Origin of the sequence: Bacillus sp. P14.5, from assembly GCF_003316765.1 — a bacterium.
In the GTDB taxonomy this organism is placed as follows: Bacteria; Bacillota; Bacilli; order Bacillales; family Bacillaceae_B; genus Rossellomorea.
In genome coordinates this window covers 1-57,365 of the sequence record NZ_NIJF01000013.1, presented here as the reverse complement: position 1 = coordinate 57,365, position 57,365 = coordinate 1, and the positions used below count along the sequence as shown (strand labels likewise).

Here is a 57,365-nt window from a genome sequence, read left to right as displayed (position 1 = left end):
CAGCAAGATCGCTGATTTAAACAACTCCCCGGGCCGCGAAGGACATGCAATCATGGCTGGCGCATTTGTCGGAGAATTCGCTGAGGGTACTCCTTGGGTCCACTTGGATATCGCAGGTACCGCCACATCGAAGTCCGACTATAACCTCGGACCTGCCGGAGCAACAGGCTCCATGGCACGTACACTTGCCTTGCTTGTGGAACGCTTTGAGCCTGCAGGAAAATAATTAGTTCTGAAAGCTTGTCTCTTTTGAGGCAGGCTTTTTTTGTGTCTTTGAATCGAAGATGAATGATGAGCAATCGACTAAAAATCCCTCAAGAGCTATTCAAACCTATTTAACATGAAAAGAAAAGAGCTGATCCCTCCGATTAGAGTATAAACCCTTAGTACCCGGGGGAAAATCCGGCTTTTGGGATTTTTCTGGGATTTTTCCGAAAGCAACAATATATGCGAAAATAGTTTTTTTAAAAAGTCAGAAGCATTTGAAGAAAATTGCGAATATGAGATTTTAGTGATTTACCAAACTAAAGCATTGACAGTTTTGAATGTCTCTGATAGATTAGTAAAAGTGTTTTAGTTCTCTACCAATTTAGCGCGTTAAAGCGTTTGGGCTGAATTTTACTAGTGATATAAAGATTTATTAAAAGAGAAACAGATGAAAGGAGATCTGCAGCATGAATGCAGTCATCGTTGCTGTCCTGGTTATGCTGATCCTAAGTTTGCTCCGTGTGAATGTTGTATTCGCACTAGTTGCCGGAGCACTTGCAGGAGGGCTCACAGGCGGTCTGGGAATAAATGAAACAGTCAGTGTATTTACAGATGGATTAGGGGGAGGAGCGAATATTGCGATAAGTTACGCCCTGTTAGGGGGCTTTGCTGTCGCAATCTCCTACACAGGCATTCCGAACCTGCTTGTCGAGTATGTCATACGCTTAGTAGGCAGAGAAAAGGATTCAAGAAAAAAAGCTTTGTCAAAAGCACTTATTGTTTTTTCAATTCTATTAATGGCATGTTTTTCACAGAATGTGATTCCGATCCACATTGCTTTCATACCGATCCTGATACCACCGTTACTGAAGGTGATGACAGAACTTGAAATAGACCGTAGATTGATTGCGTCGGCTCTGACATTCGGGCTTACCGCTCCATATATTCTGCTGCCGTACGGGTTTGGGTTCATGTTCCATGAAATCATCGCCCAGAACATGGAGGCTAGCGGTCTTGCCATTTCAATGGATGACATACCAAAAGCCATGCTATTGCCAACAGCAGGCCTTGTTGTCGGATTGTTGACAGCCGTATTCTTCAGTTATAGAAAACCACGAGAATATAAGAAAGTGGCCGAGGCAAAAGATGAGAACACAACAACTTACTCTAATAAGGCAATAGTTTTTGCACTCATTTCGATTGTAGCTGCTTTGTATGTGCAGCTGGCATTGGACTCCATGATATTTGGTGCACTGGCTGGTATTGCCATTTTGTATGTTTCAGGGTCTGTAAAGTGGAAGGATGCTGATGGTGTCCTCACTGAAGGGATGAAGATGATGGCATTCATTGGTTTTGTAATGATTGCCGCAAATGGATTTGCTGCCGTCGTTCAAGCTACTGGCCATGTTGATACACTTGTAGAAGCAACGACGGATATCATCGGAGGTAATCAAGCTCTTGCCGCATTGCTGATGTTGATTGTCGGCTTGCTTGTTACTATGGGTATCGGTTCTTCATTCGCGACAATCCCAATTATTGCCGCAATCTTTGTACCGCTTGCTCTGGAGCTCGGTTTCAGTCCGCTTGCGACGGTTGCGTTGGTCGGGACCGCAGGGGCGCTTGGAGACGCGGGGTCACCTGCATCTGATTCGACACTGGGACCGACCGCAGGATTGAATGCAGACGGACAGCACAACCACATCTGGGATACATGTGTACCGACATTCCTGCACTTTAATATCCCTATGATCGTGTTTGGCTGGCTTGCTGCAGTTATACTTTAGTAAACTATCTTTTTTTGCAGGAGCTTTCTTTTCAGAAATGTAAGTAGTTATAGAGTAGATAAAAGATCCGTCTGTTGACGGGTCTTTTGTTATTTTTTAAGAGGGAGCGTATTGGGATCGGCTATTAAGCAACTTATACAAAAATCTACATGCCGGCAAGCAGGGGGAAACTCAATCACAATGGTCCGTAAAAGTGAACTGCGGACCAATGTCCAGTGCTAATCTTAGTCTCACTGGCCCGAAAAGCTGGCGTGCGGGCCAACAAGCAGGGTTAATTATAATCTCACTGGCCCGAAAAGCTGGCGTGCGGGCCAACAAGCAGAGTTGATCATAATCTCACTGGTCCGTAAAGGAGGCATGCGGGCCAACAAGCCGAGCTAATCTTGTTTTCACTGGCCCGTAAAGCTGGCATGCGGGCCAACAAGCCGAGCTAATCTTGTTCTCACTGGCCCGTACAGAAGGAATGCGGGCCAACAAGCAGGATTAATCATAATCTCACTGGCCTGTAAAGAAGGCTTGCGGTCAATAGCCAAAGCCGAGTATACTCTCGCTGGCCGTTAAAGGAAGGCTGGCGGACCAACAACGGAAAAACCGATTTATATTAGATGTGCCCATGCAGGTGGATTCATGTTTGCATACATAGATAATGAAGCCTTAAATAGATGAGGAGGTTTTCAGCTATGATGAATCCACGATTTCACCACAGAAACCAGCATTTTGGACAGAGCCGGTTTGGCTGGGGGTTCGGTCTTCCTTTTTTGGGAGGGGTGTTAGGCGGTGTACTTGGAGGTGCGCTGGTTAGACCGCGTTATTATCGACCGCCGTTCTATGGTTATGGCTATGGCTACGGATATCCCGGCTATGGTTATCCGGGATATGGGGCTCCGGGTTATGGTTCTCCTGGGGGATACCCTTATTATTGAAAATAAAAGGAGCAGCTCGCATTTGAGCTGCTCCTTTTCCTTCTACTTCCACCTGAGGATAACCGTCAAGTGAGAGCAGTCAACATTTCCTGTTTTATTTCTGAAACTAAGGGTAAACCCATCTGGATTAAATTTGATTTCTGGAATATTTCGTACGCCTGTTCCTTTGATAAGCCGGTTCAGTTCGCCCATGTTTGATTTCTGGGCGGCTTGCATCAAGTTCGCTGCCAGCTCCTTCGATTGAGAGACTTCATTCATAATTATTTTGGCATCATCCAGGAGAGGCGTCATCTTACCGGCAGAATCCATGAATTGCTTAGGTTCCACAGGCGGATACTGGAGTGGATGACGATGCATTGCATAATATGGGTTGACAGGCGGCCAATTTGGCGTTTGCGGACGTTGTATAGGAGTATAGAAAGGATGATATCTATTCATTCGTTGCCTCCTTCTAAACAGTGTACAGGCAGGGCATGGGTTTGACAGACATTTCCTGCTTCCTTAAAAATCTATATGCTCATTGTCTTGTCTGTATTCTTTTCACTGTGACATAGGGATGACAGTCTTTTTCAGACGATTAGTTTCAAAGGGATCCTCTTGGTGTGAACATTAAAAGTAAAAATTCTGCTCATAAAAAAGGGTTTTTATAAAGAAGTCGAGAAAGGTAGCTTAAACAAAGAATTAGCAGGAGTGATTATTTTGAATAACGAAAATACACTGATCAGTGCATTGGGAATGGAATTTATCGAACTGGGGAAAGGAAAAGTGGTGGCAACCATGCCGGTGGATGAAAGAACCAGGCAGCCTTTTGGATACCTGCATGGAGGTGCTTCAGTTGCATTGGCCGAGACGGTTGCCAGTGTGGGGGCAGTGGAACTGATCGATTTGGAAAAAGAAATCTGTTTCGGCTTGGAGATCAATGCCAACCATATCAGAGCCAAGAAAGATGGAATCGTGACAGCAACGGCTGAGATCATCCATCAAGGAAAAAGCACGATGGTTTGGGATATCCGCATTACAGATGAAGACGAAAAGCTGATCTGTGTGTCACGATGTACAATGGCAGTTGTCCCAAAAAATAAACACTTTAGTGCGGTGAAGGGGACAGTCCCTTTCACCGCTTCAATGTATTAAAGAGTATGTTTACCTTTTTAAGAACGGGGAATTTTAATAAAAAACGTTATGAGGAGTTGATTGTATGCCATGGTCAAAAAGTGATTATCCGGCTTCGTGGAAAAACCTTTCGGCGGATGTCAGAAATAAAGCCATTGAAATTGGCAATGCCCTGCTTCGGGAAGGATACGATGACGGAAGAGCGATTGCCATCGCAACAGATCGTGCTGAAAAGTATGTCGATGGCGACTCAGAGGATAAGACAAAGTTTCACGTTCAATCCAATGGAGACGGCTGGGAATTGAAGAAGGAAGGCAGCGGCAAGGCAATTTATACGGAAGACACGAAAGAAGATTTGCTTGAAAAAGCCAAGCCATATGTGAATGACCATGATGGCATTCTTGTTGTGCACAAGTCGGATGGTGATGTATCTGACACTTTATATGACAACTGATTTAAAAGGACGGCTGAACAAGGGTAACGGTTCTGCCGTCCTTTTAAAATGGTTTTTTATTGACCAATGTGCCTCATGTAAAGAACGATATAAAAATTTAATTCATTTGACCAAAAAACAAGCAGCAATGAAAAGAGGAGAAACCCCTTTCCATGCTGCTTGTTTTTTGTTATATATTTACATATTTCTTTCTTCGTATTTCTGCTTTCCTTTAAGGTCATCCCGTATACTTTTATCCCAAAGCGGGACACCGCTGTTGTAGGCAGCTCTTGAAATCAAATGTCCGGCAACAGGCGCCGTAATGAAGATAAAGATGATACCCAGAATCAATCTTGAATTGAAATGCCCTTCTTCCAGATAGAAAAATAGGAAGGTGGCGAGCAGGATACACATCACTCCAAGCGTGGCGCTTTTGGATGCCGCATGATTCCGGGTGTAAACATCCGGCAGGCGGATCAGGCCGAAAGCGGTGACCAGCGTAAGGAATGACCCGACAATCAGGAAAAATCCTATAAAGAATCTAATTATTTCGGTCATGCTCGATGATCTCCCCTTTCTCTAAGAATTTGGAGAACGCAACGGTCCCGATAAAAGCCAGAATACCAATCAGCAAAATGACTTCAAGGAAAGAGTGAGAACGCAAGACCATGGAAACCAAGGCGATAATGGCGATCAAGTTAATTCCCAAGGCATCCAGGGCGACCACTCTATCAGGCGTCGAAGGACCGACGATAACACGATATACAAGTCCGACCATGGAAATGGATACGGCGAGCAATGAAATCTGGATGATTGTGTCAAGCATCAGCGGCTCACCTCCATAATTGCCTTCTCGAACGTATTCTTGATATCGTCAATCGCTTCGTCCACATCAGGAATATCAAGTGTATGGATATATAGAATCTTATTGTCAAAAGAGATATCCACCACAAGTGTTCCCGGTGTCAGAGTGATTAAATTGGCAAGCAGTGTGATTTCCCAATTTTTTGTAAGGTCAGTCGGTAATGCGAAGATTCCCGGTTTAATATCCAGCTTTGGTTTAAGAAGCGTTTTTAAGACTGAGATATTGGAAAGAATCAACTCTTTTAAAAATAATAGAACCAGTTTGATGATCGCCACTACTCGCTCCATATAGAATCGAGAATTGAAGAACCGCCTGAAGGCAAATGTTACAACCAATCCGAGCAGATACCCGATGATAAAGGATGTTGATGTAAAGGAAACTTGCAAAAACATCCACAAAAATGCAAGAAAGAAATTTAATAAAATTTGAAAGGCCATTCTACATTACTCCTTTAGTACCGCTTGTATATAGATTCCCGGATCTGAAAGTGCCTCTGATGCTTGTGAAATCAGCGGACGGACAGCTTCAGCACCTACTCCATAGGCAACAGCAAGGATGACTAGAAAGACGGTGGAGCCCCAGAGATAGAAAGCATTGTGCTTGTTGCTCCCATTGTATTCCTTAGGAACTCCCCACACTCCATTCAGGAAGATCTTGATCACTGAATAGAGAACGAAAAGGCTGGAAAGAAGGATCAGGCCGCCGCCAAGATATGCTTCTGCTGCAAAGCTTCCTCTCACCAGCAGCAGTTTTCCGATGAAGCCGCTGAAAGGCGGGATACCAGCCAGTGTCAGTGTAGCGATAAGGAATGTCCATCCAAGCCACGGGTAATCTTTTATAAGGCCGCCCATCTTCCGCAGGTTGCTTGTTCCGGTTATGGCGATCATGACACCAACCAGCAGGAAAAGAGCCGCTTTAATGATCATGTCGTGAATCAAGTAGTAGACCGACCCTTCAAGTGATTCAGGGGACATGACGGAAACGCCAAAGAGAATGACACCAACCGCAATGATGATATTGTAGATAAGGATTTTTTTAACATCCCAATAGGCAATGGCCCCTATGCATCCGACTACGATGGTAAGGATTGCAAGCCAAGCAAGGATGGTGTGAGTATAGCCTGTATCATGATAGAAGAACAGGGTGTAGGTCCTGATGATGGAATAGACTCCCACCTTGGTCAGCAGTGCCCCAAACAGTGCCAGGACCGGTGTCGGCGGTGCATAGTATGAACCTGGAAGCCAGAAGTATAATGGGAAAATGGCTCCCTTCAGCCCGTATACGACCAGGAACATCACAGCAATGACAGTGAGAATTCCAGGTTGGTCAAACTCTGCAATTTTTACAGAGATATCAGCCATATTCAAGGAACCGATCACCGAGTACAGATAGGCGACCATCACGACAAACAGTGCTGATGAAATGATATTCACCAGGATGTACTTGATGGATTCCCTAAGCTGAACCTTAGTTCCTCCCAAAACGAGAAGAACGTAAGAAGACATCAGCATGACTTCAAAGAATACGAATAAGTTGAAAATATCTCCTGTTGTGAAAGCTCCGTTCACCCCGACCAGCAGGAACTGAACCACAGGATAGAAGTAAAATCGTTCTCTGTCTTTCCCAATGGAACGGAAAGAGTATAGCAGGACAAAGAACGTAATGATGCTTGTTGTTGTCACCAGCAGGGCTGACAGCATATCAGAGACCATTGTTATGCCGAATGGAGCCTTCCAGCTTCCAAGGTCGACCGTCTGGATTCCTTCTGTATGCACAACATTCACCAAAACGATGGAGGCTGCAACCGTTCCTGCCGTTGCAATGGCCCCAATCCATTTTTGCATGGTGATGTTCTTTCCAAAAAACATGAGTATAATCGCTGCAAATAACGGAATTAAAATTGGTAAAATTGGTAAATTAATCATTTCCTTCGTTTCCTCTCATTTGATCCACGTTATCAGTTCCCAGTTCCTGATAGGCACGATAGGCAAGTACAAGGAAAAAGGAAGTAACACCAAAACTGATAACGATTGCCGTCAATATCAACGCCTGCGGCAAAGGATCGGCATAATCTGCTGCGTGTTCTCCCAACAGAGGCGGTGCTCCTGCCTTCAGGCCGCTTATGGAAAGGAGCAGCAGATGGGCTCCGTGACTGAGCAGCGAGGTACCGATGATGATGCGCAGCAAACTCTTTGAGAGCATTAAATAAACAGCACTCGTAAATAAAATGCCAACTACTATGGCCATTAAAATTTCCATTATTCGCTCACTCCAATCGTTTGAATAATGGTCATCGTAATCCCGATAACAACAAGATAAACACCAGTATCAAATATCACAGCTGTATGCAGTGACGTTTCCCCAAGCAAAGGGAGATTGAAGTAGTCATAGGCATGAGTAAGGAAGGGGACATCAAACAATAATGCCCCTGCTCCTGTACCTACTGCGAGAAGCAGGCCAATGGCTGTCAGCAGCTTATAATCAACCGGAAGAATGGTTGTCACTGTTTTAATATCATAGGCAAGCAGCAGCAGTACCAAGGCACCTGAAGTCATCAATCCGCCTATGAAACCTCCACCGGGGGTATAGTGTCCCGCAAAGAAAAGCTGGATTGAAAACAGGATAATGATAAAACTCACAATCATGGTAACTGTTTGGAGGATTACATCATTGGTTTTCATTCTTCTTTCCTCCTTGTCATCCTCAGTTTGATCATCGCGAAGATGCCCAATGCGGCAATAGCGAGAACGCAGATTTCAAATAATGTATCAAATCCACGGAAGTCAACGAGTATTACGTTAACCATATTCTTTCCTGCCGCTTTTTCATAAACATTCTCTATATAGTATTCCGAAATCGAACCGGACAGCTTTGTGCTGTATGAAGCAATGGTAATCAGTGTTACAGTCACTCCGACCCCTATTGCTATCAGTGCATTCCCGAATTTAAAGCTCATTCTTTCTTCATGCCTGCTTAAAGGAGGCAGATGGTAGAAGCACAATAAGTACAGCGCAACAGAAACAGTTTCAATGACGAGCTGTGTCAACGCCAGATCCGGTGCGCGGAAAAGGACGAAGAACAATGCAACTGAATACCCGACAGCTCCCAATGCAATGATCGAGGTAAGACGGGATTTGGCAAATAGGATTGTGACGGCGCTGACCACCATCACGAGTGCAATCAGAACTTCATACACCCCAATGGATGCAAGATCTGAAGTATCCACGACAAAAGCATCTTTGATCACCAGTGTGACAACCAAAACCGCGATTAGGAAGGTGAATATATAAACCAGGTAACTTCGTATGAAGCCGGTCATATAAGAGCTGGTCAATTTCAAGGCCCCTCTTTCACCTTTAAGCAGTCCATTGTCATAAAATGAGTTCAATGTCAGTCTTTCCGGCATTCTATTATAAATGCTGATCCACTTTGGAAGCTGTGTATACAGAAGGACACCGAACAGGAAGACACCCAGGGTCATAAATAATTCAATAGTGAAGCCATGCCAGAAGTAGATATCTGTTTCTTCTACAGTTAGATTGGTGATCGCTGAAAAAGCCGGCTCAATCATCGTCCTTGTCAGGATATTAGGGAAAAATCCGAATACTATTACAAGCGATGCCAGGATTACAGGCGGAATCAGCATTCCAAGCGGTGCCTCATGAGGCGTCTTGTCAAGCTTTTCCGGCTGGTGCTTTCCTGTGAACGGCTTAAACACAACAATCATACTGTAAATGAACGTAAATACACTTCCAACCCAAGCCAGAACCGGGAACAAAATACCCCATGTTTGGAGATTGAAAATATCCATCTCAAGAACCTGTATCATGCCTGTAAAGAACATCTCTTTACTCAGGAAGCCGTTGAATGGAGGAATACCCGCCATTGAAAAGGCACCGATCACCGCTATAGTGAATGTGATTGGCATGAAGTTCATAAGCCCGCCAAGTTTGCGGATATCCCTTGTCCCTGTTTCGTGATCGATAATACCGACCACCATGAAAAGGCTCCCTTTGAAAGTGGCATGGTTAATAAGATGAAAAACCGCTGCCATAGTCGCAACACCATAGATATTTTCATCAAGGTGACCGTAATGCAGTGCGGCAGCTCCGATTCCGAGCAGAGACATAATTAATCCGAGCTGACTGATGGTCGAATAAGCTAGGATTGCCTTCAAGTCTGTATGTTTTACAGCATTGAAAGAACCCCAGAACAAAGTGAAAATCCCAAAGCTGGCAACCAGCCACAGCCAAACGCCCGACTCAGCGAAAACAGGGCTCATACGGGCGACAAGATAAATCCCCGCCTTGACCATTGTTGCGGAGTGGAGGTAGGCACTGACTGGTGTAGGCGCCTCCATGGCATCCGGCAGCCAGATATGGAACGGAAATTGTGCTGATTTTGTAAAAGCGCCGAGAAGGACTAAGATCAAGGCACCAAGGAATAGAGGTTCAGTAATGAGCACATCTGCCATACCAGCCAATTCCCTGATACTGAATGTACCGGACATTAAATAAAGAAGCAGAAATCCTCCGAGCATGGATAGCCCGCCAAAAACAGTGATAAGCATCGATTTTTGCGCACCATAACGTGAACGTTCACGGTGATACCAATAACCGATCAACAGAAAAGATGAAATGGAAGTGAACTCCCAGAACATATAAAGGACGATCAGGTTATCAGACAGGACAACCCCAAGCATCGCTCCCATAAATAGAAGCAGATAAACGTAGAAATTGTGCAGCTGCTCTTTTTCCTTTGACAAATAATAAATGGAATAAAGAACAACCAGGGAACCAATCCCTGTGATCAGCAGTGCGAAAAGCAGACTTAACCCATCTACATAGGCAGTGAAATTGATTCCGAAAGACGGCATCCATTCAACCGTTTCCTTGATCGCATTTCCATCTGCCGTTATTCTGATAAATTGAAAAAAGTATAGAAAAAGCACTGCGGGAAGGATGAGGACAAACCAACCGGTATGTATAGAACGCAGCTTTTTATACAGAAAAGGTACAAGAATAGCTGCCAGAAAAGGCGATATAATTGCCCAGTGTAATAATGTCACCGAATAACCCCCTTATTTATTTTATTTATCTTCAACACTTATCATCTTCCTCGTCATTAAAATCATTTCTGCTCATGTAAGTCCGGCGTCCCTAAAGAAACCTCTTGAGAAATTATAACGTAAAAAAATGAGGTGTGCATTTATGAAAGGCTGCTTAGCTTAAAAGCTTAATTTTGATATTAAATATGAAGGAACCCGGCATAACAAGAGCCAAATTTTTTTCAGCAAAATAAACTTTCTGTTTTCGTAAACGGTTTCAACAGAAGTACCGATGACTTAAATTCCCCATTTCTGCGAATAGTATGAGCCAAAAAAGCGCATGCTATCCCTAGGTGGTGATGTAGTATGCGAATGAAAAAAACCGTCTCAACAATGATTTTTTCTACTTTGTTCTTAGGTGCCTGGTATGTACAGGAGCAGGAGGAAAAGAAAAATCAATGGACAAACAAGTCCCTGCTGCAGCCAGTGGGCATTAACGATGAAGTGGTAGACGCAGAACCAGTTGCGGATATACAGGAAGAAGCGGTTCGGGAACCCTTTAAACCCCGCGAGTACATCAGGCTGGCAAAGTAACATAAACAGATCATGAATAAGGCGCCTCTTATGCTGCCCTTTTCCTATAACAGGTGCCGTCCTCCCCTTTTCAATTTTGCCGTAAAAGATTATGATGGACATGCGGTAAATTAATTCAAGGGGAGAACTGCGTGCGAAATACATATTTAACAGGTTATCTGCCTTTATTCTCTATACTTCTGTTCAGTTTGACGTTTTCCGTCTATGGTGTGGACGTGTTTGTGGATCTTTTTAAGAAAATCGGTGTTTATCCGGGAATGCGGGAGTTTCTTTCAGATCTCGAATTGAAATTCATTCTCCTTATTCTCCTGATGATCGTTTGTTTCATGGTGTTTGCAGCATTGAAACTGATTGCCGAAACAATAAATGAGGTTTCCCTTCTGTTCTTTTCAAAAGACAATGAAGGCGAAATCCTGCACAGGGTCCGCTCAGGGTCCATGGTGTATTTCATTGGAGCACTCGTGTCGGTCGTAAGCCTTAAATCGTTTTTGGGGCTGCTGTCAATTTTTGTACTGACATCCATAGCCTACTTCGTTTATTTCATTTATAAGATCAGTCCTTCGCTGACCAAAGCCGGCCTGTTCGGCGTCATCTTTTTTCAGGTGATTACTTGGTCTTCTTTATTTTTAATAGTCTTTTTAGTACTTTTGAAGTTATATAATGGGCTGATGGCGAGCCTGCCAATCATTTCGGAGGTTAAGCTGAACGGACTTTAAAGCTTCATTTGCGGCGAGGTTTAAAATGAATATTGTGATCTTATTGGCCCGTGAACTTTGTTTGCGGGCCGTTATCTTGTGAGGAATGACCTCTTGTTGGCCCGTGAATTTGTTTGCGGGCCGTTATCTTGTGAGAAACAGCCTCGTGTTGGCCCGTAAATCATGTTAGCGGGCCGTTAACTTGTGAGAAATGGGATTTCGTTGGCCCGCAAGCTCCATATGCGGGCCGTTATCTTGTGAGAAACGGTCTCGTAATGGCCCGTAAACTACGTTAGCGGGCCATTAACTGGAGAGAAGAGGTATCTCAATGGCCCGAAAGCTCTGTATGCGGGCCATTATCTTGCGAGGAATGGCCTCGTAATGGCCCGTAAACTCAGTTAGCGGGCCATTAACTGGAGAGAAGACGTATCTCAATAGCCCGTAAGCTCTGTTTGTGAAGCCATCATTTTTAATAGGCTAAAGAAGTTCCAGGGTTTATGTGAATTTAACTTTAACAAAAAAAGGTACCAAACGATTCCTTTTCGTCCCTTTTCCTTTTATGGGAATATTTGAAACCTTTAGAGGATTCATTCGTATACCTATGTAAGAGGTGATGAAAATGACAGCAACAATATTTTTTATGTTTCTTCCATTGGTTATTATTTTCATAGCTATCGGCTTATCTCAGTCTTCCAAGCGGCGTCAGACCGGAGGGGATGCTTCTTCTCCATTTATAATGGGCAGTTACAGTGATTCTAACAACTGTGACAGCTCAGGCGGTGGTTTCGGAGGAGGAGATGGCGGCGGATGCGGCGGGGGTGAATAGCCCTTTTACATTTAATCCTGGAGGTGAGATGGATGGAGCGAAGAAAAAAGCTGCGGATTCTTTTTAACATTATATTGATTTCAGTATGCTTGATTGCTGGATGGTACACCTATCCATCTGCATTCTCCAACTTTACCCTATTCGCAGCGGGTATCGGGATCTTTATCACTCTGGGGCTGTTTGGACGGTCTTCAAGAATAAGAATTATAAAGAATAGGAATCAGATATTTATACACAAAAGGTACCTGCAGGCCTAATGGCAAGCAGGTACCTTTTTTACTTGTTTGGATACCCCATGTCAGAAAGCCAAAACCAGGAGAAGAAGGATCCTTGTCTCAAAGGAGGTCGCGGCAGACGCTCACGCCGGCTTACACATGTAGAGAATTTGATAGAGCAGTGCCATTTGAGTTTTCTTTCGGGAGTAATCTGAAAAGAGTCAAATACATAAATCTGCCGCACAAAAAAAGACCAGAAAATCCTGGTCTTAGTTATTGCATAATGTCTCTCCAGATCAGATGGCTCGGCCTGTCGCCTTCGATCTCCTCCATGTTCTGTGGAATGTCATATCCAATCCAGACGCCTGTTGTATACCGGTCGGTCAGGCCCATTACCCAGTAATCGTGATAGTTATTGGTGGTTCCTGTTTTAACACCGGCATAAGGGGCATTCACTTTTGCCCATTTTCCTGTTCCATTCTGCATGGAGTTGGACAACATTGCCCTTACCTTCTCGGTTGTTCCTTGTGACCAGATGGTTTCTTTCGGGTCATTCCATTCGTAGAGCACTTCCCCGTTATAGTCCGTAACTTTGGTAATGGAACGGGCAGGTTGGTAATTTCCATCAATGAAGGAAGTATAAGCATCCGTCATTTCAAGGGGGGACATTCCATGGGTGAACCCGCCGATGGAAGCGGCATAGGTATAATCCTGTTCCTGAAGTTTTTCAAAGTTAAATTTTGAAAGTGCAGCGAAGGCTTTATCAATCCCGACTTTTTCGAATAATCGAAGCGCGGGGGTGTTATAGGATTGTGAAAAAGCCGTGTTCATCGTCACCGTACCATACTGTCTGCCGCCGTAGTTGATAGGGCAGTAATTGCCGATGCAATAATTATCAGCATTTACCCGCTCGGCAATCGATGCCTGGGTCTCCTCGATATAGGGACCGTACACAAGAAGCGGTTTAATGGAAGAGCCGGGCTGGCGGAAGGCTTGATACGCGTGGTGGAAATTATACTTTTTGTAGTCCTTTCCGCCGACCATTGCGATAATCTTACGCGACTCGTTATCAATCGTAATGCTGGCTCCTTCAATGCCGTTGTAATTCAGTCTTTTTTGGAAGGCGGTTTTGCTTTTTTCCTGAATATTACGGTCTAGTGAGGTGTGGATGATGATGCCTGAATTGATGACTTCACTCATCCGCCTGTCAAAATCATCGTAAATCTTTTGCTTCTGTTCCGGGCTGCCGGCTGCTTCAAGCTTTTTAAGGTAGCCTTCCTGCTGGGCAACGAGCTCACGCAATTCAGATTGTGCATATACCGCATAATCCCCGTATTGATCGATTTTTTTCCGTATATTCAAGTTAATCTGAACGGCTTTCAGTTTGGAAGCTTCCTCTTCTGTCAGCTTTCCTGTTTGCTGCATGATATCCAGCAATCGTTCCTGCCTGATTTTTGTCTGATCGAAATGCTCGACAGGATCATATTTATTCGGGTTATTGGGGATGGCTGTGATGAAAGCAAGCTCTGCTTTGTTGAGTTCCCCAAGCTCTTTTTGAAAATAATACTGTGACGCCGTCTCAATACCATACACCCCGTTACTGAAGTAAATGATATTGAGGTACAATTCCATGATTTCGTCTTTGGTCAGGCTCTTTTCAATTTCATGTGCATAGAACAACTCGGTCAGTTTACGGTTATAGGTTTTTTCCTGACCGAGATAAAGGTTTCGTGCCAGCTGCTGCGTGATTGTACTTCCACCCTGCTGGATGTGGGTGAAGACCAGATTTTTGACAAGCGCCCGGATGATGGCTCCTGCATCAAAACCGACATGGTCATAAAAGTGCTGGTCTTCGGAGGAGACAAGGATCTCTTTAACAAAGTCGGGGATATCCTCCTCGTCCGCATAAAGCCGGAAAGGCCTGTTCATCTCTGAAAAAAGCTTGCCGTCTTTGTCGGTCAGCAAGCTGGTTTTCGTGATATCAAACTGATCTTCACTGACTGCCTGCTCAAGAGCCCCCTGAAAGCCTTGAACTTTATTAATCTCTTTTGCCGTGGAAAAAAGGATGAACAGGAAAAAGGGAAACAATGAAAATACTAATATATAACCGGCAAGGGTTCTCATGCTTTCAACTCATCTCATACTATATTAAGGTTTTTTTATAAGGCTCTTTTCGTAAACTCTGTTGCTTTTTAATGAATTTTTTTAAGCTAATACCATAACGCACCGAAATCACCCTGGTAAGCAAGAAAGAAAAGAGCTTCTCTCTTCGTAAAGGTAGAAAAATCTTAGTATCCAGGGGAAAAATCCGGCTCTTGGATTTTTCCGAAAGCAACAAGCCTTTTATAAAAGGAAAGAACTAATACTGTTCGTTTACCTGGCTTTCGGAATGACGCATACTCCACCATAATAATCCAAAAGCCGCTAAGAATAAAGCACCCGTAATATAGAAAATAGAGGAAATCCCTGCAAATCCTGATAAAATACCGCCTAATACAGGGCCGGCCACATTCCCCAGGAATCTAAAACTTTGGTTGTATCCGAGAACCTCGCCCTGCATGGAAAGCGGTGCTTCCTGCCTGATGTAGGCTGTCACACTGGGAATCATTCCGCCTATCGCAATTCCAAATAAGAAGCGGAAGAGAACCAGCTGCCATAGTTGCTCGGCCAGCGCCTGAGGAATAATGAAGATGCATGCCAGGATCAGTAAGATGGAAAGGACCTTTTCGTATCCGATTTCATCCCCAAGCTTTCCCCATTTTCTGGTGGCCAGCAGATTTCCTACACCGGTAGCGGAAAAAGCCAGACCTGCAAGAAAAGCAATATTGGTAGTTGCGGTCATTTCATCAACATAAAGGGCCAGAAGCGGCTGAACGCTGAAATTAGCTACCTGGATGATGAAGGAGATAATCATGACGGTAAACAAAAGTTTGTGAGTCAAAATATGCTGAAAAACCTGTTTGCTGGAGTATCGGGTTTCCTTGGTCTTTGCTGGATGCTTTCTGACTTCCTTAATCCCGAACAAGACACCGGTCGCCGCAAGTGCAATAGCAATGGAGGTAATGATGAATGTATAAGAAAAGCCAAAAGAATCGGCCATCACTCCTCCTAAAACAGGACCGAACAGCCCTCCTGACACAGTCCCCATCTGCAAGGTGCCAAGTGTCTTGCCGGCAATCTCCTTTGGCGTCTGAGAGGAAATGAGAGCAAGGGAGGTAGGGATGAAACCAGTCACCGCTCCCATTGCCATCCGCAGCAGGAATAAGCCCATCACAGAGTCGACAAAGCCCATCATGAAAATGGAGAGGGAAATGCCGTAGCCTGTTATAAGCAAAATCGGTTTGAATCCATACTTGTCCCCGACTCTTCCCCATACAGGAGAAATAAAGAACGCGACGAGAAAGGTTATGCCGAATACGTAGCCTGACCACCGCTGCACAAAAGCATTATCATAGTTCCCAAAGGTTTCAAGGTAAAGTGAGAGGAATGGCAGGACCATGGTGGCACTGGCAGCAACAAGGAAGTTGGCAAACCACATGATCGTTAAATTTCTTTTTTCTATAGAGATAAATAACACCTTCTTTGGTTAGTAGTAGTATTATTATTATATATTTCGGTTTACTAAATATTAATAGTATAAACTATCTCTGTGTCTATGCAACCATTGAATCTTCCCAGTGCGTTAGTGTTTAGAAAATGATTATGTCATTCCCGCGAGCCGCGGCTGGTTTCAGCGACAAGCCCCTCGGGGTTAAATAACCTCAAGAGAATAAAAGGAAGACCGCCTTTTCTTTCCTGAGAACAGTTGGCTGCCGGGGCTGGTCGAGGCGCTTGCGCTTTTGGTTCATCCAGCTTCAGCGCCCAGCCCCTCGGGGTCAAATAACCTCCAGAGAATAAAAGGGAAGAGCACCATTTTTTCTCTTGAGAACATTTGCCTGTCGGGGCTGACCGAGGCGCTTGCGCTTTTGTTCTTCGACATAAAGCGGGGCGTGACTGTCACTCTTAGTACCCGGAAAGCCGGTAATTCAATCAAAATTCCTTTTAAGCAAAGGCTCTTTTCGTAAACTTTGTTGCTATTGGATACTAATTCCGAAAAAGTAACCATATTAAGAACGGGAAGATCTGGGAATACCGAAAAGAAAAGAGCTACTCTCCCCGATAAGAATAAAACTCTAAGTATACGGGGATGTCCGAAAGCAACAATATATGCGAAAACAGCCTAAGTAAAAGTTTTTAAATTGTCATAATTTTTGGTGTAATCATGATATAATAAATAGAATAAAGGCGCACAGGTTTTTTTCACATTTTGTTTTTGTTTGGAGATAACCGAATGTTGGGAGGGAAATCAGTTGAAAGGCAGTCAGTTGATCATCATTGATTTTGAATTTTCAATGCCGGAAAGGCACCAGAATCCACGTGGCTTTTTTCCTGAAATCATTGAGACTGGTTTGGTGGCAGTGCAGAATGGAAAAGTCACTGATAAGTTTTCTTCCTATGTGAAGCCCTCAGCTTTCCCGGTATTAACGAAACGGTGCAAGCAGTTTCTATCGATTTCTCAAAAGGATGTGGATAACGGGATACCGTTTCATTCCCTGATTCAGTACCTTAGCGAACTGAACCGGAGAGGGAAGAACAAGATTATCACCTGGGGCAACATGGATATGAAGGTGCTCCGGAATAACTGCAGCAAGGCGGGAATCAGTTTTCCTTTTACAGGCGAATTTGTTGACTTGTCTATGGAATACAAGCGGTTCTTCGGGGACCAGAACCAAACCGGTCTTTGGAAAGCGGTACAGGAATATGGGCGCGAGGGTGTAGGAAAGCATCATAAAGCGCTGGATGATGCCTTGACCACTTACCATATCTATAAGTTAGTAGAGAAGGATAAAAAGTATCTGGATAAAGCGGAACCCACCACAATCGGTGACCGTATAGACTTGTCCAAGCTTTTTAACCAGATGGCATGACAAAACCCAAATCAAAAGCTGATTTGGGTTTTAACTTTTCCTAAAGTTGAATGGAATACATTAATTCATATTCCCTCTTTATGCTGGAGAGGGTTTCCAGACTTTTAGCTGAAAAGGGGGAATCCTCAGCTTCCAGTCGTTCTTTCAATTCATTGAAAGTACTGGACAGGGATTCGTTGTAATCAGGAATATCCCCTTCATAAGGTTTGACCATTTTTTCCGGTATATTGGCACGTTCCCTGAAAGCCAGAGCTTTTCGTTCGTGAAAAAGAGGGACGTCCACTTCTTTCGGGTTATGCAGGTCTCCTTGTCGTGGATGCTTTAAAACTGCCATTACCTTAACCACATATACACCCGGCCTCGAATCCGTTACTTCTCCTATGTATTTCCCTGTTTTATAGAGAGCTGTTACAATATCTCCGTTCTTGAAATCAGACATGGGCATTCCTCCAAATTTTTTGTACTGCTTCTCACTAGTTTCTTTTTCAGGAGAGTGGAGTGGAGATCCAAGCCCTTTCAATAGAAACAGTATATACAAAAACAGCCTTAATTTCATATAGCAATTACTTTCATTCTAATTCATAATAGAGGGTGTTGCCATATAAAGGGACTATCATCTATTATACATACAAAACAATTTTTCAAAGATGGAGGAATATTGATGAAAAAATATTTAGCAATCGTCGCTGCAGCGTTCCTATTACTGTTGTCAGGGTGCGGGACTTCGAATGAACAGGAAGAGAACCAAAATACCGGCGGCAGCCAGCCTGAAGAAACTGAACAGGAAACGGCAGAAGCGGTGGATGACAGTGATGTCGATTATCCACAATTGACGGACGAAATCCAGGAAAATGAAAAAGCTGTAAAAATGGTGACCAACATGGGAGATATCACTATAAAATTATTCCCGGAGCAAGCTCCTAAAGCGGTAGAGAACTTTATGACACACAGCCAGGAAGGGTACTACGATGGAGTCATCTTCCACCGAGTCATCACTGACTTCATGATTCAGGGAGGAGACCCCCAAGGTACCGGAACAGGCGGGGAAAGCATCTGGGGAGAACCGTTTGAAGACGAGTTTTCTAAAGAATTGTTGAACATCCGCGGTGCCCTTTCAATGGCCAATGCAGGTCCTGGCACAAACGGAAGCCAGTTCTTCATCGTACAGAATTCAAGTGTCGATCCTTCTCTGGAACAGCAGATGGTTGAAGCTGGTTTTGGTAAAAAAGCGATTGAAACGTATATGGAGCGCGGCGGAACACCTCACCTTGATAACAAACACACTGTCTTTGGGCAAGTAATCGAAGGCATGGAAGTAGTCGACGAAATCGCCGCTGTAGAAAAAGGCGCCAACGACAAGCCGGCCGAAGATGTCGTCATCCAGAAAATCGAAATTGTGAAGGAATAAGAAAGCAGGAAGCAGCTGAGCCATTGGGAGCAGCTGCTTTTGTTTGATTTTTGGACATGGTTTTAAACCATTGGAATTGATATAATGGCTACAGTTTGGAAGTTTGAAAGGAGATTACTATGTTTCAAGCATTTATCTTGAATCTGTTTCTATATTTTCCCGAAGACAAAACAGAATATATTCCAGCAGCTTTCTGGATCATTTTATTTGGCACTGCCGCGGTACTGACCTTCCGCTGGATCATTAAAATATCGAAAAAAGAAGAAGAGAAAACAAAACTGGCCGAAGAAGAAGCGAGGAAGGCTGCAGAGGAAGACGGCAGGGGTTGAGTGTTTGTCGTCAAATGATGTGCACTCACACTGCGGTGTTGAGTACATGAGTAGTTCGTTTAGAGTGAAGATATGTATCCACATGGTGTTGCTGAGTACATGAGTTAGTGATTTGGGCGTGAGATGTGTATCCACATGGTGCCGGTGAGTACATGAGTTAGTGGTTTGGGCGTGAGATGTGTATCCACATTGGGCCGGTGAGTACATGAGTTAGTGGTTTCGGAGTGAGATATGTCTCCACATGGTGCCGGTGAGTACATGAGTTAGTGGTTTCGGAGAGAGATATGTATCCACATGGTGTAGCTGAGTACATGAGTTAGTGGTTTGGGCGTGAGATGTGTATCCACATGGCGCCGCTGAGTACATGAGTTAGTGGTTTGGGCGTGAGATGTCCACATCAGGCCGCTGAGTACATGAGTTAGTGGTTTTGGAGTGAGATATGTATCCACATGGCGCCGGTGAGTACATGAGTTAGTGGTTTTGGAGAGAGATATGTATCCACATGGTGTTGCTGAGTACATGAGTTGGTGGTTTGGGCGTGAGATGTGTATCCACATCAGGCCGGTGAGTACATGAGTTAGTGGTTTCGGAGTAAGATATGTATCCACATCAGGCCGGTGAGTACATGAGTTAGTGGTTTGAGAGTGAGATCTATATCCACATGGTGCCGGTGAGTACATGAGTTAGTGGTTTGAGAGTGAGATGTGTATCCACATGGTGCCGGTGAGTACATGAGTTACTGGTTTCGGAGAGAGATATGTATCCACATGGCGCCGGTGAGTACATGAGTTACTGGTTTCGGCATGAAATGTGTCCTCAAGTGGAAACTTTATAAATATGTGTGAGTGTTTGTCCTGCTGGATGTGTAGGAAGTACTTAGCTTCTTTAGACTCTTAGCAAAAAGTCTAACATCAAGGTTAGTATTCCTCGGACAGCGCGCGAGTCCGCAAGCAGTCCCTGTATCGGCAAAATTGCTGCATAAAGAATATTTTTATCGTGCTATGGCAACAATGGTATAGATGATTTTGTTGCTGGAGGGGATAACATGCAAGCAAGGATCGTGACTGGGGTGCTGGCTTCTGCTTTGCTGCTTCAAGGCTGCGCGTTGGAGAATCCGAAGAAAACCGAGGTGGATATAAAGAATCCTGTCGGTGATTCTTTAGGGAAAATTACCATTCAGGAGCTGGCTTCCGGTGTTGAACTCGACATGGATTTGGTTGGTCTGCCGCCTGGAGTCCACGCCATCCATATTCATGAAAAAGGTGAGTGCGAACCGCCTGATTTCGAGTCAGCAGGAAACCATCTTAATCCAGAGGACAAAGAGCATGGTCTGCTTCATCCCAAGGGGGCTCATGCAGGAGACCTTCCCAATTTGATAGTGGAAGATGATGGCTCATTTAAGGGGAAAATCATGGCTCCATTAGTGACGCTTTCTAAAGGGCCGGCATCTCTTTATACAAAAGAAGGAACTTCCATTATCATTAATGAGGGACAAGATGATGGAATGTCACAGCCTGCCGGGGACTCAGGGATGAGGATTGCCTGCGGCGAAATAACGAGTGAGAAAGAAAAAGAGTAAAAACTGATAACCGAATGGTTGTCGGTTTTTTATTTTAACAAGAATAAGAAGCGAGGGAGTGGGTTTACCTGAATTGTAATGTGTATTTAAAGGCAGGTGCTATGCCAATCTAAACCACCAGTGAAATAAGGAAAGAAATTCCGTTTATTTAAGAAAGTAACACTTAAAATAGTTAAAATAAGCGGAATAATTTCCCTTATTTGCTTAAAAAATGCGAAAATGAGTCTTTTTTCTCTGCTTAAGCGGAAAAATTCCGCTTATCTACCCCAAATCGAGAGCTATTTCACAGCTTAAGCGGAAAAGTTCCGCCTATTTTAGATGTAACTGGTAACTCTATGAAGGAAAATGATCAAAGATGAAGTGGAGTGTCAGGAAACTAACTTTTTCCTATCATGAACAGAGCCTATTCATACCATGCGAAAAATTCTTTGGACCTCCGGCATAGCAAGTGGATTTCAAGTCCATCTAATAAAAACAGGCAAGGGTTCCTGCCCCTTGCTTGTTCCATCAGGATAAAGCCTTCTTCAATCTCTCTAATCCGTCCCTCAGTGTTTCTCTTGTACAGGCAATATTCATTCTGAAAAATCCCTCTCCGTCTTCTCCAAATTTACTGCCTGGTTCAAGGGCCAGCTTCCCTTTATTCAGGAGGAGATCCTGGAGTTCTGTTTCGGTTTTTCCAACCTTCCGGAAATCAAACCACAATAGATAAGTGGCTTCCGGATCCATTACGGAAAGCTCCGGTAGTTCTTTTTCCACAAAAGTTGTAACTTCTCTAATGTTTTCGGACAGATACGACAGCAGGCTGTCCAGCCAGGCGTCCCCATGCCGGTAAGCCGCTTCCATTCCGACGACCCCGAAAGTGTTCAGTGTGAAAATCCCTTGTTTCTGGTGTTCTTCAGCAACCTTTTCCCTGAGATCTTTATTCGGAATAATCATCGCTGAAGCTTGAAGTCCCGCGATATTAAAGGTTTTACTCGGGGCCGCAAGAGTAAGGGTGATTTCTTCAATTTCTTTTTCAAGTGAAGCGATAGGGATGTGCTTATTTGGCTTATGAACAAGATCTGCGTGGATCTCGTCTGAAATAATGAGGACATTGTACGTTTTACACAGTTCGGCCATTTTTAACAATTCATCCTTTGTCCAGACACGTCCGCCCGGGTTATGGGGGCTGCATAGCAAGAAAAGTTTGACTCCTTGTTTTAAGGCCTCTTCAAAGGCATGAAAGTCGACCGTGTACTGCCCATGTTTGATTATTAAAGGTGCTTTCCTCACTACTCGGCCATTACTTTCGGCAAGACTGAAAAAGGGGGTATATACTGGGGAGTGCATCAGGATACCGTCTCCTTCTTCGGTGAAAGCATTGATTATGGTGGCAATGGCGGGTACAATTCCGGAACTGTATAACAGAGAACTTTCCTTGACCGCCCAATTGTGCCGCTCTTTCATCCAGCTGCACACCGCTTTTCCAAGGGAATCACCGGTAAAAGTGTAGCCGAATACTCCGTGTTCGATTCGCTCATGGAGTGAATCCAGCACTTGCGGAGGAGGCGGGAAGTCCATATCAGCTACCCACATCGGAAGTACATCATCACGGCCGAAAACCGTCTTGGTTAAATCCCATTTAACTGATGAAGTGCCTTTGCGATCCGGCGAAAAATCAAAATTATGCATCCGTGTCACATCCTTCTTAAGTTTAGGCTGGTTATACCAACAGGCCGAATTACTGCAAGCAGTTGACATCATTTAGGCTCTGTCGTCTATGGAAAGCAGTGTTCAGCTCATATGTTAAAACAGAAAGCGGGAAGATAAAAAACATCTGCTTAAATATATCGAGCCTGAGCGACAAAAATACGTCATTAGGGAAAGAATCGTATGATAAGCCAGCATCAATCTTTATACATTGAATTAAAAATGAATTCAGCTGCTTGGAATCCAAGCAGCTGCCGGTCGTGGAGATATTTGAAATAAGATGTTGAAAGAGAGAAAAGCCATTCTTACTAGATTGAAAACCCATTGTATGATGGTTTTTTGATTCAAAGTAATTTTTAAGTGACAGGCAGAGTGTTTGAAAGCGGCTTCTGGCTTTTGGCTTCAGCCTTCTGTTCTTCATATTCCTGGTCTGTAAAAGAGCGTATATAGTTGAAAACATCTTCCGGTCGTTCTTCAGGTACCAGGTGACCAGTTTTTTCAAGAACGATCAATTTGGAATTCGGCAGGTCTTTATGGAGTCTCTTTCCTATGCTGAGAGGAACGACACGGTCATGTTTTCCCCATATCATCAGGCATGGAGTCTGTATCTTCTGAAGATCCTGCTGGCTTAAGTCACCTTCACGCTGGCGGATCATCCTTGTGAGCGCCCTGAAAATATCATCATCCAGGAAGGGCTTCAGATAGCCATACATCATTTCATCGTTAATCATCTTGCTATCATGGACAACATTCTCAAGGTTTTGGCGGACTCCCGATTTTGAAAGCCATAGTTTCACATAGACATGGAAAAAAGGAATATAGCTTAACATCATGACAGGCCAGTTCATTTTTTTTAGGTAGCCGGAGCTGCAAAGCAGAATTCCTTTTTCCACAAGATCAGGCTTCTGTTTCATGACATTGAGAGCGATCTGCCCTCCCATGGAATGCCCGATAAGATGGATTTTGTCTATTTCAAGCTTTTCCATAAGCAGGACAACCGTCTTGGCCAGGTTTTCATAGGAATAAATAAAATCAGTTTTCTTGCCGCTTTGACCAAAAGGCGGAAGGTCTACGGATATTACGTTGTATCGTTCCTTCAGCAGCGGAGTCAGATGCCGGAAGCTGAAAGTAGAAGAAAGAAATCCGTGAAGAAGTACAAACGTTTCACGTGCAGACGGATGGCGGTGGTGTTCGTAGAAAATCTCTGCTCCATTAATGGTTTCCTTGTAAGTGATATCATTCATTTTGCTCTCACTCCTGATAAGAATACGTACTTGTATCTTACCCTGCATGAGTAAAAAACACCATTAAATCTCAATATTGGAGTGTTGATTTAGATTGCATCTAAAGTTAGTGGGAGGGAGGCTCAGCTTTAGCGCTCAATTTGAAGTGACACCTTTTAATTCAACTTAACATTCATGTTATGTCGGGTGTCCGGCAGGTTTATAGGTTGGTCCAGCATATGAAAAATAGGGGGGGCTGGGGGGAGGGCACTGAAAAAGTTCAACAATAATTAAAAAGGCAGAACGGCTCACTTCCAAGAGTGATTCTTTTTCTCTTAGAGTCCAAAAAAGAGTATTGATTACAGTTGAAGATGTTCGACTCTGCTGGGATGGCGCACGAAGGAGTGGGCTTTATAACGGAAACCGCCTTCTTCTTGATTAAATATTCAGCGAAAAATAAGGGGAAATTTTCCTGCTAATTGCAAATTTCAGCTCATATTGAAGTAAATAGAGGGAGTTTTTCCCCTTATATGAAAAAAAGAACCTATTTTCTAGTGTTTTCGGTTCAAATAAGGGGAGATTTTCCCTCTATTTTAAGCTATTTTCAGTGCTTTTTAATAAATAAGGGGAATTTTTCCCTCTATTTATCAGGCTCTTTACGTAAACTTTGTTTTTAAAATAAATTTGGTAAGATCACGCCTAAATTCACCTTAAATATTCTGGTGAGCAAGAAAGAAAAGAATACTTACTCCAAGTAGAGAGAACACCTTTATATCCAACTCTTGAGATTTTTCCGAAAGCAAACAGCCATTTATTAAAATGGATTGAACCTTGCTGATAAGTGCCTCTGATTACTGTTCCTTTCTAAAATTTAGTAGATTTTCAGTGCCCTCGCCTGGGGGGACAAGCGTTTTTGAGCATAAAAAAAGGACGATATTCAATACCGTCCACAATCAAACAAAAGGGGGAATACTTAGAAAGCTTAGTAAAAGCATTGCCCCTTTCCATAACATTTATACATTGTAATTATAATTTATTCTACTGTTGAGCCGTATTTGATTTCATAGAGCATCTGCATTACACGCAGAAAGTCCTCTTCAGAGAATTCTTTTGCTTTTCGAAGGATAAGTTTTGCTTTTTTTGTGCCGATTTCATTTATCAATTGTTCAATTTCCTGATCGATCCCCTGAGGGTGATTTTCCAGAAGCTCTCTTTCCATCATTTCAGAAGCCGGAACATCAAGGACAGTGGAAAGCTTTAAAATGGTTTGTGTATCAGGGATTTGATTGCCGCTTTCGTATTTTTCAATTGTTTTCTTACCGAGCCTTGCCCGCATGGCTAATTCTTCTTGGCTGATATTCCGTTCTTCACGCAATAACCTTAAATTTTGACCAAAATGTGACATATAGATCCCTCCATCAAATTAACCTTTATACTATTATATTACCATGTGAGCGGTATTATCAGTCACATTATCATTGAACAAAATGTGAGGGATCTGCATTGCTCCTTAATGCTTCACCGCATCATAAGGGACAGTCTCTTATGGTACCTTAAAGGCTTAAAGTATGCCCATTGAATTAAGGAAGACGGCTATGATGGCGATGGGCACGATGAAGCGGATCAGGAAGTACAGCGTTTCAAAAAGGCCGTCCGACATGCCGGATCCTCTTTGAAGTTCTTCCTTCACATCGGATTTCTTCAGTACATAGGCGGTAAAGATACTGATCAGCAAGGCGCCAACCGGCAGACCGATATTGCTGGCGATGAAGTCGGCAAAGTCAAAAAACGGCAATCCGATAATCTGATAGTCGGTCAAGACTCCGAATGATAGAGCGCTTGGGATTCCTACAACAAACACGAGTGCGCCTGCGAACCATGCAGATTTTCCGCGTTTTCGAGGGTTTCCCTTTTCCATGACTGCCACAATGATTTCGAGAATCGAGAAAGCCGATGTCAGTGTAGCGAATAACAACAGTACGAGAAAAATGGTCAGGAACAGTCCCCCAAATGCAATTTCATTAAAAACAGCCGGGATGACTACAAAGACCAGCCCTGGTCCTACATCAGGCTCGAATCCAAGAGCAAAAACAGAAGGAAATATGACCAGCCCCGCCAATAAAGAGATAAGGATATTCAGTCCGGCGACACTGAAAGCTGAGTTGGGCATATTTTCTGTTTTAGGCAAATAGGAAGAATAAGTGACCATTACAGATATCCCCACACTCAGGGCAAAGAAGGATTGTCCCAGTGCAAGCAAAACTGTCTCAGATGTTAAATAGCTCCAATCCGGCTGCAATAAATAACGGACGCCTTCCATTGCCCCTTCCAAGGTCAGTGAACGGACAAGCAGAATAAGGAAAAGAACGAAAAGAGAAGGCATCATGAATTTACTGGCGCGCTCAATTCCCGTTTTTATCCCTCCTTTTACTACCAGGATCGTCATTATCATAAAGATCAACTGTGCCAGAAGAACTTCCCCTGGTTTACTTATAATACTCTCGAATAATGCCCCGTACTCTTCCTGGGACATGCCGGACAGACCTCCGGAAACACTTCGCGCCAGGTAAGAAAGAATCCATCCTCCCACCACACTGTAAAATGATAAAATAACCAATGAGATGAAAGTGCCGAAATAGCCGACCAGCGGCCACATTGAAGCAGGAGCAAGGGCACGGTAAGAGGTGACCGCATTTCCTCCGCCTCTTCTGCCTATGACAAATTCAGCAAGCAGGATCGGGGTTCCAATTAGAATAGTAAATAAGATAAAGAGCAAGAAGAATACCCCGCCTCCATTGGTACCGGCCATATAAGGGAATTTCCATATAGCGCCAAGTCCAATGGCAGATCCGGCTGCAGCAAGTATGAAGCCGATTTTTGATGACCATTGTTCACTTTTTTTCAAAGTAATTCTCTCCTTCCTCAAGATGATTTACCCATGTTACTATGATTTTCACTCAGTGTATAGACGATTTCTAATAATCAGATATATTTTCTCAGATAATGAAACAATTATTGGAAAACCTGCGTTACATAATTACAAATGAAAGGAAAAGGTGGGCGGAAAATGGAAAATGACTACTACATAAAGGAGGCTCAAAATGGCAATTTGTCTGCTTACAGTGAACTGGTTAAACGGTTTTCACCCGTTGTTGAACGGTTTGCCTTTCAATTGGGCGCATCAGCCAGGGACATTCAAGACATTTCTCAAGAGGTTTTTATAAGAGTTTATCGATTTTTACATCAATTTACTCATTCGAAGTTCACAACCTGGCTTTATAAAGTCACCCTTAATGTAACCCGGGATTTTATGAAAAAAGAAAATCGTCATCTTTTTAAAACGGAAAAGCTGGCAAAAGAACCGTCTCCCTCTCAAGAACTTCCAGAAGAAATGATTTTCAGGGAGGAAGAGGAAAGGCTTCTGCATGATTGCCTTCAAAAGCTTGATGAAAAATATCGCGTCCCCATTATTCTGCACTATTTTCATGATAAAAAATACGAAGAGATCCAGGACATCCTCTCGTTAAACCTTTCCACCGTAAAGACAAGGCTGCTGCGGGGGAAGAACCAGCTGAAAAAAGCTCTTATTCAAGAGGAAAAAAAGGTGGGGAAGAATCATGGATGATAAATCCTTTGAAAAACGGATGAAGAAGCTCAATGAAAGGTATGACAGCATGAGCCCTAAAACAGACGTATCCCGGGTGATACAAGAAATTGAAAAAGAGCATAACCCGAAAAGGGATAAACGGATTGTCATTCATTGGCCCTACGCGGCAAGCTTCATCGGTGTTCTGCTGATTGCCTCAATACTGCTAGTACAGATGATAGGAGGGGAAAGCGCCGGCCTGCTTGAATCAGGGGAGCAGGGGGAGCTGCCGGCTGCAGAGAGGGAAGAGCTGGCTGATGAAGTAGAGAGCCATTACAAAGTCCGCAGAATACAAGCGATTGGCATTCTGGGATTAACAGAAGAAGGGTTTCAGCTGACAGAAATGGGAAGTACTGCTGAAAATTATGTTTCATTCAATCTCCAAAGATTATCGGATGGAGACGTGAAGTCACAAGGCGTGGATTTCCTGGGAGAAGTGAAGGAAAGCCTGGATGATATGTTAAGAACTCCACAGCAAATTCTATTTGAAGTAAAAGGGGAAACACTCACCACTGAAGAAGCAGACCAGTGGGTGAAGGAGTACTTCAATGCCCATCGAGGGCTTATGCGAATATATGAAAATGAAATGCAGAAATACAGGCAAGAGTGGGAGAGAGAAGCTGCTGACGGCCAGCTTGAAAGCCGTGATATTTTAACTGACAGGAAAAACAGCTTCTCTGACGAACTGATTCAACTAGTTGAAGGAGCAACAGGCAATGGAATTTCTTTGACTTATTCAGATACCTCCCGCAGGTTCAGGGCAGACACTGATATGGAATACATTACTTTTGTTCTTTCGTCCGGGGAACTGCCTGAGGTATATTTGAACGTCCTTAAGCTTAAGAGTTTGCCGGGTAGCTTGAATGGAGGAGTCATTTCTACGAACTGGTCCAGCGCTGGGAAAAATCTTCTCCTTTATGAAGAAGTCCTGGCTGGTCTTCCGGAAGACTCTGAGTTCCGTGAAGAGTTCAAAATGGAATACACTGCTTTGCTGAGGATGTATACCAAGGGATCCACTGCACAACCTCTTTTTAATAAAAACGGAACGCTGAAAGAGGATATAAAAGAATCGTATGAAGAAATATTAGAGCTTCATGAACATTCTGAGACGGCAGTGCGAATCTTGCCTTACTATCAAAAATTAAAAGAAAATGACTTTGCAGAACCAGATAAGTGGAATGATTTCCACCTGCAAGATGAATTGTAGAAGCGGGATGAAAATATGCAGTTTTCTATGTTTTATCGTTTTTAAAACGGGAAAACCATACAGTAAGAAGCGGGTAATTTCTTATAGCAGATGAATGCATGGCGCCAGCAAGAGGACTTGCTCTTTGTTAAAAATAGTGAAACGAACCTAAAAATATAGAGAACTTTTGCGTAAGCTTGTCAACTGTGATATAATTTATAATTGCGTAAAAAGGAGAAAATTTATATATAATTAGGAGTTGTTCCCATGAGTACAAAATACGAAACAGGAAACGTTGTAACAGGTAAAGTAACAGGCATTCAGCCATACGGTGCATTTGTTGCTCTTGATGAAAATACACAAGGACTTGTTCATATTTCCGAAATCACACACGGATTCGTTAAAGATGTCAATGAGCATCTAAGTGTTGGAGATGAAGTCAATGTAAAAGTTTTATCAGTCGATGAAGCGGCAGGCAAAATCAGCCTTTCTATCCGCGCTACTGAAGAGCCGCCTGCAGAAGAGCCTAAAGCTGCAGCTGCTTCTGCTGCGAAAAAGCCTAAGCGTCGTCAAGGAAGTGTGAAACCGGCTGCAGCAGCTGAATCTGCTCCAACTGGATTCAACACTCTTAAAGACAAGCTTGAAGAGTGGATTGAGCAATCCGAGCGTGAAGACCTAATCAAAAAATAATGATTGATTGAGAACCAGCTGATACAGCTGGTTCTTTTTTGTGATGAAAAATTTCCGAGAGCCTCCAGAGTGAGTTTTTTTGGGTCAGGTGTTCCTCGTCGTCTTTCCGAGAGCCAGCAGAGGGCGATATTTGGGGTTCTGGTATCCTTCGTAGTCTTTCCGAGAGCCATCAGAGGACGATTTTTTAGATTCTGGTGTCCCTCGTCGTATTCCTGATAGCCACCAGAGCGCGGTCTTTTAGGCTCTGGTGTCCTTCGTCTCTAGAGGTTTCTGAAAACTGCGTTTTTAAAAGACGAAAAAAAGGGTATAGAGAAAAGAGACATAAATTGAAATGGAGGGTTACCATGAAAAAATCGACTAAGGGTCTGATCGTGGGATCACTGGTTTCAGCAGGAGGAGCAGCCCTGGCCACCGCAGCTATCAAGAAGAAGAAAGGTGATGATGCTGAAGTGATAGAGGATACGGATATGAGAAACAGCAAGAAGATAGATCAGAGGGAAAGCCCGGATGCAGATAAAGCGGACGAGGAAAAAGGTCTTACAGAGCTGGACCATGCTTATCGAGCTGAATGGTCAGCGAATGGATTTCCTCAGACTCACCAGGCAATGGAAGAGTTAAAAGAAGAAGGCGAAGACGACAAATAAGAATAATTCAGTCTTTTAGTAATCGATGGGCTTGCCAGGCGGACGCTGTCAGTGTATTGGCAGTTGATATGTCAGCAGGATAAAATATACCCTCGATCATCAAAAAAGCAGCGGGCCTAATCCGGCCGGCTGCTTTTCTTTGTCTCCCCTTAATCAGAACGTCCAATATCGAACTTCTTAATTCGATATTGAAGATTCTGCCTGCTCATCCCAAGGGCTTTTGCGGTTTTGGTGATGTTAAAATCATGATGTAAAAGAGCTTTTTGAAGATAATAGATTTCCGCTTCTGCCATGTATTCTTCCAGAGGTTTGATTTCTTTATCTCCGTCAAAGAGGAAGTCTTCTGCATTACTTTCCAATTTCTTTTCACTCGAGAGTTGGGTCCTTTGCCTGAAGTGGACCGGAAGTTGATTATATCCTATGACATCTTCGGATCCCATTAAATTAAAAGCCCCTTCTATGACATGCTCCAGTTCCCGGACATTTCCGGGCCAATCATAGTTTTTGAACCTTTCCTGAACTGAATCTTCCAGCCCTTTGATATCCATGCCGAAAAGTCCGTTATATCTCTCGATGAAAAAGTGAATGAATGAGTCTAAATCTTCTATTCGCTCTCGTAAAGGAGGGATGAAGATGGAAACGACACTAAGTTGATAATAAAGTTCTTTTTTGAGCCTGCCTTCAGAAATTGCATCGATGGGATCTTCATTGATTGTACAGATCAGCCTGCATTCGATCGGCCTGTCTGTGTCAGCACCAAGCCTGCAGGTCTTTTTCTCCTTCAATGCTTTCAGCAGCTTGGTTTGCAGCGCAAGGCTTAAACTGTTGATTTCATCAAGGATTAAAGTGCCGCTGCCTGCTTGTTCGAATAAGCCGGGGGTTTCTATAACCTCTCCGGCTTCCTTTTTGTGGACGCCGAATAAGATTTCCTCCATTACGGAGTCGGGAAGGGCTGAACAGTTCTGGTTGATGATGGCCTCCTTTGTGCGGGGACTGCCATTATGTATGCTTTGGGCAAAGAGTTCTTTACCTGTTCCTGTTTCACCGGCAATCAAAACAGGGGAAGAGGTCCTGGCAGCCCTTTTGCTGTTTTCCACGACTTCTTTAAATGCGTGATTTTTGCCAATTATATGATCAAATGTGTAGGTGGGTTCATCTTTTTTGGCACGGTTTTCACGAATGAGTTTTTCCAGCTTTGTGACATCCCTTGCGATTTCCATAGCACCGACTAGACTGTCTTCATGGAAAACCGGGTAAGTATTATTAATGGTGGTGATCTCGCTGCCCTTTACATTGAAATAAGTCTGCTTGACATTCAGTGCCGGGCTCCCGGTCCGAAGCACGTTCAATAATGTGCTTTCTTCGCCGTAATTGAATTGAAAGACTTCCAGAAGGTTCTTATCCAGCACATCCTCCACAGCCATTCCCTCTATATTCATCATTTTTCTATTGTAAATAATTGTTTTTCCTTCTGAGTTAATTACATGTACGCCAGCATCTATAGAGTCCAACACTTTTTCATAGAGATATATTAACTCCTGCATCCCGTTGCCGAGCATCTGGTTTCTCTCCTTTTTGTGTACTGCCTTTTGAAAAACTTCAAAAATTTATAAAAGAATCAGGTTTATAAGTTTGAAAGACCGATTCATAGTGTAATAGTGTAATGTGCAAGATAGTTTGTCAGCAAGCGTAAAAGCCTGCCCCTGTTTGAATGGGAATCCACCTTAATACATAGGGAATTCAGTATTTTTTAAAGAATAATAAAAAAATAAAGCAAAAAGCTTGAAAAACGCAACTATCTTTTGCATTATTATATATGTAAGGGTTTTCTGAATGCAAATATTTTTTGCTTTTCTGAACCTTCTATATAATTAAACTACTAAATTTCTATTTTAGATAAAGGGGGAAATGAAATTGATTCCGTACAAACATGAACCATTTACAGATTTTTCGAATGAAGAAAATCAAAAAGCTTTTAAAGAGGGCCTTAAACTGGTCGACAGCTATCTTGGGCAGGACTATCCGTTAACAATCGGCGGAGAAAAAATTACGACTGAAGATAAGATCGTCTCTTATAACCCGGCTAACAAAGAGCAGGTTGTCGGACGTGTTTCCAAAGCAAGCCGTGAATTGGCTGAAAAAGCGATGAATGAAGCTTACGAAACATTCCAGACATGGAGAAAAGTAAAGCCGGAAACACGTGCAGACATCCTGTTCAAGGCTGCTGCCATTGTACGCCGCCGCAAGCACGAATTCTCGGCAATCCTGGTAAGAGAAGCAGGAAAGCCTTGGAATGAAGCTGATGCGGACACAGCTGAAGCAATTGACTTCATGGAATACTACGGCCGCCAGATGCTGCGCATCGCAGAAGGCTTCAAAGTAGAAAGCCGCCCTGGCGAATACAATCAATTCAACTACATTCCACTGGGAGTAGGTGTAGTCATTTCCCCTTGGAACTTTGCATTCGCAATAATGGCAGGTACAGCGGTAGCGGCAATTGTATCCGGTAATACTGTACTTCTGAAGCCGGCCTCAACGACTCCTGTTGTTGCAGCTAAGTTCATTGAAGTTCTTGAAGAAGCAGGCCTTCCTAAAGGTGTTATCAACTTCATTCCTGGCAGCGGGTCTGAAATGGGTGATTATATTGTGGATCATCCGAAAACACGCTTCGTATCGTTCACAGGCTCACGCGATGTAGGAACTCGCATTTATGAGCGTGCCTCTAAAGTGAACCCTGGCCAAATCTGGCTTAAGCGTGTCATCGCTGAAATGGGCGGTAAAGATACAATCGTTGTTGATAAAGAAGCAGACCTTGAATTGGCTGCAAAATCAATCGTGGCTTCCGCATTTGGATTCTCAGGGCAGAAATGTTCTGCATGTTCCCGTGCAATTATCGTTGAGGATGTTTACGATAGAGTCCTTGAGCGTGCCGTTGAACTGACTAAGGAATTGACACTTGGAGATACAACAGACCGCGAAACTTTCATGGGTCCTGTTAATGACCAGGCTGCTTTCGACAAGATCATGAGCTACATCGAAATCGGTAAAGAAGAAGGCGAATTGATGATCGGAGGAGAAGGAGACGACTCCAAAGGTTACTTCATCAAGCCGACAATCTTCGCTCACGTTGATCCGGAAGCGCGCATTATGAAAGAAGAAATCTTCGGACCTGTTGTTGCTTTCTCAAAGGCAAAAGACTTTAACCATGCCATCGAAGTAGCGAACAATACAGACTACGGCTTGACTGGCGCTGTCATCACCAATAATCGTGCGCACATCGAACAGGCGCGTGAAGATTTCCATGTCGGAAACCTTTACTTCAACCGTGGATGTACAGGAGCTATCGTTGGGTATCAGCCATTCGGCGGATTCAACATGTCAGGTACCGATTCTAAAGCAGGCGGACCAGACTACCTGCTTCTTCACATGCAAGCAAAAACAACATCAGAAATGCTATAAGTTAGACAATATAATGGAGCCTTCAAGTGGAGGCTCCATTGATTATAAATAGACATATTTTTGCTGGATCATACTTACTGATGTCTGCTATTGCAGCTCCATTTCCACTCCTTAAGGTAAAGTTGAATGGAGAAGAAACACACTCCTCTTTACTTATTTAACAGAGAAGTTTTTTCTAAGACATTGTTACAATAAGCACGATAAGCAATCATCTTCCTTTTATAAGGGGATTGGAGCGGAAGGCGTGCGACCTCCAGCGGGACTAGCGGGACAGGTGAGACCCCGCAGGCAAATCCAGCTCTAGCGGCCAGCGACTAGCAGATTTCGGTCTCTCTCCTTGCGATAAGTCATCATCGAATCGCTAACGCTCTTCGTGATTCCTTTATCTCATACGAGAGCTCTAAAATCTGTACGTCGCTGAACGGCCGCTTCCGCTTTTTATGAAGCCAAGGAGGCTCAACGCCCGCCCCGCGGAGTCGTACGCCTGGAGCGGAAATCCAATATTTTAACTCAGTCACATTCTATAAAAAAGAACTTACTAAAATTAATTGATCAGGAGGAAGATAAAATGTCCAGAAACTCTCAATCTATCATTGATCAAACACAAGAATATGGTGCAAACAACTATCATCCGCTTCCAATCGTCATCTCTGAAGCGGAAGGTGTATGGGTGAAGGATCCTGAAGGAAACAAATACATGGATATGCTTAGCGCATACTCAGCGGTTAACCAGGGACACCGCCATCCGAAAATCATCAAGGCACTTAAAGATCAAGCAGACCGTGTGACGCTGACTTCTCGTGCTTTCCATAATGACCAGCTTGGACCTTGGTATGAAAAAATCTGCAAACTGACTAATAAAGATATGGCACTTCCAATGAATACAGGGGCTGAAGCAGTTGAAACAGCAATCAAAACTGCACGCCGCTGGGCTTACGATAAGAAAGGCGTAGCGGAAAATCAAGCAGAGATCATCGCTTGTGTAGGAAACTTCCACGGCCGTACAATGTCTGCTGTTTCCCTTTCTTCTGAAGAAGAATACAAGAGAGGATTCGGCCCGATGCTTCCAGGAATCAACCTGGTACCGTACGGAGACATCGATGCATTGAAAGAAGCCATCACACCGAATACAGCTGCATTCTTGATTGAACCGATTCAAGGGGAAGCGGGAATCGTCATCCCTCCTGAAGGATTCTTGAAAGCAGCATATGAACTGTGTAAAGAAAACAATGTCTTGTTCATAGCGGATGAAATCCAGGCAGGCCTTGCGCGTACTGGTAAAATGTTTGCCTGTGAATGGGAAGACGTAGAACCGGATATGTACATTCTTGGTAAAGCGCTTGGCGGCGGTGTTTTCCCAATCTCCTGTGTTGTGGCTGACAACGAAGTCTTGGGTGTATTCAATCCAGGTTCCCATGGTTCGACATTTGGAGGAAACCCGATGGCATGTGCCGTATCGGTTGCTTCACTGGAAGTGCTGGAAGACGAAAAACTTTCCGAGCGTTCCCTTGAACTGGGAGAGTATTTCATGAACAAACTGAGGGAGATTGACAACCCTAAAATCAAAGAGGTCCGAGGAAGAGGCTTATTCATCGGAGTTGAACTGACTGAACCAGCCCGCGGCTACTGTGAGCAACTGAAAGAAGAAGGCCTGTTGTGCAAAGAAACCCATGAAACAGTCATCAGATTCGCTCCTCCGTTAATCATCAGCCAGGAAGACCTTGACTGGGCGATTGAGCGCATTCAAAAAGTCCTTTCGAAATAAGGGGATTGAATAGAGCCCCAGGGATTTGTCCAGCATTAGAAGAAATATTCTAAGAAATCATAAGGTTGTATGTTACAATAACAACGGTTTAGACTACACAATAAAGAGGCGAATTTTTCAATGGGAGAAAACCTGAATCTGTTTACATCTACTCAACACGTCATCAACGATGCTCTTGGCAAGCTTGGCTATAACGAAGAAATGTTCGAGCTGTTGAAAGAGCCGATTCGTATGCTGACTGTACGTATCCCTGTACGTATGGATGATGGAAGCATTAAAGTTTTTACAGGTTACAGAGCTCAGCACAATGATGCAGTCGGTCCTACCAAAGGCGGCGTGCGTTTCCATCCTGAAGTGGATGAAGAAGAAGTAAAGGCATTATCGATGTGGATGAGTTTGAAATGCGGAATTGTCGATCTGCCATATGGCGGGGGAAAAGGCGGTATCGTTTGTGACCCTAGAACGATGTCATTCACGGAGCTGGAAAAACTCAGCCGCGGTTACGTCCGGGCAATCAGCCAAATTGTCGGCCCGACCAAAGACATCCCGGCCCCTGATGTTTATACGAATTCACAGATCATGGCTTGGATGATGGATGAATACAGCCGTCTGCGGGAAAATGATTCCCCCGGCTTCATCACAGGAAAGCCATTGGTCCTGGGCGGATCGCAGGGACGTGAAAAGGCAACAGCACAAGGTGTCACCATCTGCATCGAGGAAGCCGCAAAGAAAAAAGGTATCGATATTAAAGGAGCCAGGGTTGTCGTGCAGGGCTTCGGGAATGCCGGAAGCTTTCTGGCGAAATTCATGCATGACGCTGGTGCAAAAGTGATAGCGATATCTGACGCGCATGGAGCACTTCATGACCCTAAAGGCCTGGATATAGATTATCTGTTAGATCGCCGTGACAGCTTTGGAACCGTGACTACGTTATTTGATAACACAATCTCTAATCAGGAATTATTGGAACTGGATTGCGACATTCTCGTGCCTGCGGCCATCTCCAATCAAATCACTGAAAACAATGCTCATAAAATTAAAGCTTCCATCGTTGTTGAAGCAGCAAATGGCCCGACAACATTTGAAGCGACAAGAATTCTATCAGAGAGGGACGTCCTCCTGGTGCCGGATGTATTGGCGAGTGCCGGCGGAGTAACGGTTTCATACTTTGAATGGGTACAGAATAACCAAGGTTATTACTGGACAGAAGAAGAAGTAAATGAAAAACTTCACACCAAGCTTGTTGATGCGTTCAATAACGTTTATGAAACGTCTATGAACCGACGCGTCAACATGCGCTTGGCAGCCTACATGGTGGGAGCCCGCAAGATGGCGGAAGCTTCCAGGTTCAGAGGCTGGGTTTAATGAAATGCCGATCAGGTTTTGTGCCTGGTCGGTTTTTTTTATGATCCGAATTGTCGTAAAATGTCGTTTGGCCGATAAATAGGTGTTTTTCGCCGAAAAATAAAAATAACACCGATAAATATAAGAAACCGCTGATAAAAGAGTCGTATCCGTCGAAAAACCCTCCTTTGCCGCCGATACCATGCCCGTAAGCTGTGACGGACCCATGCATTTTCCATTTCGCTGCCGGATAATCTCTTGGGTTTGAAGAGCGGGACAACCAACGTTTAGAAGTAAATACTCGGGTAAAGGTATATAATGATACTAAATCACTCAATCCAAGGAGAGTTGTAAATGAGCGGGATGACCATACCAGAGAAATCAAAAGAAGAAGTGACGGCTGCAGTAGAACTTCAAAAGCACTATTATGCGTCAGGGAAAACAAGGCCGCTGGAAGCAAGGAAAGCACACCTCAAGAAATTAGGGGAAGTGCTTCGCGAAAATGAATCGAGGATTTTGAAAGCTTTACATGATGATTTGAATAAATCTGAAAGAGAAGCCTACACGACTGAAATAGGAATCCTGCTTGAAGAAATCAGTTTTACATTGAAAAATCTTGACTCATGGGCAAAGCCGAAAAAAGTGAAAACAGCAATGACCCATATTGGATCAAAAGGGTACCGCATACCGGAACCGTATGGCGTTTCTTTAATCATCGCACCTTGGAATTACCCGATCCAACTGGCGATTTCTCCATTAATAGGAGCTTTGGCAGCGGGGAACACAGCGATTATGAAACCATCCGAAATTACTCCGAATACCTCCAGGGTTCTGGTTGAACTCTTTGAGGGACGTTTTGAAAAAGGGCTGATACATGTTCTGGAGGGTGGAGTTGAAACGAATCAGCTTCTCTTGGACCAGGCGTTCGATTATATTTTTTTCACAGGAAGTGTTCCTGTTGGGAAAATTGTAATGGAAGCTGCTTCGAAGCGTTTGATTCCTGTCACGCTTGAATTGGGAGGTAAAAGCCCGTGCATTGTCCATGAGGATGCTGATCTGTCTCTCGCGGCGAAGCGGGTGGCATTTGGAAAGCTGGCTAACTCTGGGCAGACCTGCATAGCCCCGGATTACCTGTTCGTCCATGAAAATGTGGAAGCCTCATTCATTGAAGAGTATAAAAAAGCGGTTCATGAGTTCTATGGAGATGACCCTTTCCAAAGTGACCAGTATGGAAAAGTAGTGAACGAGCGCCACTATTCTCGTTTGAAAAGCTATTTAAGCGATGGAGAAGTGATATACGGCGGGCGATTCAGTGACGAATCTCTCCAGATTCAACCTACCCTGCTGAAGCCCCGTTCAACAGAAGTATCTGTAATGACTGAAGAGATTTTCGGTCCAGTATTCCCTGTGCTTACCTATGGAAGTTTGGAAGAGGTCAAGACTTTTATTACAAGCAGGCCCAAGCCGCTTGCTCTTTACTTGTTCACTGGAAATTCAGAAGTGGAAAGAGATATAACTGAAAAGCTTTCCTTTGGAGGCGGCTGCATCAATGACACGCTCATGCATATCGCGACTCCGCACCTTCCTTTTGGAGGCGTAGGGGAAAGCGGGATAGGCAGCTATCACGGCGAGAGCAGCTTCTCGACTTTTTCCCATTATAAAAGTGTCCTGAAGCAAACGACGCTTTTCGATTTTTCCTTTAAATACCCGAATGCAAAAAATGGGTTGAAGATACTGCGGAGGCTGCTTAAATAGAAACAAACCAAAAAAAGACAAACTCACGTTGCGTGAGTTTGTCTTTTGTCATTTTATCGAGTTGGACGGGCTTCAGGAGAGTGCTCTGCTTCTTCAGAAGGAGCAAACAGAAGACCGATATTGATTAAGCCGGCGATACCGACCAAACCATAAACCAGACGTGCAAGTGCTGAATCTTGTCCACCGAAGATAGCGGCAACAAGGTCGAATTGGAAGAACCCTACAAGTCCCCAGTTGATAGCTCCTATGATAGTAAGGACCAGTGCGATGCGTTGAATTGTACTCATGTTGTTACCTCCTTATTGAATAGGGTGCCGGTTACGATTAAAAGTAGACTCGGCACTTTTTATTTAATGTTTCACTCATAGCTTGTTGTTTTTTCCGTTTTATTATGCATCCTTCAAAAAAATATCGCTGTGCATTTTCTTTGCAATAAGGGAACATTATATTCGATAATAAAGGGAAGGTAAGGAGAGCCCGGGCTTTTACATATGGGAATGCCCTTATTTGCAAGAATGGAATGCAATTGCAGAACAATTACAGATGCAGCATAGTAAATAGAGGAGGTAACAAAATGAACAGTTTTGCTTTTTATAATCCGACCAAGTTGATTTTCGGTAAAGATGAAGTGGAAAAAATCAAGGAAGAAATTCCGCAATATGGGAAAAAGGTTCTGCTTGTCTATGGAGGCGGAAGCATCAAGCGCAATGGCCTTTACGATAAAGTAACAAATCTGCTGAAAGAAATAGGGGCAGAGGTTCATGAACTTTCCGGAGTGGAACCGAATCCGCGTATTTCCACTGTAAGAAGAGGAGTGGAAATCTGTAAGAACGAAGGCATTGAGGTATTGCTGGCAGTAGGCGGCGGAAGTGTCATCGACTGCACCAAGGCGGTTGCGGCTGGAGCAAAGTATGATGGCGACGCTTGGGATCTTGTGACAAAGAAGGCAGCAGCTGAAGAAGCCCTTCCGTTTGGAACCGTCCTTACATTGGCTGCGACGGGATCGGAAATGAACGCAGGTTCCGTCATTACGAATTGGGAAACTCATGAGAAATATGGCTGGGGCAGTCCGGCTGTTTTCCCTAAATTCTCGATTCTTGATCCACAGAACACTTTTACAGTGCCAAAAGACCAAACCATTTATGGGATGGTCGATATGATGTCACATGTCTTTGAGCAATATTTCCATAATGCGACACACACTCCTTTGCAGGACAGATTATGTGAATCTACGTTAAAAACAGTAATTGAAACGGCTCCACAGCTTCTTGAAAACCTGGAAAGCTATGAGCACAGGGAAACCATCCTTTACTCTGGTACGATTGCGCTGAACGGAATGCTGCAAATGGGCTATCGCGGTGACTGGGCTACTCACAATATCGAGCATGCGGTATCAGCTGTCTACGATATTCCACATGCAGGCGGACTGGCAATTCTTTTCCCTAATTGGATGAGGCATAATATTGATGTCAACCCAGCTCGTTTTGCACAAATGGCTGTTCGTGTTTTCGATGTGAATCCTGAGGGTAAAACAGATAAAGAAATCGGTTTGGAAGGAATCGATAAGCTGTCCGAATTCTGGAGCAGCCTCGGAGCTCCTTCAAAGCTTGCCGATTACGACATCAATGACGAAAACATCGATGTAATGGCGGACAAAGCAATGGCCAACGGAGAATTCGGTAATTTTAGTTCCTTGAAACATGAGGATGTAAAAGCTATCTTGAAAGCTTCACTATAACATTTACTTTGGGACTGTCCTTTAACGGGTACAGTCCCCTTTGTTCATCTTTGTCCCCCTTACAGGAAAGGAACTTTTATGAAAAGAACACTTTACGCAATAGTGGGTATTATAGCGGCTTCTGCTCTCATTGGCTGGGCACACTATGAATCAAAGGAGAAGACAATCGCTGCGTTTGGGGATTCTCTGACATATGGCTTTGGTGATAAGGGGAATGAAGGGTATGTTGATAAACTGGAATCCGTCCTTAACCAAAAATACGAAACAGGACCGATTGAGATTGCAAACTATGGGATTGTCGGCCAGGAAACCAACGGAGTACTGAATCAGCTTGAGAACCCGGAAACCAGGGAAGAAGCCAGTGAAGCGGATGGAATGATTGTTTTCATCGGAACAAATGATTTGATCAACAGCAATGGAGGGGACCTGCATCCTCTGCAAGAAAAGAAAATCCGCGAAGGGAAGGAAGACTACCATAAGAACCTGACTTCGGTATTGGATACATTGAGGAAAGAAAATCATTCAGCGCCCATACACTTGATCGGCCTGTATAATCCTTATCCAGGTAATAAGGAGATCCAGGTGCAAATTGACGAGTGGAACGATTTAAACAAGAAGATTGCAGCAGATTATGAAGGCATCAATTTCATCCCATTGGATGGAGTCTTTAAAAACAAGTCAAAAGAAGAATATTTCAGCGATTCCCTTCATCCAAATGAAAAGGGATATAAGCTGATTGCATGGAGGATTCTGAAGGATTCGAGGCTATTTAGTGAAAGTTTATAGAAAAAACATTTGGTATCGCTTTCACATCAGGTCCTTTCTTGATTATCATCCCGGCTTTCGATAAAGTGGATTAAGGAATAATTTAATAGGAGGTAATGGATATGACACATGTACGCTTTGATTATTCAAAAGCACTTTCCTTTTTTGGTGAACATGAACTTACATATTTGAAAGATGCTGTGAAAACGGCGCACCACTCTTTACACGAAGGAACAGGTGCAGGAAGTGATTTTCTTGGCTGGGTAGACCTTCCGGAAAGCTATGATAAAGAAGAATTTTCCCGCATTCAGAAAGCTTCTGAAAAAATTAAAAACGACTCTGATGTCCTTCTTGTTATTGGAATCGGCGGTTCGTATTTAGGAGCGAGAGCAGCGCTTGAAATGCTGAATCACAGCTTCTATAATGCGCTTTCCGGTGAACAGCGCAAAACGCCTCAAGTCCTGTTTCTAGGAAACAATATCAGCTCCACGTATATGACAGATTTGATGGACCTTCTTGAAAATAAGGACTTCTCCATCAATGTCATTTCTAAGTCAGGGACAACAACGGAGCCTGCGATCGCATTCCGTATCTTCCGCAAGAAACTGGAAGAGAAGTACGGTGCCGAGGAAGCGAAAAAACGCATCTATGCAACAACAGATAAGGCAAAAGGCGCTCTTAAGACATTGGCAAACGACGAAGGATACGAAACTTTCGTGGTTCCTGATGATGTAGGCGGACGCTATTCTGTTCTTACAGCGGTAGGACTTCTGCCAATCGCCGTAAGTGGAATCGATATCGAGGCCATGATGAAAGGTGCAGCTGCGGCTCGCCAGGACTTCAGTACAGAAAACCTTGAAGAGAATCCTGCCTACCAATATGCGGCAGTTAGAAACGTCCTTTATAACAAAGGTAAAACAATTGAAATGTTAATCAACTATGAGCCGGGGCTTCAATACTTCTCTGAGTGGTGGAAGCAGCTGTTCGGCGAAAGTGAAGGAAAAGACCAAAAAGGTATCTTCCCTGCATCAGCTAACTTCTCTACTGATCTTCACTCCATGGGGCAGTATGTCCAGGAAGGAAGAAGAGACTTGTTCGAAACGGTCATCAAGGTTTCAGAACCGCGCCATGAACTGACTATCGAAGAAGCGGACAGCGATCTTGACGGCTTGAACTACCTGGCCGGCGAAACAGTCGACTTTGTGAACAACAAAGCATTCCAAGGAACATTGCTTGCCCATACAGACGGCGGCGTGCCGAACCTGATTGTCGAGATCCCTGCGATGGATGCCTACACATTCGGGTACCTGGTATACTTCTTTGAAAAGGCATGCGCTATCAGCGGCTACCTGCTAGGAGTCAACCCATTCGACCAGCCTGGAGTAGAGGCATATAAAGTGAATATGTTTGCTCTATTAGGTAAACCGGGCTTTGAAGAAAAGAAAGCTGAGCTTGAGAAGCGTTTGAAATAGGTTTTAGGAGATGCTGGCATCCAATTGGATGTCAGCTTTTTTGTTTAAAACCTTTATTACTTTGTAGCAGGATTTGCTGCGTAATGAGATTTTTTTAAATGGCTCTCTTCACAAAGATTGTGGTTATTAAGAAGTAATGGATTTCCGCTCCAGGCGGACGACTCCGCGGGGCGGGCGGTGAACTAAAAAGCGAAAGCGGCCGCTCAGCGACGTACAGATTTTAGGGCTCTCGTATGAGATAAAGGAATCACGAAGAGCGACAGCGATTCGATGATGACTTATCGCAAGGAGAGAGACCGAAATCTGCTAGTCTCTGGCCGCTGGAGCTAGATTGGCCTCCTCGGCGCCTGTGGAGTCTCACCTGTCCCGCTAGTCCCGCAGGAGATCGCACGCCTTCCGCTCCAATCCCCCTTCGTAAAGGGAAATGGAAGGTAAAATCGCATTCTAAAACAACATTTATTTAAAAATAGTCTGTAATATAGACTTTTTTCGTATTTGTTTCTGCTTTTGTAAAAATCCAAAGAGAAGCATTCTCCCCCTGATACTAAGTTTGTTCTCTCTAAGCAGGGGAGAAGCTCTTTTCTTCTTGCTTACCAGAATAATTCAAAGAGGAATAAGTTTATAAAAAGAGCCTTCTTGAGAGACTAACGACCCATAAGCGGAAGTAGTGGTCCAATGAGATACTCTTTTTGGAAGGAGATAACGGCCCGTAACCGAAATTTACGGTCCAATGAGATCCCCCTGTGGGAAGGATAATGGCCCGCAAACCATAAGGTGCGGGCAAGTGAGGGTAATTATCCGCAAAATTTCAAACCTATGATAACTTCAGACCGGCGGCACTCAATAACTTTTTGTGCTTTCATGACTCATTCCAGACACTCTGGGAAAAACTAACGTAAAAGAAAGGAGTGTTTGGGATGATTGAACTTCCTTCTAAACTGGAGGGGCAGCATTTTCAGTTATATAAGTTAGAGCAGCAGCTAAAGCCGTTAGGATATGATATTGGAGGAAATTGGGATTATGATCATGGTTACTTTGACTATAAAATTGATGACGAAGTAGGGTATCAATTTTTGCGTCTGCCGTTTGCTGCAGTGGACGGACAGCTGGATTCCCGGGGAGCCACAGTGGAATTCGGAAGGCCGTTCCTGCTTTCTCACAAGTATCAGCGGGGGTTGGATGACCATGCTTCTACTGGAACATTTTCCGGAACAACCAACCAGTTCTCAGAACCTCAGGATCCAGACGCCAGTTTTCCGGAAGAATATATTTCTGTTGGTGTGGAGCTGGTGAAAGAACTTGAAGACCAGCTGCTAACCTGATTTCTTTTGGGACTTTTCAGTGGAAATCACCAAAAGGCCGTCATCAGCATAAATGATTGTTTCCAACGGAGGGTTCACGATCGTGCGCTCTCCTTTTTTTAACCCCAAAAGGATGATGTTTTTCTCCAGCAGCAAGGTACTGATTTCTTGAAAGGTTTTATTATGGCATCCTTCAATAGGATCGATGACTTGAAGATTATTGCCCTTTAAATGATTCAGCAGCTCAAGAATAGTGGTACTCATTCCTTTGGATAAAATGCTGTCCATAATGATATAACTGGTCTGTTTATTCGTCTGTATGACTTCATCAGCACCTGCTCTTTCAGCATTGGCGATGTGATCTCCTGTCAAAATTTCAGCTACGCAGTACAGCTTCGGGTTGATCCCTTTCATTGCGAGCAGTGTCATTACTGTATTCATATCTGCGTCGATTTCATTTTTATTCTGATCGGCGGTAATGACAGCAATTTCAGCGGTGTGAACCCCGGCCTTCTTCAATACGTCATCCCGGAAAGACTGTCCTTTTATAAAATGGATGCGGGGATTTTTATATGGATTCTCCGTTAAGGAATCATCAATTAACGTCACGAGATTGCTGCTGTCAAAGGACAGCAATTGGTCAATGATCTCTCTTGACCGTTCGTTCCATCCGACAATGATTGTATGTTCTTTTCCCATAAACGACGCTTTCCCTTCTAAGTAGGCATTCTGCGTGGTAACAGTAGAGGCAGCCAGCGTGACAAAATAGGTTGTCAGAAAACCGGCTCCAAGAAAAATGAGCAGCATGGCAATGATTCTTCCGGAAGTCGTCAGTGGGACGTAATCGCCATATCCGACCGTTGAAGTCGTAATCAAGGCCCACCATATGCCATCAAAAATAGTAGGGAAATTAGCGGGTTCTATAATATGAATTAGGAATCCAAAAGCAGAAATAGCTGTAAGGGCGATGACCAAAGTTCTGGCAAGGATGGGCCATCTAAGAAATCGCTGATAAAAAGAAACGCTCATATGCAAAGTCTCCTTTCCGCATTGCTAATCATTATTGCCTTTAAAAATGAAAAATAGGCTTTTTTTGTAAAAATAGTTGTGTTCTGCTGCAGGTACCTGTCTCTGTGCAACGGTACCTCCAAGAAAGGAATATAAAAAAAGCGGATGAAATGGCTGCACATTTCATCCGCTTTAAATAGTATTAATTAAATCATTCTGGAAAGAGAGTTTATGTCTACTGAATCTCAAGCTCTCCAATTTTCGTGAAGTCATTCAATTTGTAAGAACGGATTTGCTCTGGTGAAATAGTGTAGAGATTTTCTCCGATATAGAGCATCCGCTGAACCTGGTGTTCCCAGCGCTCATAAATTTCATCTTCATCTGAATTTGTCATTTGCGCTTTTCTAACGATTCCATTCTCAGGGGTAATTTCGTAAACTAGAGCTCCTTGATAGTCAAAGGTCTGTTCATACATACTGCCTTCTTTATCCTGATAAACGGAAACCGGGAAGCCGAACAGGCTTTTGTCTTTGTGCTGAAAGAGTGCTTTATGGTCATCCATTAAGTAAGAATGTGTGCCGCGGCCGCCAATGATTTCCGTGTCCTTTTCTTTTGGATTATGGAAATCTGAGACATCAAACAGGGATATCTTCATGCCGCTTGTCAGGACGAGAGGCTCTGCATTAGACATTTTGTCGTCTTTCACAAGCTTCGTGTCATAACCGAATCCGATTAGATGGTTTTCATCCAAAGGGTGGAGGTAGTTGCTGAAACCGGGAATCTTCAACTCTCCAAGAACTTCTGGTGAGTATGGGTCGCTTGTGTCGATGACAAAGAGCGGGTCCACCTGTTTGAATGTGACCATATAAGCTTTGTCTCCCATAAACCGTACAGAATAGATCCGCTCACCCTTGGCGAGATCTTCGACTTTTCCAATATGGTTCAAGTTTTCATCGAGTATATAAAGATTATTGGTCGACGGTGTGCGATCATCTCCCCAAGTGTTTCCTTTGGTTGTGGCAATCCGGAAGTTCCCATCATGTTCATCCATTGAAAACTGGTTAAGGACTGTTCCTCTTACATTCGCCATTCCTGCAAATTCGATATTTGATTGGTCTATGGCAAACTTATAGACTTCGGTGTCAGCAGATCCTGATGGATTTTCGCTTGATGCGTTATATTTGCTCAAGGCCATATATAGATTTTCTTTCGACATATAAATTTGATGGCCGCTTCCCAGATAGGATTCGACGAGGATATCCGAAGAAATCTTCTCTAGATCGATTGCCGCAAGCAGGGTAAAGTTGGTTTCGGTGGATTGCGGCATATACTTAATATCTTCATATTCAAGGAAGGCCGGTGCTTGGCCGTTTAAGCTGTCGGTAATCCTCGGTCTTAATTCTACATCATCCTTCTCCTCAAGCATCCAGTAGTCGGGATAATGATTGGCGGCAAGATATACATAAGAACCTACTTTACGTGCTGAGACATAATTTCCTTCCATGCCAAATTCTCTTAGCAGATCCGGTTTTTCCTTATCAGAAATATCGTAAATAATTGTTTTCATCATATTGTGCATCGGCATGATATTAGGTTCAACTGAACTTTTTTCGGCTGAGGGGGTGTCCCGATACCCATCATTCCAGCTGTTTCCGATAACAATCAGTTTGTCTTTCTGTAGAAATAAGTGCTGAGGGGAGAAGTTATTCTCATAGGGAATGGATGAAACGACCTCCATATCACTGACAGGCTCAGCTTTTGTTATAACCAGCTGCTGGGAGGCGATCTGATAGATGTAAGTGCCGTCCGTTTTCACGATATCTGCTTCGTCCACACCCTGGACCTGATTATTGGTTGTACTGTGTTCATTAGAAGAAGATTCCTGCTGGGCCTCCATAGCTCCGTCAGCTGATGAACCGCTGTCATCCGCTGAATCTTCCGAGGCACTCCTGTTAAACATAGAAAACTTCGGCCTGTTTTCTTTTTCTCTTTTAATGGCGTACTTGAAATACTGTTGCAGGTCTTTCTGAGATTTTACTTCGGGAAGGGTAGGGACGACAGCGAATTCTACCGTGTTATCTCCCCGGACAGGAAGGCCAAGAGAAGATTTGACCTCTGAGGAAATATGCAGAGTGAATGATTCTGTTTCGGTAGAATAGCCATCTTCAGGCGGGTGGACGAGGACGCTTTTACGGTCATCGCTCATGGTGATCTTTACAGAGATCTTTTCGCCATTTTGATCTTTTACATAGATAGCATCTTCACTGAGTTTCTTAAGGGGCTGAGAGAATTCCAGATTCCATGTTTTATCAGAAAGGACGATATTTTTAGCAATGCTTTGAGCGCCGGTCTCTACAGCAGGCTGCTTAAAATAAACAAACACGAGTGCAGCAGCGAGCAGGAGACCCCCAGCTCCTATCCATAGCTTTTTCATCTTCATCACTCCAATCATTTCATTTGTTACTGAAGTAGACGGAGTTGAAATGAAAATGTTACATAGGAGGAAAAATAAACCTTAACGAGCTTTGGCGATGATACCATTATGGACCTTGATATAACCGGACTTTACTATATCCAACCCATTTTCATACATATATAACCCCATTTGCTCGACCGTCATCAACTCACGATAAGTGTGATTCATCACGTCAGCAAAAATATTGTAGTAGATTCGCGACCGCAGTTGATTTCGAGGCGTCGTCATGACCACATAGCCATTCGGTTTGAGAAATTTTCGGTGCCAGTCCACTACTTCCGGTTTATACTCGTCAGGAAAATGCTCAAGCAGGCCAACCGATATAACAATGTCAAATTCCTTTCCATAAGAAAGATTGCGAATATCGTCTATGACATACTCAATATTTAAATCATCCTTATAATAGACTTTGGGCTGGCCGGTATGAGGATTTTCGCCAAGGAATGGATAGGAATCGGGAAAGTGCTCAAACCTTGTGGTCTTGCAGTATTCATCATAATCCACCATTGTCACTCTAGAGCCAGGGTACATAGCGGCAAGTTGCATCGCTTCATATCCTTCGGCTGCTCCGAGAAATAGAATCCGGGGTTTGGACACATCAAGACCTTCAAATAATGCCCTCTTTCCACGCGGATCCCAGATGCCGTCCTGTATCCGGTGGACATAATTCCAAAGCTGAATTCTTACCACATCGCCAAGCGCGGATTTTACTGTGCCTGGCTGAAAACTTTTTAGACTTTCCAAGAATTTTTCTTTTTCTCTCTGCTTTTCAAGAGGAACATCCTTAGAAAACCACTCATGAAAAGACCTGTTGAAATACTGCCAGGAAGTATGCGCGCTCATCGGCTTTCCGTGCTCTTCCTCATATTGTTGTCTATCCAAGGAATAATTCTTCACCTCAAACGGACGGCCTACATCTTTCCAGGACAGCAAAGACCAGTCACTGACCGTATTCACCTTTACAAACTTGTTATACTCTTTTTCAGAAAACGTGCGAAGATCCACTCGATAGCTTTTCTGCATTTCACTGGTTCCTATATGGGACTCGTTGAACGGCTTGGTCTGTTCCGGCAATACTTCAGCTTGCAGCATAAAATCCTCCTTGTTAATATCTGAATTTTCTTTCATTATAGAAGGTAAGGAAAGCGTTTACAATACAATCAAGATATAAAGAAATGAAAAGTAGAAAAATTTCATAAAAATACTTGCTAAAATGATATAATCTTTATATAATAAAAAACGTCGCAACATTCTATTGCGGGGCATTAGCTCAGCTGGGAGAGCGCCACGCTGGCAGCGTGGAGGTCAGCGGTTCGATCCCGCTATGCTCCATACTTGAAAAACGCAACCTCATGGGTTGCGTTTTTTTATTTTCTCGCAGAGATTGTGGCTCTATTTAAGTATTGGATTTCTACTTCATGCGCAGAAATCCGCAGGTGTCTTAAGCTGGTTGCTGCTAATTACATTGGATTTTTATAGTAATGACTAGAGAAGATATTATTATGCGTGTGTTATAAAAAGGTTGCTTTTGCACATGTTATTGCTTCCGGATATCCCCGTATACTAAGAGTTGTATCTCTTATTGGGGAAGAGTAGCTCTTTTCTTTTCGATGTTACCGTATTTTTTCCTTCTTAAGATTGCTATTTTTCGGAATAACTATCAAATAGCAGCAAAGTTTACGAAAAGAGCCTAAAAAATATCGAGATTTAACATGGTGTAAGCCTGCCATAAATTGATCTTGAAGGTGAAAAGGAACGAGCGCTTGAGGTTATATTGCAGACAAAAAAGAGATGCGCAAATTATGTGCATCTCTTTAGATTTATACTATTAACTTTTCTATCAATTCTTCAAGCATATTAAAATGGCTCTCCTCAAATAATTCTTCTTCTTCTTTCAAAGAAGCGAAAGCACTTTTAATAAGAAACTTCCGTGGAGATTCGCTGTGAAGCAATTCTTCTTGTATAAAATCCAATAATTCCTGGTATTTCACCTGATTAGTGGTGTCGGTGATCTGCTGCTTCAGAAACAAAACAGTATGCTGCAGCTCTTGTTTTGTATCCTGGATGCCGCACTGATGTTCAGGAAACCAGACCTTCAGGAGTTCAGGCTGAAACAGCGGTTTATGTCCTTTACCTAGTTCCTCGGCGATATTGACGATTCGATCAACACTGTAATGGACGACACGATGAAGGCCGGTTGTCGTGTTGTTGACCATTGAATAATATCGAAGGTTGTGATGAAGGATGCCGAGGAATGTGATCGCACAGTCCAAAAGGTATGGTCTCTTGCTCTCGCCGAAAATGTCCAGGAATCGGCTGTGAAGCCAATAGATCATCTTCAATTGCCCTCTTTTGACCGAGTTTTTCAAGTCCTCGTCATTTGACATCATGACTTCCTCATAGAGCGGGATCAGTTTGTTTTCCCTATTTTCAATCATTTGTATTTCGATTTGTTTAATGAATATTTCTATATTGGAAGAATCCTGGCTGATCAGCAGGTCATTTCGCTTTTTTTCAATTTCACTGTAAATGGATTTGAACAGTTCTATCAATAACTCATTCTTTGAGGAAAAGTAATTGTAGAACGTACCCTTCGAGATGCCGCTGTCATCCAAAATGTCCTGTATGGATGTCTGCTGAAACCCTTTTTCGATAAACAGCCCATGTGCTTTAGTGATGACATGCTGCTTTCTTTTATTCATGATTTCCTCCTTGACTATACTGACTGTATAAAGTCGATGATACCCCAATACCGCTATTTCTACAAACTTATATAGGGAAAATTAAGTTTCCAATTGAAATTTTTGTACCGATGGTATATGATATATCTTGTTTAAAATGACAGTATAAAAAAATGGACTGTTAGTATAAGGGGGAGAATGAATGGAGAGTACAAAAAAGAATGTACGTCCTCAATATGGGATATTGGCAGTTTTAATGGTTGGAGCTTTTATCGCATTTTTAAATAATACATTATTGAACATAGCACTTCCGTCTATAATGGTGGAGCTGGAGATTGAAGCATCTACCGTCCAATGGCTGACAACCGGCTTTATGCTGGTGAACGGAGTGTTGATTCCGACAACCGCATTCCTAATTGAAAAGTATTCTGTGCGCCGGTTATTCCTGGTGGCAATGGGCTTGTTTACAGTTGGTACCCTGCTAGCAGGGATAGCCCATGTGTTCCCTGTCTTGCTTGCCGGCCGAATGATTCAGGCATCCGGGACTGCGATCCTTATGCCGCTGCTCATGAATGTCATGTTAGTCAGCTTCCCGGTTGAAAAAAGGGGAGCGGCAATGGGGATGTTCGGATTGATCATGATGGCGGCTCCTGCCATCGGGCCGACACTGTCCGGCTGGATCGTAGAGAATTATGACTGGAGAATGCTGTTCCACTTTGTCACACCGATTGCCATAATCGTCTTTTTACTCGGCTTTTTCCTATTGAAGGATAAAAAGGAAAAGGTGGATATCCGCCTGGACTTCATTTCAGTGATTTTGTCCAGTGCCGGTTTCGGAAGTGTACTGTATGGCTTCAGCTCGGCAGGTACAAAAGGCTGGGATAGTCCTTGGGTTTACGGGACGATTGTTCTAGGGGTTGTATCCTTAGTGGTATTTATCCTTCGTCAATCAAAAATGGAAAGACCAATGCTGAACTTCGGAGTCTTCAAATATCCAATGTTTGCACTATCATCATCCATTACGATGGTATTGAATATGGCTCTGTTTTCCGGAATGTTAATGATCCCGATCTATGTACAGACAATCAGGGGGATTTCTCCTTTGGATGCCGGTTTGTTGATGCTGCCAGGTGCTCTTGTAATGGCATTCATGTCACCAATCACCGGGAAGCTGTTCGATAAATTCGGCGGCCGAATTTTAGCGACAAGCGGATTGATGATTACGGTCGTGACTACGTACCTGTTCAGTAAACTGACTCAGGATACCTCCTATTCGAACTTGGTTGTTTTGAACTCGATCCGGATGTTCGGTATGTCGATGGTCATGATGCCTGTTTCAACTAATGGACTGAACCAGCTTCCTGCCCGTTTTTATCCTCATGGAACTGCCATGAATAATACGTTGAACCAGGTATCCGGTGCGATTGGGACTGCCTTGCTGATCACGATAATGTCAAACCGGACTGTCACTCATACCAAAGAATTGATGCAGGATGCAATGAAAAACCTTACAGGACAGCCGACAGAAGCTGCTATGGCGCAAATGCAGCAGCAGGTCGGCATGGAGGCAATGCTCCAAGGAATCAATGATGCATTCCTGGTGGCAGCTTTCATTGCTGGCGCAGCACTGGTTTTATCTTTATTCATTAAGCGCTCGACACCAGCGGAAGACCCGTTGGAGGAAATGCCGGTGAATAAGAAGGTTGCTGCAGAATTGGCTGCTGGGAAATAAAAAGAGAGAAGCGACGGCTAAAATGTCGCTTCTCTTTTATTAGGTTCTTTTGTTAAGCTTTAATACGCAATATTCTCATACATAAAAATACAAAAGAGCTGCTCTGCGTAACCAGGAGGAAATGTCCTTCCTATTGGATTTTTAAAAAGCGTCAATCAATACTTAAGAAGATTTTCAGGGGTACATTTCTTCATCGCTTTTTTAGTGTGTGGACCGGTTGTAGGTGACCCTTCGAAGAAAATATTCTGCAGGGCCTGGAAGATGTAAGCGGCGCATGACATCAGCAATAAGAATCGAAGCGAGCCAAGTTACTAACGCAGTCACATCACTCCCGAATTGCCCCATTTTATTTCCAAAACCTCCTGCATAAGGGGAAAAGAAAGCAACGAATATGACAGATTGAAATATGTAGAATGTCATAGAACGCTGTCCTGCAGCAGCAATCGCCATTATAAGGGTGCTTCTGCTTTTTTCTAGCGGGATGGAAGCCAAACCGATGAGGGCTGCCCATCCGATACCTCCCAAATACCCTGTTGCCGTATGAATGATTTTTGAAGCAGTCAGCATTTCTGCGGAAACATCGGGCCAGTATTGTGATGATGCCATTGCCAATGGGATTCCTCCAATTACTGCAGCTCCAATTCCAATTAATGAAATTCGAACAAGAAGCGGCCGGTGATTAACCGGGAAATCCAATATCTGTTTTCTGGCTGCCCATATTCCGATGAGCATGCCGGGAACCACTTGATAGACAAGCAGTGGAGTATAGACTATCCATTCAGATGTCCTTACCGCTGAGGCAGCTATAACAGATATCTGTACTGCCGAAGAGCTGATTGTGCTCTCTGAAAATGGGTCAAACCCCCGAGCAGTTATGGCACCGGTTAATATAATCAATAAATAGAATAACCCCGAAATCCATAATAGATTTTTATCGGTAAAGCGAAGCAGAGGAAAGAAGAGAAGAGTCGCTAATCCATACATCCCGATAATATCATCAAACAATATTACCGCATGCAGGAGACCAATGAATAACATACACCAGCCCCGACGGTGGAATAATTCCCCAATGTAGGGCCAGCTGCTTCCTTTTTTCTCTTGGCTTCTCATGAATTGAACCATCCCATAACCAAACAAGAGAAAGAACATTGGAAAAGCCCGGCCATCGATGACTATCTGACGGACAAGTACTATGAATTGATCTAAGTCAGTGTAGCTGCCGTCACTTGAATAAAGAAAAACGTGGGCATGTGCGAATGAGATGAACAGAAGCATAAAGCCCCTAGCTAAATCGGGAGCAAGCTTTCTCTTGCGGATGCCTGTTTCCTGATATTCTTCAGTCATTTCTTCTTATTAATCGCCTTCATTACATTGGATCCTATAGCCCCGATAATCAATACGAAAAATGGAAGCGGGTTATAGTCCATAAAGAAGGTTGTAAAAGGAATATCCAATAGCCTGAATCCTGCCGTTATCAAGCGGCCGACCATAAAAATCAGGCCGATAACCAGCATCCAGTTGAATAATTTTTCTAAAGAATTCATTTTATTCTCCTTGTCAACTTATTTAAGCTTAATCTGGACCCGTTTGGTTGTGCGTTTTATGATCCACAAAGTGACAGCCAGCAGTCCTGCTGTCAGAATGAATGATGTAAGTGATGAGAAGCCATGGTGATTACTGATGTCTAACAAAAATTTTAGCGGTTCTTTCAGCTCGGACTCCCAAAGAAAATCCAAAAGCGAAAGAATGAGGATGCTAGCAAAAATATACAGCATACCGCCAAATCCGCCGAAACGGTAAAACCCGGCGCCAATCAGCCAGCCGGCCGTATAAGAAGCGAGGATATTAATACTGAATGCCAGCACAGTCAATAGTAAAGAGGTATCCGGTCCGACAAATGATGATGTAACTATATCAGGATCTATCACTTGTTCAATTGCTGCTATAATGCCGGCAGTAGTCATGAGCACTAACGACACAACCACCGAGGAAACAGCTGCTCCTTTAAAATAGTCCTTCCTGGTAACACCGTTTTTAACGTAAAATGTCAAAAATGCATATACAGAAATAATTCCTATCACCAGCATGAAAATCTTAGAAGGCCCATAACTAAAAGTAAGGAAGCTTTGCTCATTTACCGTCTCATTGTCAACGACTCTCTGCAGGATTATATAAGCAGCAAATACAAAAGACATGAACCATGCAGACCAGATCAGCTGCAGGAAGGACATATCCACCGCAACTTTGCCGAATTGGGTATTATTTGCCATTTTCGTTTACCTCCTCACCGGTTAAATGGATGAACAAATCCTGCAGAGAAACAGGTCCCACTTCCAAGCCAATCCTTCTTGCTTCCTGTCTTTTTTCTTCTGAAATGTCTCCATATACCATGGTGGATTTCGTCCCCCCAAGCTTTTGGGAACTTAACTTCCTCATACCACGGACAAATGCATCTACCTCTTGGCTTGAACCAGTAATGGAAGCTCCACGTTCCATCAGTACGTCTACTGGTTCTTTGAGAAGTACTTTTCCTTCATGCAGGAAGACAGCTTCTTCAAATAAGTAGTCCATTTCAGAAACTAAATGGGTAGAGAGAATGATCGTGCGGGGCACTTCTTCAAAATCCTCAAGGACCTTCTTATAAAATAGTTCCCGGGTAGGTGCATCCATGCCGTTGTAGGCTTCATCAAAAATCGTGATGGGAGACCTGCTGGCAAGCCCCATAGTCACATTCAGTGCGGATTGCATTCCTGTCGAGAGGTTTTTAACCTGTGAGTTAAGAGGTAGCTTGAATAGCTTCACCAATTCATCCGCAAATTCCTTATTGTATGTTGGACGATATCTTTCGCAAACTTCTAACATCCCTTTCACTTTTTCCGTTTCATCACTGTAATCAGTGTTATAGACGAAAGTGATTTGGGACATGATTTCTGCATTTTCGAATGGGTCCTTTCCGTCGATCCTTATAGTGCCGTTATCAGGTTCTTTGAAAGAAGCCAATAAAGAGAGGAGAGTGGATTTTCCTGCCCCGTTTCTTCCGATGAGACCGTAAATCTTTCCGCTTTCAAGTTGGAGATTGATGTCTGACAGGGCTTCTTTCTTTCCGTATTTCACGGTAACTCCGTTAATATCTATATCAAGAGTCATTTTTTATCACGTCCTTTCAATTGATTCAAGAGATCTACGATTTCATTCTCTGAGATTCCCAGCTTTTCCGCTTCCTGGATCAGCGGCAGCATATACTGGTCAACAAATCCTTCTTTGCGATGTTCCAAGAGTAATTCTTTTGCCCCCTGGGCTACAAACATCCCCACACCTCTCTTCTTATAAATGATTCCGGCATCCACTAACAAGTTGATCCCTTTCGCTATCGTTAAATGATTAATTTTGTAAAACTTGACCAGCTGGGTGGTCGATGGAATCTGATCATGTTCTTTTAATTGATTGTTAACAATCTGATCCTCAATCCGCTCCTTGATCTGGATGAAGATCGGCCTGTTGTCATCGAATGGCTGGCTCAATAGTTCATCACCACAATATCCACTCCTTAGTGTTATATGGTTATATAGTTATGTATATAACCATATAGGAGTTTTGAAAATTAGTCAATAATATTGGTGGAAAAATAAAGAATCGAAATGGGCAGAAGTTTAAGGCGGTATTTTTTGATAAGGTAAGAGAGTTTTGTAGAGGAAGAAATAATTATAGTAATTTACAAGTCTAAATTCTTTAATAAATATTCCTGGCTTTTGTATAATGGCAATAGGCCGTACTAGTGATGGCTTGAATAAAGAAAGCGCTCGGAGTAAACCTTATAATTGTTCTGCTCTTATAAGGAATATATGAAAAAAGGAGATATGTTCAATGAATTTCGTGACTCTAAATAACGGGTTGAAGATGCCTCAGCTGGGATTCGGTGTATGGCAGGTAGAGAATGATCAAGCGACAGCTGCGGTCTCAAAGGCTATTGAAACTGGTTATACATCTATCGACACAGCCATGATTTATCAAAACGAAGAAGGTGTTGGAAAAGCCTTGAAAGAAACGAGTGTTCCTCGTGAAGAGTTATTCATCACAACGAAAGTCTGGAACAGCGATCAAGGTTATGAAAATACACTGCGTGCTTTTGATGAAAGCTTGGAGAGACTTGGACTGGAGTACGTTGACTTGTACCTGATTCATTGGCCGACTCCTGAATTTGATGAGTATGTAGATACATATAAAGCACTTGAAAAGCTTTATAATGACGGTAAAGTTAAAGCGATCGGTGTCTGCAACTTTGAAATCGAGCATCTGGAACGCCTGTTGAAAGAGTGTGATGTCAAGCCGGTCCTGAATCAGGTGGAATGTCATCCGCACCTTGCCCAAAATGAATTGAAGGAATTCTGTGAGAAACATGATATCTTTGTTGAAGCTTGGAGTCCGCTTGAGCAAGGCGGAGAGGTTCTCCAAAATGAAGTGGTCACAAAAATTGCGGAAGCACATGGCAAGTCACCTGCACAAGTGATTCTGCGCTGGCACCTGCAAAACAATACCATTGTCATCCCAAAATCAGTCACTCCATCCAGAATCGAAGAAAACTTCAATGTCTTTGACTTTGAACTTTCTGCTGAAGAGATGAAGCAAATTGACGGATTGAACAAGGATCGCCGCAAAGGCCCGCATCCGAATGAAATGAATGTAAGGTAACCTATATACGGAAAGGCCCCAACCAACGTGCGTTGATTGGGGCCTTTTTTATTGCATAGGAATTTTAAAATTGATCTTTGTGGACAACTTTTAACTATGTTATCCACGTCCAGCTACAGCGCCTAGCCCCTCGGGGTCAAATAACCCAAAGAGAATAACAGGAAAGCCCGCCTTTTTTCTCTTTGGAACATTTGCCTGTCGGGGCTGAACGAGGCGCTTTTGTTCTGAGGATTTCTTTAATGCGTTAAAGTGTGAAAAGGGACAGTCCCTCACTAGCGATGCATCTATGTAAATTTCTTAAATTTATTCAAAAATTTTACAGTTAGCTTTAGCTGGGGAATTAAAAAAGGGTAACATGGTTGTAAAAGACCTTGTTCCCATTTTTTTACATACTTATAGTTAAATTCGTCGTTTTCCTTTTACCATGGCTACAGTTCCAAAATCAGGTTTAGATTTCGAAGGGATCGGGATTTTTTGTCTGCCTTTCGATTTTTTCTTCTTTCTCCCTAATTCTAATAATAAATCGCCATACGTTTTATAGAGATAGGTTTGAAGTGATTGAAAGAATCCCCATGTAGTCTTGGTGGATCGTGTCATAAGTTTAACGATTACAGATAAACCAAAGGCAATGACCGCTAAAAACATCTGATTCCAGATCCCCTGGGGCTTGGTGCTCCAAATTTTAGTGAACTTCAGGTGCTGTTTTATCCATTTAAAGAAGAGCTCCACGATCCATCTGTTTTTATAGATATCCAGAATCTCAGTGTCTTCAAGGTCCCATCGATTGGTTAAGATTCGATACACTCTATCCTTTTCATCCGTAAATTCGATGTATCGCACAGGATGGTGAGAGGTGCCGAAATAGACAATGGCATCTTTGGTGACAGAAGGATGAGTTGGTTCAAACTCTTTTTCAATGTATACTCTCAGATTTTTTGAGATCCTCGTTACGAAGGAAACGTCTCTTTTTAGCCATTCTTCGAGGTTCATTTTGGAGGAATAGCCCCGGTCGTTACGTAGGTGGCAGAAGAGTCTTCGATAAGATATTTCGCACTTTCAAAGTCACTGACGTTGCCCGTAGAAGGAATGATTTTATCTGGAAAGGCTGTATTTGGTG

At 43.4% G+C, this 57,365-nt stretch carries 55 protein-coding genes and 1 tRNA gene (1 of these 56 running past the window's edge); 28 read left to right on the top strand and 28 right to left on the bottom strand.

Going from position 1 to position 57,365, the window contains the following annotated elements:
• The 3 genes from B9Z54_RS01330 to B9Z54_RS01320 form a co-directional block, all read left to right on the top strand.
• Positions 1-226 carry the end of a leucyl aminopeptidase gene (locus B9Z54_RS01330; protein ID WP_113926738.1) on the top strand. Its footprint begins 1,280 nt before the window's first position, so the window shows 226 of its 1,506 coding nt (coding positions 1,281-1,506); its start codon lies beyond the left edge, outside the window; the stop codon is at positions 224-226.
• A 448-nt stretch (positions 227-674) separates the two neighbouring features.
• Entirely contained in the window at positions 675-1,991 is a 1,317-nt protein-coding gene (locus B9Z54_RS01325; protein WP_113926737.1) for a Na+/H+ antiporter family protein, read from the top strand.
• Positions 1,992-2,671: 680 nt separating this feature from the next.
• Entirely contained in the window at positions 2,672-2,914 is a 243-nt protein-coding gene (locus tag B9Z54_RS01320) for a hypothetical protein (RefSeq protein ID WP_113926736.1), read from the top strand.
• A 42-nt stretch (positions 2,915-2,956) separates the two neighbouring features.
• Here the strand turns inward: B9Z54_RS01320 and B9Z54_RS01315 are convergent, their stop codons facing one another.
• A complete protein-coding gene (locus tag B9Z54_RS01315; RefSeq protein ID WP_113926735.1) occupies positions 2,957-3,352 on the bottom strand; it encodes a YuzC family spore coat inner layer protein in 396 nt (131 codons plus the stop codon).
• 297 nt (positions 3,353-3,649) lie between these two features.
• On the opposite strand from B9Z54_RS01315, the gene B9Z54_RS01310 reads away from it, so the two are divergent.
• Together B9Z54_RS01310 and B9Z54_RS01305 are read left to right on the top strand one after the other, a co-directional pair.
• On the top strand, positions 3,650-4,048 hold the full coding sequence (locus tag B9Z54_RS01310) for a hotdog fold thioesterase (protein ID WP_240189757.1): 399 nt from the start codon (positions 3,650-3,652) through the stop codon (positions 4,046-4,048).
• Positions 4,049-4,112: 64 nt separating this feature from the next.
• The gene (locus tag B9Z54_RS01305) at positions 4,113-4,481 is read left to right on the top strand and encodes a DUF2188 domain-containing protein (protein ID WP_113926733.1); all 369 of its coding nucleotides are present in this window, start codon (positions 4,113-4,115) and stop codon (positions 4,479-4,481) included.
• 177 nt (positions 4,482-4,658) lie between these two features.
• On the opposite strand, the gene mnhG is transcribed toward B9Z54_RS01305, so the two are convergent.
• Genes mnhG through B9Z54_RS01270 form a run of 7 tightly spaced genes read right to left on the bottom strand, consistent with a single transcriptional unit; the run spans position 4,659 to position 10,393 of the window.
• On the bottom strand, positions 4,659-5,018 hold the full coding sequence (mnhG, locus tag B9Z54_RS01300) for a monovalent cation/H(+) antiporter subunit G (protein WP_113926732.1): 360 nt from the start codon (positions 5,016-5,018) through the stop codon (positions 4,659-4,661).
• Positions 5,002-5,286: a Na(+)/H(+) antiporter subunit F1 gene (locus B9Z54_RS01295; RefSeq protein ID WP_113926731.1), complete on the bottom strand. Its 285-nt coding sequence runs from the start codon at positions 5,284-5,286 to the stop codon at positions 5,002-5,004. The genes mnhG and B9Z54_RS01295 overlap by 17 nt, the downstream gene beginning before the upstream one ends.
• Positions 5,286-5,762, bottom strand: a complete 477-nt coding sequence (locus B9Z54_RS01290) for a Na+/H+ antiporter subunit E (protein WP_113926730.1) — start codon at positions 5,760-5,762, stop codon at positions 5,286-5,288. Before B9Z54_RS01290 ends, B9Z54_RS01295 begins: the two co-directional genes overlap by 1 nt.
• A 6-nt stretch (positions 5,763-5,768) precedes the next feature.
• Positions 5,769-7,250 carry a Na+/H+ antiporter subunit D gene (locus tag B9Z54_RS01285; RefSeq protein WP_113926729.1) on the bottom strand — a complete coding sequence of 494 codons (1,482 nt, stop codon included), beginning with the start codon at positions 7,248-7,250 and terminating at the stop codon, positions 5,769-5,771.
• Entirely contained in the window at positions 7,243-7,584 is a 342-nt protein-coding gene (locus B9Z54_RS01280; protein WP_113926728.1) for a Na(+)/H(+) antiporter subunit C, read from the bottom strand. Before B9Z54_RS01280 ends, B9Z54_RS01285 begins: the two co-directional genes overlap by 8 nt.
• Positions 7,584-8,006, bottom strand: coding sequence for a Na(+)/H(+) antiporter subunit B (locus B9Z54_RS01275; protein ID WP_113926727.1), 423 nt, complete (start codon positions 8,004-8,006; stop codon positions 7,584-7,586). The genes B9Z54_RS01280 and B9Z54_RS01275 overlap by 1 nt, the downstream gene beginning before the upstream one ends.
• Positions 8,003-10,393 (bottom strand): Na+/H+ antiporter subunit A, encoded by a 2,391-nt coding sequence (locus B9Z54_RS01270; RefSeq protein WP_113926726.1) that lies wholly within the window; start codon positions 10,391-10,393, stop codon positions 8,003-8,005. Before B9Z54_RS01270 ends, B9Z54_RS01275 begins: the two co-directional genes overlap by 4 nt.
• A 345-nt stretch (positions 10,394-10,738) precedes the next feature.
• On the opposite strand from B9Z54_RS01270, the gene B9Z54_RS01265 reads away from it, so the two are divergent.
• The 4 genes from B9Z54_RS01265 (at position 10,739) to B9Z54_RS01250 (ending at position 12,744) form a co-directional block, all read left to right on the top strand.
• Positions 10,739-10,966, top strand: coding sequence for a hypothetical protein (locus tag B9Z54_RS01265; protein ID WP_113926725.1), 228 nt, complete (start codon positions 10,739-10,741; stop codon positions 10,964-10,966).
• Between the two features lie 131 nt (positions 10,967-11,097).
• Positions 11,098-11,682 (top strand): DUF5366 family protein, encoded by a 585-nt coding sequence (locus tag B9Z54_RS01260; protein WP_113926724.1) that lies wholly within the window; start codon positions 11,098-11,100, stop codon positions 11,680-11,682.
• 598 nt (positions 11,683-12,280) lie between these two features.
• A complete protein-coding gene (locus B9Z54_RS01255) occupies positions 12,281-12,487 on the top strand; it encodes a hypothetical protein (protein WP_240189753.1) in 207 nt (68 codons plus the stop codon).
• A 32-nt stretch (positions 12,488-12,519) separates the two neighbouring features.
• Positions 12,520-12,744 (top strand): hypothetical protein, encoded by a 225-nt coding sequence (locus B9Z54_RS01250; RefSeq protein WP_113926723.1) that lies wholly within the window; start codon positions 12,520-12,522, stop codon positions 12,742-12,744.
• Between the two features lie 231 nt (positions 12,745-12,975).
• Here B9Z54_RS01250 and B9Z54_RS01245 read toward each other — a convergent pair whose 3' ends face one another.
• Together B9Z54_RS01245 and B9Z54_RS01240 are read right to left on the bottom strand one after the other, a co-directional pair.
• Positions 12,976-14,826 carry a transglycosylase domain-containing protein gene (locus B9Z54_RS01245; protein ID WP_113926722.1) on the bottom strand — a complete coding sequence of 617 codons (1,851 nt, stop codon included), beginning with the start codon at positions 14,824-14,826 and terminating at the stop codon, positions 12,976-12,978.
• A 235-nt stretch (positions 14,827-15,061) separates the two neighbouring features.
• A complete protein-coding gene (locus tag B9Z54_RS01240; RefSeq protein ID WP_113926794.1) occupies positions 15,062-16,270 on the bottom strand; it encodes an MFS transporter in 1,209 nt (402 codons plus the stop codon).
• Positions 16,271-17,051: 781 nt separating this feature from the next.
• On the opposite strand from B9Z54_RS01240, the gene kapD reads away from it, so the two are divergent.
• Positions 17,052-17,669, top strand: coding sequence for a 3'-5' exonuclease KapD (gene kapD, locus B9Z54_RS01235; protein WP_187444446.1), 618 nt, complete (start codon positions 17,052-17,054; stop codon positions 17,667-17,669).
• Positions 17,670-17,709: 40 nt separating this feature from the next.
• On the opposite strand, the gene kapB is transcribed toward kapD, so the two are convergent.
• Positions 17,710-18,108, bottom strand: a complete 399-nt coding sequence (gene kapB / locus B9Z54_RS01230; RefSeq protein ID WP_113926721.1) for a kinase-associated lipoprotein KapB — start codon at positions 18,106-18,108, stop codon at positions 17,710-17,712.
• 222 nt (positions 18,109-18,330) lie between these two features.
• Between kapB and B9Z54_RS01225 the strand changes: the two genes are divergently transcribed.
• From B9Z54_RS01225 to B9Z54_RS01215, 3 genes are all read left to right on the top strand, one after another.
• Complete coding sequence (locus B9Z54_RS01225) at positions 18,331-19,077, top strand: peptidylprolyl isomerase (RefSeq protein WP_113926720.1); 747 nt, start codon at positions 18,331-18,333, stop codon at positions 19,075-19,077.
• Between the two features lie 119 nt (positions 19,078-19,196).
• Positions 19,197-19,406: a hypothetical protein gene (locus B9Z54_RS01220; protein WP_113926719.1), complete on the top strand. Its 210-nt coding sequence runs from the start codon at positions 19,197-19,199 to the stop codon at positions 19,404-19,406.
• Positions 19,407-20,451: 1,045 nt separating this feature from the next.
• Complete coding sequence (locus B9Z54_RS01215) at positions 20,452-20,985, top strand: superoxide dismutase family protein (RefSeq protein ID WP_113926718.1); 534 nt, start codon at positions 20,452-20,454, stop codon at positions 20,983-20,985.
• Positions 20,986-21,492: 507 nt separating this feature from the next.
• On the opposite strand, the gene B9Z54_RS01210 is transcribed toward B9Z54_RS01215, so the two are convergent.
• The 4 genes from B9Z54_RS01210 to B9Z54_RS01195 all read right to left on the bottom strand — a co-directional run bounded on the left by B9Z54_RS01210 (position 21,493) and on the right by B9Z54_RS01195 (position 26,808).
• On the bottom strand, positions 21,493-22,656 hold the full coding sequence (locus B9Z54_RS01210) for a MalY/PatB family protein (RefSeq protein WP_113926717.1): 1,164 nt from the start codon (positions 22,654-22,656) through the stop codon (positions 21,493-21,495).
• 374 nt (positions 22,657-23,030) lie between these two features.
• Positions 23,031-23,918 carry an alpha/beta fold hydrolase gene (locus tag B9Z54_RS01205; RefSeq protein ID WP_113926716.1) on the bottom strand — a complete coding sequence of 296 codons (888 nt, stop codon included), beginning with the start codon at positions 23,916-23,918 and terminating at the stop codon, positions 23,031-23,033.
• A gap of 1,012 nt (positions 23,919-24,930) precedes the next feature.
• Entirely contained in the window at positions 24,931-25,302 is a 372-nt protein-coding gene (locus B9Z54_RS01200) for a helix-turn-helix domain-containing protein (RefSeq protein ID WP_113926715.1), read from the bottom strand.
• Between the two features lie 156 nt (positions 25,303-25,458).
• Positions 25,459-26,808, bottom strand: coding sequence for a sodium-dependent transporter (locus B9Z54_RS01195; protein WP_240189755.1), 1,350 nt, complete (start codon positions 26,806-26,808; stop codon positions 25,459-25,461).
• A 156-nt stretch (positions 26,809-26,964) separates the two neighbouring features.
• Between B9Z54_RS01195 and B9Z54_RS01190 the strand changes: the two genes are divergently transcribed.
• The 4 genes from B9Z54_RS01190 to B9Z54_RS01175 all read left to right on the top strand — a co-directional run bounded on the left by B9Z54_RS01190 (position 26,965) and on the right by B9Z54_RS01175 (position 30,063).
• Complete coding sequence (locus B9Z54_RS01190) at positions 26,965-27,522, top strand: RNA polymerase sigma factor (RefSeq protein ID WP_113926713.1); 558 nt, start codon at positions 26,965-26,967, stop codon at positions 27,520-27,522.
• Positions 27,515-28,750, top strand: a complete 1,236-nt coding sequence (locus B9Z54_RS01185) for a hypothetical protein (RefSeq protein ID WP_113926712.1) — start codon at positions 27,515-27,517, stop codon at positions 28,748-28,750. The genes B9Z54_RS01190 and B9Z54_RS01185 overlap by 8 nt, the downstream gene beginning before the upstream one ends.
• Positions 28,751-28,996: 246 nt before the next feature.
• Entirely contained in the window at positions 28,997-29,419 is a 423-nt protein-coding gene (yugI, locus tag B9Z54_RS01180; RefSeq protein ID WP_113926711.1) for a S1 domain-containing post-transcriptional regulator GSP13, read from the top strand.
• A gap of 344 nt (positions 29,420-29,763) precedes the next feature.
• Entirely contained in the window at positions 29,764-30,063 is a 300-nt protein-coding gene (locus B9Z54_RS01175; protein WP_113926710.1) for a hypothetical protein, read from the top strand.
• Between the two features lie 149 nt (positions 30,064-30,212).
• On the opposite strand, the gene B9Z54_RS01170 is transcribed toward B9Z54_RS01175, so the two are convergent.
• A complete protein-coding gene (locus B9Z54_RS01170; protein WP_113926709.1) occupies positions 30,213-31,622 on the bottom strand; it encodes a sigma-54 interaction domain-containing protein in 1,410 nt (469 codons plus the stop codon).
• 349 nt (positions 31,623-31,971) lie between these two features.
• On the opposite strand from B9Z54_RS01170, the gene pruA reads away from it, so the two are divergent.
• The 3 genes from pruA to B9Z54_RS01155 all read left to right on the top strand — a co-directional run bounded on the left by pruA (position 31,972) and on the right by B9Z54_RS01155 (position 36,652).
• Positions 31,972-33,522, top strand: a complete 1,551-nt coding sequence (gene pruA / locus B9Z54_RS01165) for an L-glutamate gamma-semialdehyde dehydrogenase (protein ID WP_113926708.1) — start codon at positions 31,972-31,974, stop codon at positions 33,520-33,522.
• A 568-nt stretch (positions 33,523-34,090) separates the two neighbouring features.
• Positions 34,091-35,287: an ornithine--oxo-acid transaminase gene (locus B9Z54_RS01160; RefSeq protein WP_113926707.1), complete on the top strand. Its 1,197-nt coding sequence runs from the start codon at positions 34,091-34,093 to the stop codon at positions 35,285-35,287.
• A 120-nt stretch (positions 35,288-35,407) separates the two neighbouring features.
• Positions 35,408-36,652 carry a Glu/Leu/Phe/Val family dehydrogenase gene (locus B9Z54_RS01155; RefSeq protein WP_113926706.1) on the top strand — a complete coding sequence of 415 codons (1,245 nt, stop codon included), beginning with the start codon at positions 35,408-35,410 and terminating at the stop codon, positions 36,650-36,652.
• Here the strand turns inward: B9Z54_RS01155 and B9Z54_RS01150 are convergent.
• Positions 36,636-36,968 carry a hypothetical protein gene (locus B9Z54_RS01150; protein ID WP_162785042.1) on the bottom strand — a complete coding sequence of 111 codons (333 nt, stop codon included), beginning with the start codon at positions 36,966-36,968 and terminating at the stop codon, positions 36,636-36,638. The genes B9Z54_RS01155 and B9Z54_RS01150 overlap by 17 nt on opposite strands.
• Positions 36,969-36,985: 17 nt before the next feature.
• On the opposite strand from B9Z54_RS01150, the gene B9Z54_RS01145 reads away from it, so the two are divergent.
• Positions 36,986-38,386, top strand: coding sequence for an aldehyde dehydrogenase (locus B9Z54_RS01145; RefSeq protein ID WP_113926704.1), 1,401 nt, complete (start codon positions 36,986-36,988; stop codon positions 38,384-38,386).
• 53 nt (positions 38,387-38,439) lie between these two features.
• Here the strand turns inward: B9Z54_RS01145 and B9Z54_RS01140 are convergent, their stop codons facing one another.
• Entirely contained in the window at positions 38,440-38,673 is a 234-nt protein-coding gene (locus B9Z54_RS01140) for a DUF378 domain-containing protein (protein ID WP_006837125.1), read from the bottom strand.
• 287 nt (positions 38,674-38,960) lie between these two features.
• Here B9Z54_RS01140 and B9Z54_RS01135 point away from each other — a divergent pair, with 287 nt between their 5' ends.
• From B9Z54_RS01135 to B9Z54_RS01115, 4 genes are all read left to right on the top strand, one after another.
• Complete coding sequence (locus B9Z54_RS01135) at positions 38,961-40,124, top strand: iron-containing alcohol dehydrogenase (protein ID WP_113926703.1); 1,164 nt, start codon at positions 38,961-38,963, stop codon at positions 40,122-40,124.
• A 78-nt stretch (positions 40,125-40,202) separates the two neighbouring features.
• Entirely contained in the window at positions 40,203-40,910 is a 708-nt protein-coding gene (locus B9Z54_RS01130; RefSeq protein WP_113926702.1) for a GDSL-type esterase/lipase family protein, read from the top strand.
• A gap of 101 nt (positions 40,911-41,011) precedes the next feature.
• Complete coding sequence (locus B9Z54_RS01125; protein WP_113926701.1) at positions 41,012-42,361, top strand: glucose-6-phosphate isomerase; 1,350 nt, start codon at positions 41,012-41,014, stop codon at positions 42,359-42,361.
• 917 nt (positions 42,362-43,278) lie between these two features.
• Positions 43,279-43,683, top strand: coding sequence for a YugN-like family protein (locus B9Z54_RS01115; protein WP_113926699.1), 405 nt, complete (start codon positions 43,279-43,281; stop codon positions 43,681-43,683).
• Here the strand turns inward: B9Z54_RS01115 and B9Z54_RS01110 are convergent.
• The 3 genes from B9Z54_RS01110 to B9Z54_RS01100 all read right to left on the bottom strand — a co-directional run bounded on the left by B9Z54_RS01110 (position 43,675) and on the right by B9Z54_RS01100 (position 48,238).
• Positions 43,675-44,691 (bottom strand): potassium channel family protein, encoded by a 1,017-nt coding sequence (locus tag B9Z54_RS01110; RefSeq protein ID WP_113926698.1) that lies wholly within the window; start codon positions 44,689-44,691, stop codon positions 43,675-43,677. The genes B9Z54_RS01115 and B9Z54_RS01110 overlap by 9 nt on opposite strands.
• A 214-nt stretch (positions 44,692-44,905) precedes the next feature.
• Positions 44,906-47,104 (bottom strand): beta-propeller domain-containing protein, encoded by a 2,199-nt coding sequence (locus tag B9Z54_RS01105; protein ID WP_162785041.1) that lies wholly within the window; start codon positions 47,102-47,104, stop codon positions 44,906-44,908.
• An 81-nt stretch (positions 47,105-47,185) separates the two neighbouring features.
• Complete coding sequence (locus B9Z54_RS01100) at positions 47,186-48,238, bottom strand: class I SAM-dependent methyltransferase (RefSeq protein ID WP_113926696.1); 1,053 nt, start codon at positions 48,236-48,238, stop codon at positions 47,186-47,188.
• 167 nt (positions 48,239-48,405) lie between these two features.
• On the opposite strand from B9Z54_RS01100, the gene B9Z54_RS01095 reads away from it, so the two are divergent.
• Positions 48,406-48,478: transfer RNA gene (locus B9Z54_RS01095), tRNA-Ala, on the top strand.
• Between the two features lie 488 nt (positions 48,479-48,966).
• Here the strand turns inward: B9Z54_RS01095 and B9Z54_RS01090 are convergent.
• Positions 48,967-49,848 carry a TetR/AcrR family transcriptional regulator gene (locus tag B9Z54_RS01090; RefSeq protein ID WP_113926695.1) on the bottom strand — a complete coding sequence of 294 codons (882 nt, stop codon included), beginning with the start codon at positions 49,846-49,848 and terminating at the stop codon, positions 48,967-48,969.
• 181 nt (positions 49,849-50,029) lie between these two features.
• Here B9Z54_RS01090 and B9Z54_RS01085 point away from each other — a divergent pair, with 181 nt between their 5' ends.
• Entirely contained in the window at positions 50,030-51,559 is a 1,530-nt protein-coding gene (locus B9Z54_RS01085) for a DHA2 family efflux MFS transporter permease subunit (protein ID WP_113926694.1), read from the top strand.
• A 201-nt stretch (positions 51,560-51,760) separates the two neighbouring features.
• Here B9Z54_RS01085 and B9Z54_RS01080 read toward each other — a convergent pair whose 3' ends face one another.
• From B9Z54_RS01080 to B9Z54_RS01060, 5 genes are read right to left on the bottom strand one after another with little or no spacing between them, the layout of a single operon-like run.
• Positions 51,761-52,903, bottom strand: coding sequence for a DUF418 domain-containing protein (locus tag B9Z54_RS01080; RefSeq protein ID WP_113926693.1), 1,143 nt, complete (start codon positions 52,901-52,903; stop codon positions 51,761-51,763).
• The gene (locus B9Z54_RS01075; protein WP_113926692.1) at positions 52,900-53,103 is read right to left on the bottom strand and encodes a hypothetical protein; all 204 of its coding nucleotides are present in this window, start codon (positions 53,101-53,103) and stop codon (positions 52,900-52,902) included. Before B9Z54_RS01075 ends, B9Z54_RS01080 begins: the two co-directional genes overlap by 4 nt.
• A gap of 18 nt (positions 53,104-53,121) precedes the next feature.
• Positions 53,122-53,829 (bottom strand): hypothetical protein, encoded by a 708-nt coding sequence (locus tag B9Z54_RS01070; RefSeq protein WP_113926691.1) that lies wholly within the window; start codon positions 53,827-53,829, stop codon positions 53,122-53,124.
• Positions 53,819-54,706 carry an ABC transporter ATP-binding protein gene (locus tag B9Z54_RS01065; RefSeq protein WP_113926690.1) on the bottom strand — a complete coding sequence of 296 codons (888 nt, stop codon included), beginning with the start codon at positions 54,704-54,706 and terminating at the stop codon, positions 53,819-53,821. Before B9Z54_RS01065 ends, B9Z54_RS01070 begins: the two co-directional genes overlap by 11 nt.
• Entirely contained in the window at positions 54,703-55,080 is a 378-nt protein-coding gene (locus tag B9Z54_RS01060) for a GntR family transcriptional regulator (protein ID WP_113926689.1), read from the bottom strand. Before B9Z54_RS01060 ends, B9Z54_RS01065 begins: the two co-directional genes overlap by 4 nt.
• Before the next feature lie 343 nt (positions 55,081-55,423).
• On the opposite strand from B9Z54_RS01060, the gene B9Z54_RS01055 reads away from it, so the two are divergent.
• Entirely contained in the window at positions 55,424-56,248 is an 825-nt protein-coding gene (locus B9Z54_RS01055) for an aldo/keto reductase (RefSeq protein ID WP_113926688.1), read from the top strand.
• 399 nt (positions 56,249-56,647) lie between these two features.
• On the opposite strand, the gene B9Z54_RS01045 is transcribed toward B9Z54_RS01055, so the two are convergent.
• Positions 56,648-57,238, bottom strand: coding sequence for a transposase (locus B9Z54_RS01045; RefSeq protein WP_162785040.1), 591 nt, complete (start codon positions 57,236-57,238; stop codon positions 56,648-56,650).
• Between the last annotated feature and the right edge of the window lie 127 nt (positions 57,239-57,365).

Excerpts from the sequence above, each read along its gene's own strand:
- B9Z54_RS01325 (WP_113926737.1), top strand. The coding sequence starts at position 675 with ATGAATGCAGTCATCGTTGCTGTCCTGGTTATGCTGATCCTAAGTTTG.
- B9Z54_RS01320 (WP_113926736.1), top strand. The coding sequence starts at position 2,672 with ATGATGAATCCACGATTTCACCACAGAAACCAGCATTTTGGACAGAGC.
- B9Z54_RS01315 (WP_113926735.1), bottom strand. The coding sequence starts at position 3,352 with ATGAATAGATATCATCCTTTCTATACTCCTATACAACGTCCGCAAACG.
- B9Z54_RS01310 (WP_240189757.1), top strand. The coding sequence starts at position 3,650 with ATGGAATTTATCGAACTGGGGAAAGGAAAAGTGGTGGCAACCATGCCG.
- B9Z54_RS01305 (WP_113926733.1), top strand. The coding sequence starts at position 4,113 with ATGCCATGGTCAAAAAGTGATTATCCGGCTTCGTGGAAAAACCTTTCG.
- mnhG (WP_113926732.1), bottom strand. The coding sequence starts at position 5,018 with ATGACCGAAATAATTAGATTCTTTATAGGATTTTTCCTGATTGTCGGG.
- B9Z54_RS01295 (WP_113926731.1), bottom strand. The coding sequence starts at position 5,286 with ATGCTTGACACAATCATCCAGATTTCATTGCTCGCCGTATCCATTTCC.
- B9Z54_RS01290 (WP_113926730.1), bottom strand. The coding sequence starts at position 5,762 with ATGGCCTTTCAAATTTTATTAAATTTCTTTCTTGCATTTTTGTGGATG.
- B9Z54_RS01285 (WP_113926729.1), bottom strand. The coding sequence starts at position 7,250 with ATGATTAATTTACCAATTTTACCAATTTTAATTCCGTTATTTGCAGCG.
- B9Z54_RS01280 (WP_113926728.1), bottom strand. The coding sequence starts at position 7,584 with ATGGAAATTTTAATGGCCATAGTAGTTGGCATTTTATTTACGAGTGCT.
- B9Z54_RS01275 (WP_113926727.1), bottom strand. The coding sequence starts at position 8,006 with ATGAAAACCAATGATGTAATCCTCCAAACAGTTACCATGATTGTGAGT.
- B9Z54_RS01265 (WP_113926725.1), top strand. The coding sequence starts at position 10,739 with ATGCGAATGAAAAAAACCGTCTCAACAATGATTTTTTCTACTTTGTTC.
- B9Z54_RS01255 (WP_240189753.1), top strand. The coding sequence starts at position 12,281 with ATGACAGCAACAATATTTTTTATGTTTCTTCCATTGGTTATTATTTTC.
- B9Z54_RS01250 (WP_113926723.1), top strand. The coding sequence starts at position 12,520 with ATGGAGCGAAGAAAAAAGCTGCGGATTCTTTTTAACATTATATTGATT.
- B9Z54_RS01245 (WP_113926722.1), bottom strand. The coding sequence starts at position 14,826 with ATGAGAACCCTTGCCGGTTATATATTAGTATTTTCATTGTTTCCCTTT.
- kapB (WP_113926721.1), bottom strand. The coding sequence starts at position 18,108 with ATGTCTGATTTCAAGAACGGAGATATTGTAACAGCTCTCTATAAAACA.
- B9Z54_RS01225 (WP_113926720.1), top strand. The coding sequence starts at position 18,331 with ATGAAAAAATATTTAGCAATCGTCGCTGCAGCGTTCCTATTACTGTTG.
- B9Z54_RS01220 (WP_113926719.1), top strand. The coding sequence starts at position 19,197 with ATGTTTCAAGCATTTATCTTGAATCTGTTTCTATATTTTCCCGAAGAC.
- B9Z54_RS01215 (WP_113926718.1), top strand. The coding sequence starts at position 20,452 with ATGCAAGCAAGGATCGTGACTGGGGTGCTGGCTTCTGCTTTGCTGCTT.
- B9Z54_RS01210 (WP_113926717.1), bottom strand. The coding sequence starts at position 22,656 with ATGCATAATTTTGATTTTTCGCCGGATCGCAAAGGCACTTCATCAGTT.
- B9Z54_RS01205 (WP_113926716.1), bottom strand. The coding sequence starts at position 23,918 with ATGAATGATATCACTTACAAGGAAACCATTAATGGAGCAGAGATTTTC.
- B9Z54_RS01200 (WP_113926715.1), bottom strand. The coding sequence starts at position 25,302 with ATGTCACATTTTGGTCAAAATTTAAGGTTATTGCGTGAAGAACGGAAT.
- B9Z54_RS01190 (WP_113926713.1), top strand. The coding sequence starts at position 26,965 with ATGGAAAATGACTACTACATAAAGGAGGCTCAAAATGGCAATTTGTCT.
- B9Z54_RS01185 (WP_113926712.1), top strand. The coding sequence starts at position 27,515 with ATGGATGATAAATCCTTTGAAAAACGGATGAAGAAGCTCAATGAAAGG.
- yugI (WP_113926711.1), top strand. The coding sequence starts at position 28,997 with ATGAGTACAAAATACGAAACAGGAAACGTTGTAACAGGTAAAGTAACA.
- B9Z54_RS01175 (WP_113926710.1), top strand. The coding sequence starts at position 29,764 with ATGAAAAAATCGACTAAGGGTCTGATCGTGGGATCACTGGTTTCAGCA.
- B9Z54_RS01170 (WP_113926709.1), bottom strand. The coding sequence starts at position 31,622 with ATGCTCGGCAACGGGATGCAGGAGTTAATATATCTCTATGAAAAAGTG.
- pruA (WP_113926708.1), top strand. The coding sequence starts at position 31,972 with ATGAAATTGATTCCGTACAAACATGAACCATTTACAGATTTTTCGAAT.
- B9Z54_RS01160 (WP_113926707.1), top strand. The coding sequence starts at position 34,091 with ATGTCCAGAAACTCTCAATCTATCATTGATCAAACACAAGAATATGGT.
- B9Z54_RS01155 (WP_113926706.1), top strand. The coding sequence starts at position 35,408 with ATGGGAGAAAACCTGAATCTGTTTACATCTACTCAACACGTCATCAAC.
- B9Z54_RS01145 (WP_113926704.1), top strand. The coding sequence starts at position 36,986 with ATGAGCGGGATGACCATACCAGAGAAATCAAAAGAAGAAGTGACGGCT.
- B9Z54_RS01140 (WP_006837125.1), bottom strand. The coding sequence starts at position 38,673 with ATGAGTACAATTCAACGCATCGCACTGGTCCTTACTATCATAGGAGCT.
- B9Z54_RS01135 (WP_113926703.1), top strand. The coding sequence starts at position 38,961 with ATGAACAGTTTTGCTTTTTATAATCCGACCAAGTTGATTTTCGGTAAA.
- B9Z54_RS01130 (WP_113926702.1), top strand. The coding sequence starts at position 40,203 with ATGAAAAGAACACTTTACGCAATAGTGGGTATTATAGCGGCTTCTGCT.
- B9Z54_RS01125 (WP_113926701.1), top strand. The coding sequence starts at position 41,012 with ATGACACATGTACGCTTTGATTATTCAAAAGCACTTTCCTTTTTTGGT.
- B9Z54_RS01115 (WP_113926699.1), top strand. The coding sequence starts at position 43,279 with ATGATTGAACTTCCTTCTAAACTGGAGGGGCAGCATTTTCAGTTATAT.
- B9Z54_RS01110 (WP_113926698.1), bottom strand. The coding sequence starts at position 44,691 with ATGAGCGTTTCTTTTTATCAGCGATTTCTTAGATGGCCCATCCTTGCC.
- B9Z54_RS01105 (WP_162785041.1), bottom strand. The coding sequence starts at position 47,104 with ATGAAAAAGCTATGGATAGGAGCTGGGGGTCTCCTGCTCGCTGCTGCA.
- B9Z54_RS01100 (WP_113926696.1), bottom strand. The coding sequence starts at position 48,238 with ATGCTGCAAGCTGAAGTATTGCCGGAACAGACCAAGCCGTTCAACGAG.
- B9Z54_RS01090 (WP_113926695.1), bottom strand. The coding sequence starts at position 49,848 with ATGAATAAAAGAAAGCAGCATGTCATCACTAAAGCACATGGGCTGTTT.
- B9Z54_RS01085 (WP_113926694.1), top strand. The coding sequence starts at position 50,030 with ATGGAGAGTACAAAAAAGAATGTACGTCCTCAATATGGGATATTGGCA.
- B9Z54_RS01080 (WP_113926693.1), bottom strand. The coding sequence starts at position 52,903 with ATGACTGAAGAATATCAGGAAACAGGCATCCGCAAGAGAAAGCTTGCT.
- B9Z54_RS01075 (WP_113926692.1), bottom strand. The coding sequence starts at position 53,103 with ATGAATTCTTTAGAAAAATTATTCAACTGGATGCTGGTTATCGGCCTG.
- B9Z54_RS01070 (WP_113926691.1), bottom strand. The coding sequence starts at position 53,829 with ATGGCAAATAATACCCAATTCGGCAAAGTTGCGGTGGATATGTCCTTC.
- B9Z54_RS01065 (WP_113926690.1), bottom strand. The coding sequence starts at position 54,706 with ATGACTCTTGATATAGATATTAACGGAGTTACCGTGAAATACGGAAAG.
- B9Z54_RS01055 (WP_113926688.1), top strand. The coding sequence starts at position 55,424 with ATGAATTTCGTGACTCTAAATAACGGGTTGAAGATGCCTCAGCTGGGA.
- B9Z54_RS01045 (WP_162785040.1), bottom strand. The coding sequence starts at position 57,238 with ATGAACCTCGAAGAATGGCTAAAAAGAGACGTTTCCTTCGTAACGAGG.